This window comes from Jiangella aurantiaca (assembly GCF_004349105.1).
Lineage (GTDB): Bacteria > Actinomycetota > Actinomycetes > Jiangellales > Jiangellaceae > Jiangella > Jiangella aurantiaca.
On sequence record NZ_SMLB01000050.1, the window covers coordinates 1 to 46,658 of the forward strand.

Here is a 46,658-nt window from a genome sequence, read left to right on the forward strand (position 1 = left end):
GGTGGGCGACGCCGGCGACGGCGGTCGAGACCTCGGCGACCCGCTCGCCGACGGCGAAGACCCGGGCGGCCTCGGCGCCGTTGCGGTGCACCCAGCTCCGCAGCAGGTAGAGCGACCACAGCGTGCCGGGCAGGGTGTCGGAGCCGGACCCGCGCCACAGCTCGGCCATCTCGTCGAGGCCGACGCGGTCGGCGAGATCCAGCAGCCGTGGCGCGGTGCCGGGCTCGGACCGGGCCGCCTGCAGAACGGCGGCGGCGGTGGCATGCGCGGCGGCGGTGCGGTCGGCGGGATCGGGGTCGCCGAGCAGATCGGGCATGTCGGGGCGCAGGTGGGGTCGCCGGTGGCGCTCGGATCTGCCTTCGGTCACGTCTCCATTGTCCCTTGTGTGTGCCGATGTCGTCGGATCAGGCCTCGAACGTGCCGCCGGCGGCCACGACGCGCAGCTCCGTCTCCTCGGGCGCGAGCCGCTCGAACAGGCCGAAGAACGGGTCGGGCACGGCCAGCAGCGCCTCGTGAATCGGGATCGCCACGTGCGGCGTGAGCGCCCGCAGGTAGTCGACCGACTCGCCCGCCTTCAACCACGGCGCGGCGGTGGGCAGCCCGAGGATCTCGACGTCGACGTCGGGAATCGTGTACGAGTCACCCGGGTGCAGGAACCGGCCGCCGACCAGGTAGGCGACGTTGGGGATGACCGGCACGTCGGGATGGATCACCGCGTGGTGGCCGCCGAACACGTCGATGGTGGTGCCGACGTTCAGCCGCTCGCCCGGCTGCACGCCCGTCGCGGCGATGCCCGACTCGGCCAGGATCGCCGCGCTGCCGGCGTCGGCGTACAGCTGGGCCTGCGGGTTGGCCTCCAGCAGCGCCGGCAGCCGACCGGCGTCGAGGTGGTCGGCGTGCTGGTGGGTGACCAGCACCGCCGTCAGCCCGGTCAGCGACTCGAAGCCGTGCGAGAAGCCGCCGGGATCGATGAGGACGCGGCCGTCACCGTCCTCGACGAGGACGCAGGAGTGCTCGAACTTCGTCAGCCTCATGATCTCGAGGCTAGCGCCGCCGGGGCGGTTCCGCGCGGCCGCCGCCGGGCTGCCAGAGGACGTCGCCGCCGGCCCGGTTGGCGTACCGCGCCAGGATGAACAGCAGGTCCGAGAGCCGGTTGAGATAGGTGGCGGTGAGCGGGTTGACGCCGCCGTCGTCGCCGGTGCCGTACACCTCGACGGCCCGCCAGGCCGACCGCTCGGCCCGTCGCACGGTGGTGGTGGCGACGTGCAGCTGCGCAGCCGTGACGGTGCCGCCTGGCAGGATGAACGACGTCAGCTTGGGCACCTCGGCGTTGTAGCGATCACAGTCGGCCTCGAGTTCCTCGATCCACGCGGGCTGGACGCGCAGCGGTTCGTGCTCGTACGACGGCTTCAGCGGCAGGCACAGGTCGGCGCCGACGTCGAAGAGGTCGTTCTGGACCCGCTGGAGGACGGCGAGCACGTCCGGGCCGAGACCGCCGCCTCCGGTGCCGGACCGTTCCAGCGCGACGGCGACCCCGATGACGGCGTTGGCCTCGTTGGCGTCGGCGTAGGCGACGAGTCGCGGGTCGGTCTTCCGGGTGCGGCTGAAGTCGCCCAGCCCGGTGGTGCCGTCGTCGCCGGTGCGGGTGTAGATCTTCGTCAGCCTCACCATGTCACCACACTACGGCCGCGGAATGGGATGCTCAGCGGCATGTCGTCGACGCTGCTGCCGGTCGGACCGGCCCTGGGCGTGGCGATGGCGGTCCTCGTCGTGGTCGCCGTCGCCGTCAGCGCCGTGGCGCGGCTCGGGCACGACCGCGGGGTCGTCACGGCGGCGGTGCGCGCGGTGGTCCAGCTCGCCGTCGTCGCGCTGGTGCTCGCCGCCGTCGTCGAGGTCGAGCCGCTGACGGCCGCGTTCCTGCTGGTGATGCTGGTGACGGGGACAGTGACTGCCGGGCGCCGGATGACCCGGGACCGATCGTGGGCGTGGGCCGCGGTGCCGGTTGCGGCCGGCCCGCTGCTGGTCGTGACGGCGTTGCTGGCCACCGGTGTGCTGCCCGCCGACCCGCTGGCCGTCATCGCCGTCGCCGGGATCCTGATCGGCGGGGCGATGACGGCGGCCGCGCTGGCCGGGCGGCGGGCGCTGGACGAGTTGGCGACCCGGCGTGGCGAAGTCGAGGCCGCGCTGTCGGTCGGGCTGCTGCCGCGCGATGCCGCGCTGGAGATCGCCCGGCCGCAGGCGGCGACCGCGCTGATCCCCGCCCTCGACCAGACCCGCACCGTCGGCCTGGTGGTGCTGCCGGGCGCGTTCGTCGGCATGCTCATCGGCGGCGCCGATCCGATCCAGGCCGGCGCGGTTCAGCTGTTCGTGCTGGTGGCACTGCTGGCGGTCGAGACGGCCGCCGTCGCGCTCACGACCGAGCTGGTCGCACGCGGCGTGATCGTGCGGCGCTGAGCCGGACGTTGGCCCGGGTGAGCGCCGGGACGACGAGGTAGACGGCAACGGGGACGACCAGCAGCGTCAGCACCAGTGTGCTCACGGGAATCGGCAGGTCGCCGATGAGCGGGCGGAGCAGCAACTGTCCCAGGGTCACGAGCGGGTAGATGGCCAGCCAGATGATCAGAGCGCGGCGGTGGGCGGACGGCGGACGATTTTCCAACTGCATGGTTGGAGTTTGCGTCTTCTCCTCCGAAAAAGCAACTGAACGGTTGGAGATTGCTACGGTGCTCTCATGCCGTGGGACACCGAGGCGACCCGCCGCCGCCTGCTCGACGCCGCCGTCGAGGAGTTCGCGGAGTACGGCCCGGCCGGTGCGCGCGTCGACCGCGTCGCCCGGTCGGCCGGCGTCAACAAGGAGCGCATCTACCAGTACTTCGGCGACAAGGACGGGCTGTTCCGCGCCGTCCTCGAGCGGGAGCTGCAGCGCCTCGCCGCCGCCGTCCCACTCACGCTGGAGCAGGCCGGCGACCTCGGCGACTACGCGGGCCGGCTGTTCGACCACCACACCGACCACCCGCACTTCCTCCGGCTGCTGCACTGGGAGGGGCTGGCCAGCGGCGGCGAGGCGGTCGCCGAGGCGAAGCGGGCGGCACTGCAGCACGACAAGGTCGCGGCGATCGCCGACGCCCAGCGCAGCGGGCTGGTGACCGGCGCGATCGGCGCCGGGCAGTTGCTCTACGGCGTGATGGCACTGGTCGACTGGTGGTTCGTCGCGCCGCACGTGGTCCGGATGACCGTCGGCGCCGAGGGCATGGACCGCGCGGCGCAGCGGGCCGCCGTCGTCGAGCTCGCCCGCCGGATGACCGCGCCTGACCGGGACGAACCGCCCACCGGCGCGACGTCAAGGTGATCCTTCCCACGCCGTAACGCTGGGAACAACCACGGACATCAGGTAGTTTCAGGTACTGGCGACAGCCCTTCGGGGCTCTCGCTGGGCGGCGGGCCGTGGTAACCCCGGGTCCCACTTATAGCCGCTACGAGCGGCCGTTGCGCCGAGAGGCGTTCCCGGCCCGGCGCCCGAACCATTCTTCCTACGCCAGACTGGCTCCGTGGAGCTGAGGCAGCTGGAGTACTTCGTCGCCGTCGCGCACGAGAAGAGCTTCACGCTGGCCGCGAAACGGCTGCATGTCGTCCAGAGCGCGGTCTCGGCGGCCATCGCGGCGCTGGAGAAGGACCTGAAGGTCACGCTGTTCGAGCGCAGCGCGCAGCGAGTGGTGCTGACGGAGGCCGGCGCGGCGCTGCTGCCCGAGGCGCTCGCGGTGCAGGACGCCGTCCAGGGCGCACGCGACGTCGTCGACGAGCTCGGCAGCGGACTGCGCGGCCGGGTCCGGGTGGCCATGCTCGGCGGGCTGGCGCTGGTCGATCTGCCAGCCGTCGCGGGCGTGTTCCGGACCCGCTACCCGGGCGTCGAGCTGCAGCTGCGGGTCGAGGCCACCGGTTCGTCTGGCAACCTGGCGGCGCTGCTGGCCGGCGACTGCGACGTCGCGTTCCTGGCCCTCGCCGGGCCGGCGCACCGCGACCTCGCCAGCTGGGAGCTGGTCCGCGTGCCGAACGTGCTGGCGGTCCCCGTCGGGCACCGGCTGGCCCGGCGGCGCCGGGTCACCCTGGCCGACCTCGCCGACGAGAGCTTCGTCGACTTCCCACTCGGCTTCACCAACCGGGCGATCGTCGATCAGGTGTTCGAGGCCGCGGGCATCTCCCGCCGCATCGCCGTCGAGGTGGCCGGGGTCGACGACGCGGCGGCGTTCGTCCGCCACGAAGTCGGGGTGGCGGTCCTGCCGGAGTACGCGGCCCGGCTGGCCGCCGACGTGCGCATCCTGCGGGTCGAGGGGCAGACGTTCGAGTGGGCCGTCCACCTGGCCATGCTGCGCAAGCGGCGGCCGTCGGCGGCCGTGCGGGCGCTGCTAGGGCTGGTGATGCAGCACGTCCGGCTGCTCGACGGGACGGTCGCCGGGCGGGACTTGCATCGCCAGAACTGATTCTGGCATCGAAGAGATTCGTTTGTATTGATGCTCGGCCCGGGCCAAGGATCGAGGTGTCAGCACGACAGCTCAGATCCGGAAGGAACCCGGCCATGACCGACCAGAACACTCCCCGCGTTGCGATCGTCAGCGGCGGCTCCCGTGGCATCGGCCGCGAGACCGCCGCCCGTCTGGGCCGCGAGGGCTACGCCGTCGTCGTCACCTACGGCAGCGCCAAGGAGGAGGGCGAGCAGGCCGCGGCCGACGTCGTCGCGGCCGGCGGGCAGGCCATCGCCGTCCAGGTCGACGTCGCCGACGAGCACTCCGTCGCCGCGGTCTTCGACGAGGCCGAGCGGGTGTTCGGCGGCGTGGACGTCGTCGTGAACTCCGCCGGAATCATGCGGCTCGCACCGGTGGCCGACCTCGATCTCGCCGAGCTCGACGCGCACCTGCGCACCAACGTCCGCGGCGCCTTCGCCGTCGACCAGCAGGCCGCCCGGCGGGTGCGCTCCGGCGGCGCGATCATCAACGTGTCCAGCTCGCTCACCCGGTTCTCGCGGCCCGGCTACGCCGCCTACGCGGCCAGCAAGGGCGCCGTCGAGGCGATCACCCTGATCCTGGCCCGCGAGCTGCGCGGCCGCGACATCACCGTCAACGCCGTCGCCCCCGGGCCGACCGCCACCGCGCTGTTCCTCGAGGGCAAGCCGCAGGAGCTGCTCGACCGGATGGCCGCCGAGCCGCCGCTGGAGCGCATCGGCCGGCCGGAGGACATCGCCGAGATCATCGCGTTCCTCGCCGGCCCGGCCCGCTGGATCAACGGCCAGACGCTGTACGCCAACGGCGGCGCGATCTGACTCGGTCCCACCCACCGCAAGGAGACCCACCATGAGCACGATCCTCATCAGCGGCGCGTCCAGCGGGTTCGGCGCCCTCACCGCCCGTGCCCTGGCCGACGCCGGCCACACCGTTTACGCCGGCATGCGCGACCTCGCCGGCCGCAACGCGCCTGCCGCGGCCGAGGCCAAGGCGCACGCCGCCGAGCACGGCGTCGACCTGCGCGCCGTCGAGCTGGACGTCGCCTCGGACGAATCCGCCCGGCAGGCCGTCGCCACCGTCGTCGGCGAGCAGAACCGGCTGGACGTCCTGATCCACAACGCCGGCCACATGGTCACCGGCCCGGCCGAGGCGTTCACGCCCGAGCAGCTCGCCGAGCTCTACGACACCAACGTCGTCGGCACCCAGCGGCTCAACCGCGCGGCCCTGCCGGTGCTTCGCGGGCAGAACGACGGGCTGGTGGTCTGGGTCGGCAGCTCCAGCACCCGGGGCGGCACCCCGCCGTACCTGGCGCCGTACTTCGCGGCGAAGGCCGGCATGGACGCGCTCGCCCAGAGCTACGCGCTGGAGCTGTCGCGGTTCGGCATCGAAACCACCATCGTCGTGCCAGGCGCGTTCACGCACGGCACCAACCACTTCGCGCACAGCGGCTCGCCCGCCGACGCAGCCGTCGTCGCCGAGTACGAGCAGAAGTACCCGCGGCTGATGGAGCAGGTCGCGCAGAGGCTCTCCGAGCTGGAGCCCGGGTGGGCCGACGTGGCGGACGTCGCCAGGGCGATCGTCGACGTCGTCGGCACCGAGAAGGGCCGCCGCCCGTTCCGCGTGCACATCGACCCGTCCGACGACGGCTCGGTCGTGGTCAACGCCGTCGCCGACCGCGTCCGCGCCGAGCTGCTGCGCCGCATCGGCCTCGACGACCTGCTGCACCCGAGCGTCGCATGACGTTGGTCGACGTGCACGCGCACTTCCTCACCGAGGAGTACGTGGCCGCGGCCGTCCGAGCCGGGCACCTCGCACCCGACGGGATGCCCGGCTGGCCGCGGTGGTCCGCCGGTGAGCACCTGGCCCTGATGGATCGGCGCGGGATCGCCCGCGCCGTCCTGTCGGTGTCGTCGCCCGGAGTCCACTTCGGCGACGACGTCCGGGCGCGGGTGCTCGCGCGGCAGGTCAACGAGGCCGCGGCGGCGTTCGTCGCCGGCCGGCCGGACCGGTTCGGTTTCCTCGCCAGCCTGCCGCTGCCCGACCTCGACGGCTCCATCGCCGAGGCCGGGCACACGTTCGACCAGCTCGGCGCGGACGGCATCGTCCTCCTGACGAACGCCGCCGGTCGGTACCCGGGCGATCCGCGGCTGGAACCGCTGTGGCGGTTGCTCGACGAACGGCAGGCGGTGGTGCTGCTCCACCCGACCTCGCCGCCGAACTGGCGCGACGTCGCGCTGGACCGGCCCCGGCCGCTCATGGAGTTCGTGTTCGAGGGCGTGCGCGCGGTCGGCGACCTGGTGCTCTCCGGCGTGCTGGCGCGGTACCCGCGGATCCGGTTCGTGGTCGGGGACGCCGGGTCGGTGCTGCCGCTGCTGGCGTCGCGGCTGGAGCTCCTCGCCGACGACGGGGTGCGGCTCTCGACGCACCTGGAGCGGCTGTGGGTCGACCTCGGCACGTCGGGCGTCTGGCCGTCGGGGTCCGAGCGGGTGGTCTACGGCAGCGGCTTCTGCTTCACCCCGGCCGACGGGGTCGCGCGGCAGCTGCGGCGACTGGACCGGACCAACCCCGGCTGGCGTGCGACGACGACGGCGAACACGGCGAAACTGTTCGGCGGCGTGCCGGCACGGAGCCGAACCGGCTCATGACCAGCCGAGTTGGTGCAGCCGTTCGTCGTCGATGCCGAAGTGGTGTGCCACCTCGTGCACGACGGTGATCAGCACCTCCTCGACGGCGTCGTCGGGCGTGTCGCAGATGCGCAGAATCGGCAGCCGGAACAGCCGGATGGTGTCGGGCAGCACGCCGGTGTACCACTCGCCGCGCTCGGTCAGCGGCGTGCCCTCGTACAGTCCCAGCACGTCGGGAGCGTCCTCTGGGGGCTCGTCCTCGATGAGGATCACCACGTTGTCCATCATCTCGGCCAGCTCCGGCGGGATCTCGTCGATCGCCTCCGACACAAGCCGCTCGAACTCCGCCTCGGTCAGCTCCAGCACGGCACCAGTCTCGCCTGCCGGACCGGCGCCCGACGATTCCGGGGGCGGAATGTGTTACCAACGAACCGTGGACGTGGCGACGGAGACCAGCCCGCCGGGTGACCGGCTGCGGCGGCGGGCGTGGCGTGACTACTCCCGCCCGGCGACCTGGCCGTGGTGGCTACACCGGACGTTCACGCTGCTCAGCCCGGTTGTACTGGCACTGGCCGGCGCCTGGATCGCGCTCGCCGTCGCCGGCACCACACAGGCCTATGTGGGCCCCCTGGCCATCGACGTCGCGTTCCGGCCGACGCTGAGCGGCGAGTCGGTGATCCACCTCGACCCCGTCGGCGCCGTGGTCCTCGACACCCATTCCGGCCCGGTGACACTGGACATCTCGGTGCGCCAGGTCGATCTCGACGGCCTCAGCGGCTACGTCGACAACCCGTACTCGCTGTCCGGATTGGACGACGAGATCACCGCCGGCATCCAAGACGTGCTCGTCGACGCGGCGATCCGGGCCGCCCTGACGGCGGTCATCGGGGGCACGCTGGCGGCGGCGCTGGTGCTGCGGTCGGTCCGGCGGACGGCGCTGGCGGCCGGGGTGGCGACCGCCGCAGTGCTCGGCAGCTACGGGCTGACGGCGCTGACGTTCGACTCCGAGGCCGTCCGCGAGCCCGCCTACACCGGCCCGCTGGCGGCCGCGCCGCAGCTGATCGGCAACGCCGAGGACATCGCGACGAACTTCGACGCCTACGCCGACCAGCTGGCCGGGTTCGTCGCCAACGTCGCCGCCGTCTACGACACCACGCTCAACCTGCAGACGTTCCAGCCGAACGACGACACCATCCGGGTGCTGCACGTGTCGGACCTGCATCTCAACCCGGCCGCGTGGGACATCATCGACGCCGTCGCCGAGCAGTACGCCGTCGACGTCATCGTCGACAGCGGCGACATCGTCGACCAGGGCACGCCGCTCGAGAGCTCCTACGTGCGCCCGATCGCCGACCTCGGGCGGCCCTACGTCTTCGTCAAGGGCAACCACGACTCCGTCGCGACCGCCGCCGCCGTCGCCGCCGCGCCGAACGCCGTCGTGCTCGACGGCGAGCCTGCCGAGGTGGCCGGGCTGAGGTTCCTCGGAGCGCCGGATCCCCGGTTCACGCCGGACAAGTCCGTCCGCGGCGTCCCCGACGAGGTGATACGCGAGGGCACCGAGGAGTTCGCCGACGCCGCCGAGGACCTCGAGCCGCCGCCGGACGTCATCGTCTACCACGACCCCAGTCACGCCGAGCTGTTCGACGGCATCGCCCCGCTGGTGCTCTCCGGGCACGCGCACAAGCGCGACACGTACGTCCTCGACGAGGGCACCCGGGTCATGGTGCAGGGCTCCACCGGCGGTGCCGGGTTGCGCGGACTACGTGACGAAGATCCCACTCCGGTCAATCTGTCGGTGCTCTACTTCGATCCGGAGACGAAAGCGCTGGTGGCCTGGGACGATCTCACGCTCGGCGGCCTCGGCCAGACCAGCGCCGAGATCGACCGCCACCAGGCCGGCGAGGACGACGGCGCCGCTCAGGGGCCAGAAGACCCCTCGCCAGCTCCCGATTTGGAGAACTGAGCGCGTCACCCTATGCTTTCAACGTCCCGAACGGCGACGAGCCATGGGCCATGTCGTCAGATCTGGTCCCCATCGTCTAGCGGCCTAGGACTCCGCCCTTTCAAGGCGGCAACGCGGGTTCGAATCCCGTTGGGGATGCGGTGTTCTGCTCCGGCAGGAACATCGGGCACGGCAGTACAGCAAGGTCCTGTGGAGCAGCTCGGAGTGCTCGCCGCCCTGTCAAGGCGGAGGTCGCGGGTTCAAGTCCCGTCAGGACCGCCAGCAATACCAGCAGCTCAGAGGTCATCCTCTGGGCTGTTTTCATGTCCGGGGCCGGTCTCGTCGGCGGGCCGAGGCAGCGAAAAGGCATCGAACAGTCCCCTCACTCTGGTGCGTGCGCTTCCCGAGTCGTGCGTGTAGAGGTTGAGCGTCGTCGTCGCCTGTTCGTGCCCCATGACGCGCTGCACGTCGTTGACGGGCACGCCGTCGGAGACCAGCCAGGTCGCGTACGAGTGGCGCAGGTCGTGGAACCGCAGCCCGCCGGAGGCCCGGCGAGACACCTCTTTGACGGCGGCGGCCTCGGTCTCGAAGGTCTCCGTCAGCTCTCGCCCGGCGTCGTCCTGCCACGTGCCCCGGTACACCTGCTCGCCCTCCTGGACCACCTTGCCCAGCAGTCCGGCCCGGACGAGCGCAGGACGCCACACACGGACGCGGAACAGCGTGCGTCGCACCGGTCCCCCGGCCTGGTTCGTGAACACCTCCCCCGCGTCGCCCTGGCCGTAGCGGCGACGGTGGTCGCGTAGTGCGGTCACGACGAACGGCGGCAGCGGGACGACGCGGCGGCCGGCGCGCGACTTCGGGAACGGTTTGGTCGTGACGGCCCCGGCAACCTCGACGGCGACTCGCACGACGTGGACCTCCTCGGCGTCCAGGTCGACGGCGTCCCAGCGGAGGCCGGCGCACTCGCCCCACCGCAGCCCGGTTCCGCCCGCCAGCGCCACCAGGGCGCGATGACGCTCGGGAACGGCGGGCAGGAGCTGGCTCACGAACGCCTCACGGCTGATCGTGCGCTCGTCAGTGTCCGAACGACGGATCGCCGGGAGCTGGACGCCCTCGCACGGGTTGAAGGCCAGCAGCCGGTCACGGACGGCGAGCCGCATGATGCCCGCGAGCACGTGGAAGCACTTCCGCACGGTGGCCGGGGAGCGGGTGGCGTTCAGCTCCGAGACCCAGCGCTGGACCGACGAGTGGTCAATCTTGTCCAGCGGCACCGACCCCCAGCGCGGCAGCACGTGCGTCCGGAGGACGGAATCCGTGCGCACGGTGGTCGTCGTGGCGCTCGCCCGCCCAGCGACCCACGTCGCCGCGTAGTCGCTCAGACGGACCCGCCCGGCGCGAGGATCGACGTAGAGCCCGTGGTTCTTGGCCGACTCGACCTCGGCGAGGAAGCGGGATGCCTCACGCTTGGTCGGGAACGACTTGGAGCGCTGGGCCCCGGACGGATCACGCCACGAGGCGCGGAAGGTCCCGGCGGTCGTCTTGCGTACGAAGCCCATCAGAACAGTCCGTCCTGGCCGGGGAGCAGCGGGCCGGGCTCCGGATCGGGCTCGAGGGTGACGTTCTCCAGCCAGTCGTGGAACGCCTGTTTGGGGATGACCCAGCGGCCGCCGAGCTTGCGTGCGGGGATGTCGCCGGAGCGCACGAGGGCGTAGGTGCCGCCGAGGGCGAGGTTCAGCAGCTCGGCGACCTCGGCGACGGAGTAGACGAGGGCGTCGACGCGGGGCTGTTGTCCTGGCGGCCGGTGGGCGTCGAGGCGGATCACGTTGTCGGGCATGGCGGGGTTCCTTCCGGGGAGGACGGGTCGGTTGCCGAAACATCACTGGACGGCGGTCCGGTGGCCTGTTTGGCGGCGTCGTACTGCTCGCGCCAGCGGCGGCGTTGTGCGATCGACTTGGCGACGGCCCACACGTAGGAGGGCGCGTCGGGGTCGCCGGGTCGGACCGGGGTCCAGATGTAGCGGGCCTTGCCGTCGGGTGCGGTGGCGGTTGCCGAGAGCTGGTCGTGGTCGTCCATCTCGATGCCGGCTTCGGCGAGGACGGCCCGGACGACGGCGGCCCGGTCGGCGCGGTGCTCGGTCAGCGTCTTGCCGGTCCACTTGCGCGAGACGAGGACGCGGCGGCCTCCGAGCCCCAGGTGGTCGCGGTCGTGGGCCTTGGATGTGCAGCGGCCGGGTTCCATGCCTGGCTTGGCATTCTTCGGCTGAGTGCCGTAGCGCAGCCAGTTCGCGCATGTCGGCGAGCACGGGAGCCAGCGGACTTCCTCGGCGAGGCGGTCGATGTGGGCGCGGCGAGCGGCCGAGATGCGGTTCGGGTCGTCGATGTCGAGTGGTTCGGCGATGGACTTGGTCAGGTACTTCGTCAGGTAGCCGACGCGGCGGTCAGCGGCCGGTGTCCCGGCGAGGATGCCTTGCAGGTCGACCTGGACACCGAAGCGCAGCACGTGCACCGGCTCTGGTTCTTCGCCGAGGTCGAGGCCGTCGCCGTTGTCGACGTAGTCCATCGCCTCGTCCCAGGTCGGCAGCATCCAGCCGCCGTCATCGACGTAGCCGCCCTGTTCCTCGTCCCACGCCGGCCAGCCGTCGCGGTAGTGGTGGACGTGGTTGATGCCGGGCCACCAGACCTGGTGGTACGTGGCCGCGACGACCTGCTTGATGAGCTTGCGCGGGATCGCTCCACGGATGGCGGCGTGCAGGTGCGGCGCGAGGCGTTGTTGCGGTTCGACGGCGGCGAAGTACTGCACGTTGTAGCCGGTGGCGCGGCGAAGGTTCTGCCAGAACCGGTCGACGAGCTTCGGGAAGTGCATCGCGTCCAGCGCTGCACGCCGGTAGTCGTAGCGGTCCGGGTCGACCGGGACGCCCTCGTCGGTCACGCGCCCGTAGGACGGCATCGTGAGCGTGAGGAACATCGACGGCCGGTAGGTCTTGCCGTCCGGGGCATCGAAGGTCCGCCCGACGGTGTGGCCCGAGACCGGCAGCCGAGGTAGGTCAGGCACGTCCTCACGTCGTCTGGTGGACCGGACGCGCCGTTCTGTCGCGTCGTCCTCGTCGTCGACTGTGGGAGTCTCGTCGTCGCCCTCTGTGGCGTCGGGGCCGGCGAGCTCGGGTTCGGTGTCGAGGTGCCAGCCCTCGCGGCACTGCTGCATCCGCAACCGGCGAGCCCGCTCCGCGCAGGACGGGCAGACCGCCTCACGGGTCGCGCCACACGCGATCGTCACCGTGCGCACGTCGCCGGTTGTCGTGTCGGTCACCCTCGACAGGACCGGACGCACGCAAGCGCCGACGAGCACAGCAGCACCGCGGACCAGCTCGCCGGACAGGGCCGGGCCGAGCACCATCACAGCCTTCCTGCCGGTCGCGGCGTGACCATGAACTCCGGCTCGTCGTCCTCCAGCCGGTACACGGGCAGCGGCCGGCGCAGCTCGGCGGGATCGACGGCCGGTGTGGCTTCCATCAGGCCGTGCACGCAGTGGCAGGCGTCCAGCGGACCGATCACGCCGAAGCCGTCGCAGTCGATGCACACGATCCACACCGACCTCTCGTGCAGACCGATGCAGCGTGGCGACGTGCACCACCGGTATCCGCACCAGATGCACACCTGGGCGAAGTTCAGCCGCAGCGGGCGGAGCGTCGCCGCCGTGGCTGAGGCAAGTGCCTGGGTCGTCATCGTGACCTCCGGGGATAGGAGATGACTCCATTCGACACGCAACACGTTATAACAAGTAGCACGACTGGACAACACGGAATCCGACACGCCAGGCTGACCGCCTCAGTTACGCAAGCGACCGCCCAGGTGGAAGACTTGTTCTGTCGAGTAGAGGGGAGGGCCTGTGGCGGACTTCAGGGGTCGCCCTGCCTACCTGCAGATCGCTGACGACATCCGCAGCCAGATCCTCGACGGCACGTTGCAGGCCGAGGACCGGTTGCCCAGCGAAGCCGACCTCATGGCCGACTACGGCGTCTCGCGCATCGTCGTGCGCAACGCCGTCGAAGTCCTCCGCTCCGAAGGACTCGTGGTCAAGCAGCAGGGGCGCGGCAGCTTCGTCCGCGCACAGCGACCACAACGCACCCGCGTCGTCGGCGACCTCTACAGCGAGCGCCCCGAAGGATCGCCGTTCGCGGCGTCAGCCCGAGCGTCCGGCCAGGTCCCGGAGTGGGAGTACCAGACCCGCCGCACCACCGCATCCAAGACGATCGCCGACCGGCTCGGCATCGCGGCCGGCGACCCGGTGATGCGCACCAGCTATCGGTTCTTCGCCGACGGCGAGCCCGCGATGCTCTCAACCTCGTTCGAACCCCTGGCCATCACCGAAGGCACACCCGTCGAACAACCCGAAGGCGGCCCCGTCACCGGCGTCGTGCCCCGGATGGACGCCATCGGCATCCACATCACCCACGTCGTCGAGGACGTCACCGGGCGGTCAGCGCGACCCTATGAGGCCGAGACACTGAAGGTCCCGGTCGGCGTGCCCATCCTCGCGATCGAACGCACCTACTACGCGAAGAGCCGGCCCGTCGAGACCGCCGACATCGTCGTCTCCTCCGACCGCTACGTCCTCTCCTACCGCCTCCCCGTGCCACCGCGGGCGGACTAGCCGGCACCTGCGTCTGTTGACCCTGCGAGAGGCTACGTCACCTGATGTCTGGCCCCGCCGCCTCGGATACCCGGACTCGCCCGCATGCCGATGATCGAGCGGTCGCAAGAAGCTGGCGGCGGCTTGTGCGATGTAGAACAGCACCTCACAACGTTGCGTTGCGCCGCCCAGCACGTCACGCCTAGTAAGGCTCGTCGATCCGCTCACCTTACGTGTAACCTGGTCCACCTATCTATCAGCCGCCTCACCTAGTGACACTGCTGTCTTGGTCCACTAGAGCACGCACCGAAACTGCGGGCAAGTAGTACCTCAAATGATCCTGTCTCGCTGAGTTCCCTAATGCGTCGATTCCAAACAAGTTACAAGGGGGCGACATGGCCTATCGAAACAAACTGTACATCGCCTTCGACGGCGACAACGACATGCGCTGGTACCGCCTATTGACGGCATGGGAAGCCAATAAGAACATCGATTTCGACTTCCACAATGCTCATGACTTGCATCCGGCCCGAGACACGAGCCTGCCGGATTCCATTAAGGCGCAACTGCGCAAGCGGATGCAAAGCTCGAAGACGTTTCTGCTTTTGGTCGGGGAGCGGACCAAGTACATCCGCGGCTACATTCCATGGGAGATCGAGTACGCGCGCCACCTGGACCTGCCGATCGTCGTCACCAATCTAAACGACAAACGACGGTACGATTCCGATCTGTGTCCCAGTTCGATCCCGAGCGGTAAAGGCGCAGTGCACGTTTCCTATGAGGCACAAATCCTAAAGCACGCACTCGATAATTGGCCGATCTACTACGCCTCGAATCGGCAGAAGGTGCTTGACGGCGTGTGGCATTACGACGATGAGATCTACAAGAGCGTGGGCCTGGGATAAGCAGGCGGCGGCTCAAAGCCCTATTCTCCAGCCGGCTCGGAGCTCATACGATGAGGCTATAGCTTGTGACTCTCACGCGCGACCTTAGGAACAAGCGCTTCTGGCGGGGCCTTACTACGCACGGCCTCGCCGCTCTCGGTGCCCTATCCGCGACACTTGGGCTGTATGACCTCTTCTCGCCCGATTCCCTGGGAAGGCTCGACCTGCCCGAGATCATGCTAGTTCCCGCAGTCGCGCTCGCCTACGCCGCGTGGAAGTCATGGCCCTACCCAGTGGAGCAGCACTACGCGACGCCAGACACCAAGATCCGTTTAGTGACCGGCGATCTGTTCGAACAGGGCACTAACCTCGTCATCGGCATGGCGGATACCTTTGACATCGAAACGCCGCACATCATTGCGACCGGAAGCGTGCAGGGCCAGTTCCTCGACCGTGTCTACCACCACGACGTGGCAGCCTTGCGCTCAGATCTAGAGGCTGCACTCATCGATAAGGTGCCGATTGAGACGGGTGTGGCGAAGCCCGGGAACACGGACCGCTACCCCCTGGGTACCGTCGCTACTATCTGCCACCAGCGCACTCACTATTTCTGTGTTGCCTATACGCGTATGGACGAGAACAACAATGTGTCGTCATCCATCGCAATATTGTGGGAAGCGCTAGAAAGACTTTGGGACGAGGTCCGGGCTCGCTCCAACGGCGAGCCGGTCTCCGCGCCTGTGATCGGACTTGGACAGTCGGGCATGTCGACCGTCCTTCCCATCCAAGACGCCATTCGATTCCTCATCCTCTCATTCATGTTCGCTTCACGCCGCCAAAGAGTATGCGGGGAACTATTCATCGTAATTCGCCCACAGGACGAGAGGCGGATTGACATGCTTGAGATCCAAGAGTTCCTCCGGTCCTTGAGGTTGTCTTCGTGAGCCATCTCGTTGTTCCAGATGTATACCCCTGTCCCTTCTGTGACTACCTTAGCGGTGCTCGACCGTATACGATCCTCCACCGAGAAGCGGACGCAGCAATCCTCGTTACGCGTGAGCAGCGTGGAGCTTCCCACCTTCTGGTCGTTACTGAACGCCACGCCCCAACAATCCTCGAACTTCGCACCGCAGAGTCGCATGCGGTGATTGAACTAGTGCGCATGGCTGCCAGATTGATAGACCAGGCAGAACAGCGGCCGGGGATTAGCGTTTGGCAGAACAATGGCGCGGCCGCTCACCAGACGATACCTCACGTGCACTTTCATATCGCTGGCACACTCCCAGAAGGCGGTACCGATTGGGAGGAGGTTCACGAACTCAGCATCGAAGAGACCGATGCCATGGCCGAGCGCCTGCGTGCGTACTTCTAGGCTGTAGAGGGCTAGGTAACGAGTTGTCCGCTACGCCGTCAAGATCAGTCGAAACGCGACCCGACTCCCGCGCAGCGCCGTACATTGCTGGATTGAGCTATTGAGGATCAAGGCGGCGCGCTCCGCGCGCCGCGTGGCCGCTCGCCCGCTCGCGTCCGGGCATGCGGCCTGGCGGCCGGTCCCTCCCGCTCGGCGGCGGCGGCCACACGCACGGGGACGACCCCTTGGCTAGACAACCGGAACAGTCACCGACAGCCGTCCCCCTCTACGCGGCCAGTCTCCGGCCTCCACTCCGCGCCTCAAGGGCGCTTCTCGTCACTATGTGACCGGCTTTCGCCGACCCTTGACCCGCTCCCAAGCGAACACATCATCGAGATCCAACGACCTGGTGACCCGGCGTATGACGCTCACCCTCACCTGCCGTCGAAGTAGCCGACAATATGACGAGCAGGCAAGGAGGCACGGTCCGCCATACCGCCCGGCCAGAGACGAGGTCGTGCCCCGCATGACCCCAGGCGGTTCGACGACATTATCCCCGGGTTAAGCGTTGGGCGTCCGCTGGTCGAAAATGCCCCGGCCCCCTGCGCCCTGCCTCTCCGAGCGCGTGCCCGCGAGTTCGGTGTCAGGCGCTCCGACTAGGGTCGGCACATGCAAGCCGAGCTCGAAGAGACACTCCTCCTCCAGGAGGAATGGACAGCCGACAACACAGAGGCGATGCAGCGTCGCGGTGTCCTCGTTCGGCAGATGATCCCTCAGTGGCTTCGACAACAGCTCAATGAACCGACCTCCACAGCCGTTATGAGTGACCTCGCCGTGGAGGGACGTGATGGCACCGGCAGAAAGACTGAGATCCCCTGGACTCGTGTCTACTCAGCGCGCCGATCACCCTCCGCAACCCAGGGCTGGTACATCGTCTATCTGTTCAGCGCGTTCGGAGATCGGGTCTACATCTCCTTGAACCAGGGGACGACAAGGTGGGAAGGCGGCGAGTTCCGCCCGCGCGCTGGCGAGGAGCTTGCCGCCCGCGTCTTATGGGCGCGGAATGTCCTCGGCATCACCTGGGCCAATGAACTGGCCTTGGATATTTCACTGGAGGCTCGGCGGTCCAACCTGGGTCATCAGTACGAGCTCGGCAACGTGGTGGCTATTGAGTATCCGCTCAACAGCATCCCGGACGATGCCGCCCTGGCCTCTGACCTGCGGCGCATGATCGACTGGCTCGGGCGGATCTACGAGGCTGAGGAGACCTCACTGACGATTCCGGGTGAACCGGCGGCCGAGATCGCGGACGCCCTCGTCGCGATACGTCAGGCCGCAGGCTCGGCTCGCAAGACCGGGCAGGGTTTCCGCCTGAACACCGCTGAGAAGCTCGCGATTGAGAAGCATGCCGTTCAGGTTGTCACGAAGCACTACGAGGATCTCGGTTACAGCGTCGATGATGTCGGAACCAAGCAGCCGTTCGATCTCGATGTGAAGCGAGGAGACATCCATCTAAGTGTGGAGGTCAAGGGCACCACATCCGTCGGTGCCGAGGTCATCCTGACCAGCGGCGAAGTGAATCACCACCGCGAGCGGTTCCCGAACAACTCCCTGGCCATCGTCCACTCGATCGAGCTCAACAGGTCTGATGAGGCCCCCATGGCCACCGGGGGCGAGCTGCACATCGTCAGCCCGTGGGAGGTCGAGGACTCCGACCTCATCCCACTGGCCTTCAAGTACCAGACAGGGCTGACCTGAGACTGTGCACGAGCGATATGACGACCGCGCTTAGGTTCTTACACAGCGTGAAGACGGATGGGCTTGTTGAGTGCGTCCGCCAGGTGAGAGAGGTCGCCGGGGTCGCTGGTCACGACCAGGTCGCCGCGTGACAGGGCGGAGATGACGACCGTGGCGTCGACAACGTCGCTCGTCCTCGCAGTGGCACACGCAGCGCCGGCTTCGCGGGCGAGTTGTTCGCTCATCGGCTCGATCTTGCAGCCACGCAGCAGGCGTGAGAGCTGGTGTTGAGGGCCGCCGCGCCATGCCTGCGCCAGGACGGCGGCGGGCACGACGGGGCGGATCTCGTGGCGCAGAGCGTCACGGTGCAACGCCCAGATATCGACTCGATTGGCTTCCGCCGCGACCAGCGCGCCGGTGTCGTAAGTGATGCCCATCAGTCGGTGATGACGCCCTCGCGGACCAGCACGTCGTGCGCCTTGCGCGCTTCATCGGCCGGGATCGGTCCGTGCTCGGCCTCGAACTCCTCAACGGCCAGCAGGCCATCGAGGACGGCCGCGCGCTCCGCCGGCATGATTGCAGCCAGGCGGACTCCGTGGTCGGTCAGGTAGATGACCTCCCCGGTGGACGTGGCTCGGCTGATCACCTCGCTGAGGTGATCCTTCGCGTCCTGCACCGGCATCTCGGACATAGTCCCAGCGTACGGCAGAAGCTCAGCAGACACAGCAGTCCTCACTCTCGATCGAGACGACGCAACGCTTGGGAACGATCGCTCGTCGTTGCAGCTTGTTGTACGGAACGGCTGATCCCGTCGCACCATCAGCGGATGCGACGAGACCAGCCGACACATCGTTATAGGTCGTCGCGGCCAGCTCGTCGGTGGATTCGTTCGACGGCCTCGCGGATCGCCTCGTGGAGCAGTTCCGCCTCACGGGTCCCGAGGCGGACCACAGTGCTGCGGCCGTGACGCGGCACGGTCGTCAGCTCGACCCCAGTCGTCGAGCTATGCGGGCGGACGACGTTGACGCCGAGCATCCAGCGTCCGGAGTCGGCCGGGATCGACTCCAGATAGTGCCGGTGGATGGTGTGGGCGCCGGCCTCGTCGCACCACTTCACCGGGCAGTCCACCCGGTCTGCGGCGATCACAGGGCGTCCTCAGTCTCGGCGCGCTGGACCTTGCGCAGATCACGGACAACGGACTCCAGCTCGCCCAGCGTCACCCCCGCTTCCGACAGCACGCCGGCAATGCGGTCGACCACCTGGCGGTGTGCTTGGCGGGTGAGCTCGTAGCCGTCCTGCGGGTAGAGCACCCCCGGCTTCATCAGCTCCAGACCGCCGACACGCTCGACCATGCGATTGAGCTGTTCGACGATCTCGGCATCGGTCGCACCGGGTAGGTACCGCTCCCGGACATTGGCAAGCAGCTTCGGCGTCCACATCGCCTGTTGTGCGATATCGGCGATGCGCACCAGATCGGCGGCGAGCCGTCGCGCCTCCTTCGGCAGCAGGTCGAACTGCGCGTACATCTCCGTCTCGAACGGCTTGATCTCCACATCGATGTGGGCATCGCCGTGCAGGATGTGCGCGACCATCTCGCCGACCCCCTCTTCGACGAAGGGTGCGCGGGCGATGATCTCTCGGGTATCGGGTTCGGGTAGCTTGACCACGGGTCTCTCCCTGGTAGGTCAGGTTGGGATCAAGTCCCCGGTCCGGTGTTAGCGCACCGGCCGGGGGCGACTACTCATGAGGACGCGCAGGCATCAGGTGGGCCGCGTGGCCGTGCAGCGACGAGGCAGCGATGAGGCATCAGAACCCGCACCGCCGACGACCAGCGGCCGATATCAACCGCCATACTGACCTGCGCAGATGCACCACCAACGGCAACGGACGACAGCGGACGGCGAGCCCGATCCGCACTGTCAAGGCGGAGGTCGCGGGTTCAAGTCCCGTCAGGACCGCCAAGAACAGCAGGTCAGGCGATCTCTGCGTGATCTTGTGGGTTGTCGGCGGTGCGGTTGGTCCGCACATAGTCCGCAGCTCGGACTATGTCGTCCAGTCGGTCCGTCACGGCCCCCAAGGCGTTGTCGAACAAGTCGGCATAGGCGTCGAGCGTCATCGATGCTTTGGCGTGGTGAGCATATGCGTTCGACCGCCCTTCACATTTGCCCCAGCCGACACGGCGAGCGACGCAGCGGTGTGGCGCAACTCGTGGCGCGCGGAAGTCCTGCGAACCCGGTCCCAGAACCATCACGCTGTAGGCGAGGAGTCGGCTCTCGCCGGTGACGTGGAGCAGGCTTGCCCATGTCTGTGCGCCTCCTGCCGTCACACCACGGCTGCTCGGTGAGCCAGCGGATCGTGTCCTCGTGCCGGCCGCGGCAGCACGCTAGAAGGCGAGGAAGCGGGCGGGGTTCGAGACGAGGATCGCGTGGACGAGCTCGTCCCCGCCCGCCCGCGCGACCCGGGGAACGAACACGGAGGGGAGATAGGCCATCCCGGGGAGCCCGCCGTAGGCATGGAAGGACGAGCGGCGCGCCACGTCGCCGCCCAGTAACAGGCGTTCCGCTCCGCCTCGCTCGGCGACGGAGACGAGGCAGTCGACGAGCATGCTGTCCGGCCAGTACTTCGTCCGCCCGGCGCCGTCGTAGCCGAGGTATACCCCTGCAGTAGCCAGCTCGGCGTGCAAAACCGGGTCCGGGTTGCGGTCGGCGTGCGCGAGAGCCACGTCGGCCGGGGAGACCCCGGCTCCGGCGAGCAGCTCGACCACGTTCGTGGCCGCCGTGCCGAGCTCGAGGTGACACACGATCGGCGCTCCGGTGGCCCGATTCGCTTCGGCGGCGGCGAGCAACACCCGGCGTTCGAAGCCGCTGATCGACCAGTAGCCGGTCCCGACCTTGATCACACCAGCGCGGACGTCCGTCGGCGGTCCGTGAAGTCCGATGCTGTCGGCGTCCGAGCATCCTTCCACGATGTCGAGGACGAAGCGCTCCGCGAGGTCGTCCGGCTGGACCGTACGTAGCCAGTGGTCCGGCCCATAGTGGGCCTCGCGATGCACGCCCGTCGCCAGCACGATGTGAACGCCGGTCCGCTCGGCGATCGTCGCGATACCGAGCGGGTCCCGGCCACATCCCAGCGGCGTCAGCTCGACAACGGCGTCGATGCCGGCGTCGCGCAGTTCCGCGGTCTCGGCTGCCGACCGGTCGACGTCGTCGAGCTCGTCACCGGCCAGCAGCGGTGAGCGCATGAGCAGGTGCTCGTGGTAGTCGGTACGACCGAGCTCGTCGGGTTGGATGTCGCCCCTCACAGTGCGGATGAGCACGTCACGAGCGCATCGCAGTGGCTACGGCGGAGAGCCGTTCGATCGCCGAGTCATCGAGGTTGAGGTCGAAGGCCTCGTCGATAACGGCGCTCCACCCGTGCACGAAATAGCGCCAGCCGTCCTCGATCGTGAGCTGTCGGACCGTTTCCTGCGCCCGGGCCTGATGCAGGAAGTCGAGCTCGCCCCGATAGTTGAGCTCCCACACGAGGCCGCGCTCGGGAAAGCAGCCCTCGGCGGTGATGGGGGAGCCGGGACGGTCCTTGCCCAAACCCGTCGCGTTGATCACGAGGGACCCGGGCGGGAGCTCGCCCATCAGCGTGTCGTTGACTCGAGGATCGGCGTTGGCGACGTAGACGAACTCGGGACGCGGGACAGGCTGCTCCTGACGCTGGTGGACAGCCCGGCACTCGTGAAGCCGTTCGACCCCACGGTTGACCATTGTGATGCGCCGCGGGCGGTCGGCGGCGTCCGGCCGGGTCGCGAGGTAGAGCGAGATCGCTAGGCCGGACCCTCCCGCGCCGATGCACAGCACCTCCGCCTCGCCGGCGAAGCGGCCGGCCGGGACGAATGCCGCCAAGGACCGGCCCGCCGTGATGGGGTCCTTCGCGTGGCCGCGAAGCAGACCGTTCCGCTTGGAGATACACGACACCTCGCCGGTTAGGTTCGCCAGCGGATCGAGCTCGTCGAACAGATCGGCCGCCGCCTGGAGAAGCCGGACCTTGTGCGTGGTGACCAGCGCGCCGTGATGTCGCGAGTCGCCCGCGATATCGCGCACCACCTCGCGGTACCGCTCGGGTGGAGTATCGAGTTTCAGGTCGACAGGATCGAGGCGGACGTCACCCAGCCCCAGCTCCGCGGCCCAGGCCGGGAACACCTGGTTGATGGACGACTGGGTCGCGGTCACGCCGATGAAGCCGAATCGCGATCCGCGGGCGATCCTCCCCACTCCGACCTCCTCACCGCCGATGGCCGGCACCAGCGCCGCCTTGACGGTAACGAAAGATCACTCGTAATGTCATCCTGTACGGTCAGGATACAAGGCCGAGTCTCATGAGCCATACCAGTAGCACGGCAGTTCGAGTCGGAGCGCGCGTGTCATGAAGACGGCAGTCGTCACGGGCGCGACGAAGGGGATCGGCCGGGCGGCGGCGATTGCCCTCGCGGACGACGGCTGGTGGGTCATGGCCACCGGACGGGACCCGGAGGCTGGCGCCGCGGTGCAGAAGGAGCTCGAGGATCGGTCGGGCGGCCTGTTCTATCCGGCGGACTTGACCGACCCGGCCACCCCGGAAGATCTTGTCGCGCGGACGCTCGCCGAAACGGCGTCCCTCGACCTGCTGGTCAACAACGCCGGCATCCACCACGAGGCCTCCGTGGAGAACACGACAGCCGAGATCTACGACCGGGTCATGGCCCTCAACCTGCGAGCAGCGGTGCTGCTGACGGCACTGGCCATCCCGGCCATGCGCCGAGGTGGGGGAGGCACGATCGTCAATGTATCCAGCGAAGCCGGCGTGATCGGTTTCCCGAACCAGCTGGCCTACAACCTGTCAAAGGCCGGTCTGGTGATGCTTACCCGCTCGATCGTCGCGGACCACACCGGCGACAGTATTCGAGCGGTGACGGTATGCCCAGGTACGACCCGGACACCGCTCGTGCAGCAGATCATCGACGAGGCAGACGACCCCGCCGCGATGGAGCAACGGATGGCGTCGTTGCGGCCGGCCGGCCGGCTCGGTCGTCCGGAGGAGATCGCGGCCGTCATCGCGTTCGCCGCATCGGACCGTGCGCCGTACATGACCGGGACGGAGATCGTCGTCGACGGTGGCAACGTCGCTGTGACATAGAAGAGCGCCGGAGCCCGACCAGACAATGACGGGCGGAGGAGTGGAAGCCATGGGTGGAGACATCCGGGTCATCCTCGTCGGTGCGGGCCGCGCGGGTCTCGTACACGGGCGCAACCTCGCCTCCGGTGTCCGCGGAGCGCGGCTTGTCGGCGTGTGCGAACCAGACGACGCGACGCGCGAGTCGGCGCTGGCCGAGCTCGGTTGCGAACACGGTTTCGCCGACCCGATGGATGCGGTCGCGCACGACGCAGCCGACGCCTTGGTAGTGGCGTCACCGACCTTCACCCATGCAGAAGTGGCCATCGCGGCGCTGAAGGCGGGCAGGCACGTCCTGTGTGAGAAGCCGTTGGCCTCGAGCCTTGACGAGGCGTACGCCATTCGTGAGACGGCCCGCAGCTCGGATGCCGTGTTCCTGATGGGCTTCATGCGCCGCTTCGACACGGGGTTCGCCCGCGCGGCCGAGCGACTGGAGGCTGGTGACATCGGCGAGCCGCTGCTGGTCCGGTCGACCGGTCGCGGCCCCGGCCTCCCACCGCAATGGGCGTGGAACGTCGATCTTTCCGGCGGGCTGATCGCGGAGGTCAACGCACATGACCTCGACACCGTCCGGTGGCTGACCGGCCAGGAGTACCGCCGGGTCTACGCCGTCGGCCGCGCAAGGAAGCGGCGGGATCTCTCTGAGAGACACCCCGGGTTCGTGGATCTGGTGACCGCGACCTTCGAGATGTCCGGTGATGCGATCGGCCTGGTCGATGGGGCGTGTCCAGCCGGATACGGGTACGACGCCCGGGTCGAGATCTACGGGTCCGAGGGCATGCTGCTCGTCGGCGACATCCGCGCCAACCACACGTTGCTGGTCCGGCGTGACGGTGTGGTGGCAGACCCGGTGGCCAGCTGGCGCACCCTGTTCGCGGAGGCCTATCGCGCCGAGGATCAGCACCTCGCCGCGGTCGTCCACGGCATCGAGGAGCCGAGGACGACCGTGGACGACGGCGTGGCGGCACTGGAGGCTGCCGTCGCTACGAACCGGTCCATGGCCGCCGGCGAGCCGATCGAGTTCGACACGGTGCGCGGCTGATCATGCGCGCCGTCAGGGTGGCCGGACCGGGAGACGTCTCGGTGCTCGACATCCCTTCGCCGGAGCCCGCGCACGGCGAGGTCCTCCTCGAGGTCGCCGCCACCGCCGTCTGCTCGACTGACCGCAAGTTCGCCGCACGCGGGCATGACAGCCCTCGGACGCCCGGGCATGAGGTCACCGGCCGGCTCCTGGATGGCACGGTGGTCGGCGTGCACCCGGAGATCGCCTGCCGGCGGTGCCAGGCGTGCCTGGCCGGCTGGCACAACCGGTGTCCATACCGGGAGGCGTTGGGCCTGGACCGGGACGGTGGGTTTGCCGAGTTGGTGGCCGTGCCCTCCAGCCAGGTGGTGCCGCTAGGTGACCTCGATCCCGTGATCGCCACCATGCTCGAGCCCTTGGCGTGCGCAGTGCACGCAGTCGAAGTGGCCGGGATCGATACGGCCCGGCCGGCCGTGGTCGTCGGCGCAGGCGCGATGGGCATCCTGTGCGCGTGGGTGCTGCAGGCCGCAGGCTCCCGGGTGGTCGTGTGTCAACGCTCACCGCAGCGCCGGCGCCTCGCCCGTGACCTGGGGGTCAACGCAGCGATCGGCCCGGACGAAGATCCCGCGGATCATCTGGGTGAGCCGCCCGCAGCCATAGTCGTGACGGCACCGGGTGCGGAGCCGCTGGCGTGGGGCCTCGAGCGGGTGGCGGTGGGAGGTGTCGTGCACGCTTTCGCGAGCCTGCCCGGCGTGGTGCCGGTCGACGTGAACGTCGTCCACTACCGGCACCTCACGCTGGTCGGCAGCACCGGATCGCGCCTTCAGGACTACGAGCGGGCCTGCGACCTGGCCGCGAGCGGCGCGATCAAACTCGAGCGGCTGCCGCACCGGGTGGTCGGCCTGGACGGCGCGCCGGCCGCAGTACTTGACCGACCGCCGAGCGGTGTCCTCAAGACGATCGTGGCGGTGAGCTGAGGTGACCGTCTTTGTCGGCTGTGACCTCGGGACGATGGGCACGAAGGCCGCCGTCGTCGACTTGTCCGGACGCATCCTCGGCAAGGCGTTCGAGGAGGTGCCGCTCCGGCACCCGAAGCCACGCTGGGCCGAGCAGGACCTGGCCGAGATCGAGGCCTCGGCCCACCGGACGATCGGGCGAGCCCTCGCCGCCTCGGGCCGTGCGAAGGACGTGGCGGGGGTGGCGTTCTCCGGTCAGATGTCTGGCATCGGCACGATCGACGCCGAGTTCCGCCCCGCGACGTACTTCGACTCGTGGCTCGACTCCCGGTGCACGCCCTACATCGAGGAGATGGCCGAGCATGCTCAGCGGGTCGTCGAGTTGTCCGGCTGCCCCCCCACCTACTCGCACGGTCCGAAGATCGTCTGGTGGCAGCGGGAGCGACCCGGCGACTTCGCGCGAATCGAACGGTTCGTGGTGCCGGGTGCCTTTGTCGCTGGCCGTTTGTGCGGGCTGGCCCCGAAGGAGGCCTTCATCGACCGGACGTACCTGCATTTCTCCAACCTGTCAGAGACGGCGGCGGCTCGTTGGTCGGACGAGCTCCTCGACGAGTTCGGCGTTGACAAGCGGGTGCTGCCGCGCATTGTCGACCCGCTGGACATCGTCGGGCAGGTGACGCGCGAGGCAGCCGAGTCGACCGGCCTGCCGCCCGGAACGCCGGTCGCCGCAGGGGCTGGCGACCAGAGCGCGGCGTCCCTCGGCGCCGGTGTCGTGTCCGGCGGCCAGGTGTTCGACTCGGCGGGCACCGCAAGCGTATTCGCGGTCTGCACCGACGGGTTTCGACCTGACACCGCCCACTTGACGCTCACCTCCGGGCATTCGGTGATCCCCGGCAGGTTCATCACCCTGGCCTTCATCAACGGCGGCGGGCTCGCGCTTCGCTGGTTCCGCGACGAGGTAGCCGCGGGAAGGTTGGCGGGTTCACCGACGGCCTATGCCGTGCTCGATGAGCTGGCGGCTGCGGTCGAGCCGGGCTCCGATGGGCTGCTATGGTTCCCGCACTTCCAGGGCGGCGTCTTGCCTCCGCAGCCGCGAGCGCGCGGCGCCTGGGTGGGTCTCACCGCTGGGCACGGACGTGGCCACATGTTCCGGTCGTTGTTGGAGGGCATCGCCTACGAGTACGCGGTGTGGGCCGACCTGGTCCGCCGGAGCGGTCAGAATCTACACGAGGCCCGCGCCCTAGGCGGCGGTGCCGCCTCGTCATTGTGGAACGGCATCAAAGCCGATGTCCTCGGCATCGACTGGGTGCCGACCGTGCGCCAGGAGTGTGGAGTGCTGGCCGACGCGCTGATCGCGGCGGCGGCCACCGGGCATGTCGATGACGTCGCCGCCACCGCCCAGGCGTGGCAGGATACCGCCCCGCCGATTCGCTCCGACCCGGACCGGCACGCGACCTACCGCGAGCTGCGGGTTGCGTTCGAGGTGCTGCGACGCCAGCTCGGGCCGGTGTACGACCGGCTGGGCGCCCTCTCGGGGCGATGAGCGCGCTGGAAGGAGAGTGGCCGTGAAGACCACCGTGTTCGAGCTCGACGGCGATGCCGTCAGCGCCCGGGTGACGCCCGAGCCGTCGTGGCAGCCATTCGACGAGTGGGACGGGCAGCCGCTGACGAATGTGCAGATGGCCGAGCTGCTCGAGGTTCCGCGGGCCGAGCTGCAGCTGGTTCAGCTACGTGCCGGCGGCCACTTCGTCATGCACTCCAGCCCGGACCTGGCGTTCTGCCAGGTTGTGCGAGGGCGTGGCGTGTTGCGGCTGCCGGGCGGGGAACGGCTGCCCTTCGAGGGACCTGAGCTCTACGTGTTCCAGCCTGGCACTCGCCACGAGTGGACGGACATCGAGTTGGACACGCTGCTCAGTGTCTGCCTGGTCCGCCGGCCGTCGGACGGTTGATCAAGGCAGGGTGACCGGCACGTGAACGCGGCCGTCCTTCAGATGCCGCCACGCCCGATCCTCGGCTCCCAGTGGCCGACCGTTGACCAACACCCGCGTCACCTCGCGTCGTTCGCTCGCGAGCTCTACGACCAAGTCGATGGCTGTCCTGGCTCCCGATGCCTCGATCTGCAGTGCCGACCCGTCCAGGCGGGCGTCGACCATGGTGTCGCCGTCCACATCCCTCAATCGGAAGCCGGCGCGCTCCCTCAGGAACGCCCGGAACGTCAGCTCGCGGAACGGTTCCTCGCTGATGTGCGCTGCCGGCTCGATGGTCGGGAGCAGTGAGTCGAGCCGGACGTAGAGCGGCAGCCGCTCCAGCGGCGCCTCCACGGTGCGGTAGCCCGGACCCTCCAGGACCTCACGTGTCCAGTAGTCGACCCAGCCGCCCGCGGGAAAGTACACATCGCGAACACCCTCGGGATTGAACACCGGGGCGACCATCAGCTCCCTGCCCAGAAGGTACTGCAGGTCGATGGCGTGGGTGGCTGGATCGTCCGGGAACTCGAGAACCAGTGGGCGCATGATCGGCAGGCCGGACTCAGCGGAGATCACACCGTACGTGTAGAGGTAGGGCAGCAGGTGGTAGCGGAGCCGGACGTAGGTTCGGAAGATCTCGAGAGCCTCCTCACCGAAGTCCCACGGGAGCCGGCTGGTCATGCCGTGCGCCCGGGAGAGCGGCGAGAGCAACCCGAACTGGGCCCACCGGACGTAGAGGTCAGGCGCCGGTGTGCGGTGGAACCCCCCGATGTCGTGCGACCAGAAGGCGTGCCCGCACATCGCCAGGCTCAGCCCGCCGCGGAGGGTCGAGGCCATGGCGGGGTAGCTGCAGTTCGGGTCGCCACCCCATTGCGCCGCATGCCGCTGGCCACCCGCGTAGGTGGACCGCCCCCACACCAGACCGCTCCCGCCGGTCTCCGCCGTCGTGACGGTGGCGACCAGGTCGTTGTACAGCAGCGGGTACAGGTTGTGCAGCTCCTCACCGCTCATCCCGTTGTGCGCGACCGCGTCGCGGGGGACGCCCTCGCCGAAGTCGGTCTTGAAGACGTCCACCCCCATGCGCAGGTGCGGCCGGAGGAGCTCCTGGTACCACGCCGCCGCCCGCGGGTTGGTGACATCGACGATCGCCACCGGCGGGTGGAACGTGCCCCACAGCGGCAGCACATAGGTCGTCCCGTCCGGGCGCTTGAGGAAGAAGCCGTTCTCGTCCGCCTCCCGGTAGCGCTCGGTGCCCGGGCTCAGGTAGGGGTTGATCCACAGGCAGACCCGGAAGCCCAGTCGCCGCAGTTCAGTGACGAGCCGCTCCGGCTCGGGGAACAGCTTCCCATTCCACTCCATGTTTGACCACGTCCCGTGCTCCTGCCAGTAGCAGTCGAGGTGCAGGACGTCGGACGGAATCGCCCGCTGGCGCAGTTCCTTCGCCCGCCGCAGGGTCTCCGCAGCGCTGTCGTCGGTGAACCCTGACGACACCCACAGCCCATACGCCCACTTCGGCGGCCGGGCGGGCCCTCCGACGAGGTCGGTGTAGAGCTCGATGACGCGGGCGAGCCCGGGACCAGCTATGACGTAGTAATCGAGCACCTCGCCGGGACAGACGATCGACCAGGCGGAGTGGTTGGAGGCGGCCATGTCGAACTGGACATGGCGGTGGCTGTCGACGAACACGCCGTAGCCGCGGGTGCTCACGACGAACGGCACGTTCTTGTACGCCTGCTCGTGGTGCACGCCGTGAGCGTCATAGTTCCACATCTGGACGATCTGGCCGCGCTTGTCAAAGTCGGTGAACTTCTCGCCGAACCCGTAGAAGTGCTCGTCCGGCTCGCACAAGAACGAGTCGTGGAGGAACACCTGGCTGTCGCGCTCGGTGAATCCGCAGGGCAGCGTGGTGAGGTACTCGCCGACGTCGCGCTCGGCGCCGCTGTGGGCCAGCAGCCGGCGGCCCCCTGGGGTGGAGAACACGATCCCGAACGGCTGACGCGTCACCCGCGTGACGATCTCGTCGGCTTCCAGCAGGATGTGATCGTCCTGCTCGCGGACGGTCGCGCGTGGCGGTAGACCAGAGTCGCGGGCGAGCCGCGTCCGCTTGCTGAGGTCGGCGTCCGGCCGGCGGAACTGGACGCGGACGACACCCGCGGAGACGGCCTCGACCCGGACGCGCAACTCCTGACCGCCTGGGGTGAAGCCGCGCAACGCGATGCCGGACGGCGTCGTCATGTCCACCTGGACCCGATCCACGTACTCGGGATCGGCCCAGTCGGCGAACTCGCGTACCGGCAGCGGCGGTGCGATGGCCGGCCACGGGCGGTTCGGCAGCAGGGACGCCCGCCACACCATGTCGCGTTCCCTTCGGCGGAATGAAGGCTACGCACCGCGTCGAGCAGCGCAAAAGCAACCTGTCCGTACAGGCGGTTATACGGCTGACAGTACTACGATGAGAGAACTTCGCCGGGGCCTCTGGGGCGGAGGCGACCGGCGGAACGCTCCTACGAAAGGGGTGTAGGCATGCATCGCCGTATTTCTCGCCGGAGTTTCCTGAAGCAACAGGGCCTTACTCTGGTCGGCCTCTCGGTCCTGGGCTCCGCCGCATGCGCAGAAGACACCGACGACACGGAGAAGGAGGCCACGCTCACCCTTGACTGGTGGGACTACCACGCCGTGGGTCCCTTCGATCAAGTCATGTCCGACATGGTGTCGGTCTACACGGACGAGAATCCGAACGTCACGATCAACCGGCGCAGCATCCCCTTCGCCGACTTCAAGCGCACCCTGCTGTCGGCCGGAGCGGCCGGCGAGCTGCCCGACATCATTCTCATCGACAATCCCGACCACCAGGCCTTCGCCGCGCTCGGATTCCTCGCAGACATCGGCGATCTGGTCGACGCGTGGGGCGAGGGCAACCAGTATTACGACGGCCCATGGGCATCGACCGAGTACCAGGGCCGCCGGTTCGGTGTGCCCCACGGCAGCAACTGCCTCGCGCTGTTCTACAACCAGGACGCCCTGACCGAGGCCGGCGTGGAACCGCCGACCAGCTGGGACGACCTCCGGAGCGTGGCGGCGGCGACCGCCGGCAATGGCCGACATGGGTTGGCCGTCAGCGGTGTGCGCAGCGAAGAGGGCACCTTCCAGTTCCTGCCGTTCCTCTGGCAAGCCGGCGCCGACCTCGACACTCTCGACACCCCGCAGGGGCGGGAGGCATTGAGCCTCTGGGTCGAGTTGGTCCAGGGCGGCCACATGTCGGAGGGAATCCTCGGGTGGATCCAGGAGGACGTGAAGGAGCAGTTCATCGCCGAGCGGGCGGCCATGATGGTGAACGGCTCGTGGCAGGTTGGGCGGCTCCGCGAGGAGGCAGCGGATATGAACTGGAACGTGGTCACGCTGCCCGAAGGACCAGCCGGCGAAGCGTCCATCCTCGGCGGTGAGAACTACGCCGTCACGGCCGATGCCGAGGATCCTGCGGCTGCGTGGACCGTGGTCCAGCGGCTGGTCGAGGAGGACGTCTTCATGGAGTACATGAAGGAGGAGCGCCTCCCCAGCAGGGCGGACCATGCGGAGGACCCGTACTTCAAGGACGATCCTGTCCTTGCGGTGTTCACCGAGCAGCTACAGGTCGCGCGGCCACGAGCGTACGGCCCTCACTACCCGGAGATCTCGAACCAGATCCAGGAGATGTTCCACGCCGCGATCAGCGGGCAACGTGACGTGGACACGGCCGTGTCCCTCGCGGCGGAGCGGATCTCTGAGCTGCTGGAGGCCGAGCCGCCGGAGGTCGAGGAGCTTCTCGAGGAGGACGACGAAGGCTAGCTGACCTCCGTCACTGCTCACTGCGGACTGTCCATGGAGCGCAAAGCCGGGACGGCCACCGGGCACCGGGGCGGCCCGCGGCATGCTGGATCCGCTCCAGTATCCGCTCGCCTTGACCGCGTTCGACTCTTCGGAGCGAAGCGGTGGGTGCGCGTCCAGGCCTACCTTCTCACCGCACCGGCTGCTCTCTTCCTCGTCTTGTTCCTCTTCTATCCCCTGCTCAACAACTTTTACCTCAGCCTGCAGGACGTGGGAATCGCGAACTTCCGCGTCGGCGAGCGGCCATTCGTGGGCTTAGCCAACTACGCCCGCCTCGTCGGCGACCCGGTCTTCCACTCCTCCGTCGGCCTCACCCTGCTGTTCGTGTCGGTGTCGCTGCTCGGCCAGTTCACGATCGGGTTCGCCCTGGCCATGTTCTTCAACCGCGCGTTTCCCGGCTTCCGAGTGCTGCGCGCGCTGATGCTGCTGGGATGGCTGCTGCCGTTGGTCGTCACGGCCAGCATCTTCCGGTGGATGCTCGAGGGCGACCTCGGGGTGGTCAATCACGGACTCCGGGCGATCGGCCTGACCGAGCTGGCCAAGCACTGGCTGACCGACCCGACAACGGCCATCTGGGGGGTGATCCTCGCCAACATCTGGATCGGCATCCCGTTCAACATGCTGCTCCTGCTCGCCGGCCTCCAGGGCATTCCAAGGTCGCTCCTCGAAGCCAGCATCGTGGATGGCGCGAACGGCTGGCAGCGGTTCTGGCACGTCATCTGGCCGCTGATGAAGCCGGTCTCGTTGACCGTCCTCATCCTTGGTGTCGTTTACACGTTCAAGGTGTTCGACCTGATCCTGATCATGACAGGAGGCGGGCCCGTCAACGCGACCACGATCCTGACCATGTTCGTTTACCGGACCACTTTCGAGTTCTTCCGCTTCGGCGAGGGTGCCGCCGCTGCTGTCCTGGTCATGCTGATCCCCTTGCTGTTCACCATCGGGTACGTCCGGGCGACGCGCCACGAGGAGGCGCTGTGAGTGTCCTGGCGTGGATCAAGCGCCGGCGCCTGCACCTGACGGTAACCGGGCTGGTGATCGTCGGTGTCTATCTGTTCCCGGCCTACTGGATGGTGGCGACGTCGCTGAAGCCGCGCGCGGAGGTCTTCGCGTCGCCGCCTGCCATCGTGCCGTACCCGCCCGACTTCGGGTCCTACCAGGACGAGGTCATCGGCAACCCGATCCTCCTGCGGGCCTTCCTGAACAGCGCGATCATCGCTTCCGGCGCGACTCTGGTCACGCTGGTGATTGCGGTCCCGGCGACCTATGCCCTGGCTCGGCTGCGGCTCCGGTTCGCCGGATCGGCCCGTTTCGTCACGATCCTTGCTCAGATGCTGCCGGCGATCGTGGTGGCCACCCCACTGTTCGTGCTGTTCAGCCGGGTCGGCCTCGTCAACTCGTACCTGGGGATCATCCTCGCGGTCGCCACGATCACCATTCCCTTCGCCCTGGTGATCCTGCGGCCGTTCTTTCTCGCCATACCGACTGAACTCGACGACGCCGCGAGCGTCGACGGGTGCAACGTGTTCCAGACGTTCCTACACGTGGGGCTGCCGCTGGTCCGGCCGGGCCTGGCCACTGTGGCCGCGTTCACGTTCCTGCTGGCCTGGGGCGAGTTCGTGTTCGCACTGGTCCTGCTGCAGCAGCAGTCGCTGCAGCCACTCACCGTGCTGCTCAACACGCTCATCGGGCAGTACGGAACCCGGTGGGATCATCTCATGGCCGTCGCCACGGTGATCGGGCTCCCCATTGTGATCGTTTTCATCGCGTTGCAACGGCTCATCGTGGGAGGCCTGACGGCCGGCGCGATGAAGGACTGAGATCACAGCTCAGCATCAGCCGGCGACGTTCGTTGACTGCCACTTGTACGTACAGGATGATGAAATTCTAGGCACAGCGAGTGCGGAGCTACACGGCGCCGCTGCGCGCCGGAGAGGTTGCGTTCCGATGCGCAGGCTGCACAAGCGTGGGGTAATGCTTTGCGTTGCGATGGCGGCCGCCATGGCGATGGCCGCCTGTGGTGAAGATGTGGAAATCGATGATCCCGAGACACCTGCCCAGGAGGACGATGCCGAGGACGTTGACCCCGCGGCGATCACCATCGGCTGGACGCCGCCTGACATCACGGGCGTGTTCCAGACCGCGACCGACTTCTTTGAGCAGGCCGCCGCGGAAGCCGGCGAGCAGGGTATAGACGTCGACGTGATCAGCCGGTCGCCGGCTACGCACGTGGACTTCGCCGACCAGGTAGCGATCATCGAGGACTACGTCACCTCGGGCGTGGACGTCATTGCCATCTCGCCCGCGGATACCGAAGCCATCAAGCCCGCTGTCCAGCGGGCCAATGAGGCCGGCATTCCAGTGATCATGGTCAACCTGCTCGAGGAGCAGGCCGATGTGGAGATCGCCTCCTACATCGGCTTCGACAACGGCGATGCGGCGAGGGTGTCGGCGTACGCCGTGCTCGACTACTTCGGCGGTCCGGGTGTGCTGGGCGCCGGCGAGAAGGTCGACGTGCCCGACGACCAGTTCCTCGACCTGGAGTTCTGGGAGGAGCTCTACACCGACGTGGACCGGTCGGACATTCAGGCCCGTGGTGTGATCATCGAGGGCATCGCGGGCACGTTCTTCTCCGAGGCCCGGCTCGCGGGCTTCCGTGAGGTCATCGAGCAGGCGGACGGCATCGAGATCATCGCCGAGCCAATCGCCGCGGACTGGAACCGCGAGAAGGGTGTCCAAGCTGCCGAAACCTTCCTCTCCCGGTTCGGTCCCGGAGAGCTCGACTTCATCTGGGCCGCGTCCAACGAGATGGGCCTGGGTGCAATGCTCACGGCCGACCGCGAGGCGCGGCTGGACGACACCGGCGGCGACACGCCACCCGCGGAGGACCTGGTCGCCATCTTCACCAACGACGTGACCCCCGAGTCGACCGACGCGATCCGTGAGGGTGGAATCGTTGCTGAGACGCATCACGGCTTCCCTGAGTGGGGCTGGTTCGGTACCGAGTTCGCGGTACGCCTGGCTTGCGGGCTCGAGGTGCCTCAGCTCCAGGACATCCGGCCGCGGACAGTCTGGCAAGGCAACGCCGACCTGTTCTACCCCGACCCGGATCTTCCAGAGATCGACTGGGACGGCATCGAAGCCGAATGCACCAGGTGATCGGCGGGCGTCTTCTGCAGCTTCACGGCGTGTCGAAGGCCTACCCGGGTGTCCAGGCCCTCGCCGGCGTCGACTTCGATGCCGGCGCCGGTGAAGTACACGCTTTGCTCGGTGAGAACGGCGCCGGCAAGTCCACGCTGATGAAGATCGTCGCGGGGTCGGTGATTCCCGACGAGGGCGAGCTGGTCCTCGGCGGCGAGCCGCTGCCCACCGGATCGCCGGCCGCTTGCCGGCAGCGCGGCATCGGCGCGGTCTACCAGGACCTCAGCCTGGTGCCATCCATGTCGGTCGGGGAGAACGTCCTGGTCGGTCGATGGCAGCGCAACCGCGGGCTGATCAATGTACGGCGAACTGAGCGGGACGCCCAGCCCTTCCTCGAGCGGATCGGTCTGAAGGTCTCACCCGCGACGCTGGTCCGCGAGTTGGGCGTCGCCGAGCGCCAGCTCGTAGAGATCGCCAAGGCGCTGTCGGCCAGGGTCCGCGTCCTGCTGCTGGACGAGCCTACGTCGGCGCTCTCTGACCCGGAGTCTCGCCGCCTGTTCAGCGTGATCCGGGACCTCGTCGCCGACGGCGTCGCCGTGATCTACGTGTCGCACCGCCTGCCCGAGATTCTCGAGATCGCCGACCGCATCACGGTACTGCGCGACGGCATGCGGGTGGGCGAGATCCCGGCGGCTACGGCGACGGAGCAACAGCTGGCCCACATGATGGTCGGGCACGAGATCGGCGAAGCGATGGCCGTGGGGCAGTCCAGCGCTGAGGCTGTCACCAACGGTCACGCACTCGTGGCGCGTGGCCTCGGCCGACCGCCGCGGCTGAAGCCCGTCGACCTCACGATCCGCGCGGGTGAGATCGTCACCGTCTTCGGGCTGGTCGGCGCCGGGCGGACGCGGCTGGCCCGGACACTGTTCGGCATCGAGCCGCCCACCACCGGTGAGCTGGAGCTGTTCGGGCAGCGGATACACATCCGCGGCCCGGCCGATGCCATCAGGGCCGGCGTCGGCTACGTCGGAGAGGACCGGTCCGTCGGCCTGGTCCCGACCATGACGGTGAGCGAGAACATCACGCTCGCGAGCATGAACCGCACCAGCCATGGGCCGCTGCTCGGCATCGAGGCGGAACGAGCGCTCGCCGAGCGCTACGTCAAGGAGCTGAACATCCGCACGCCGTCGGTGCACCGCCGGGTCGTCACCCTCTCCGGCGGCAACCAGCAGAAGGTGCTGCTGGCCCGGTGGCTCTGCGCTGGCGCCCGGCTGCTCATCCTCGACGACCCGGTGCGGGGCGTCGACGTCGGCGCAAAGGAGGAGGTCTTCCGGCTGGTCCGAGACCTGGCGGCGGAGGGCGTCGCCATTCTCTACCTCACGTCGGAGATCCGCGAAGCTCGCATGCTGGGGCACCGCGTCGTCGTCATGGCCGGTGGCAGCATCGTCGACGATCTCCTCCCGCCCGCGTCCGAGGACCGCATCATGACTGCTGCCGGAGGCGCCCATGTCTGACCTCCGAACCCGGCCACGCGAACTCAAGGCTGGCGTTCGCCGGCGGGCGGCCCGTGCCGGCATCCGCGTGCTGGACAGCGCTGGCGGCCTGGGCGGCGCGATCGTCATCCTCGCCCTGCTGATGCTGGTGTTCGCGGTCCTCGCCCCGGCCTTCCTGAGCTTCGACAACCTGGTGAACGTCCTGCGCCAGCACGCCGTGTTGCTGATCCTGGCGGTCGGCCAGACCCTGGTCATCATCTCGCGGGGGATCGACCTGTCGGTGGCTGCCACTGCGGCCCTCGCCGGGTCGGTCATGGGTGTGGCGTATGCGCACTACGGCCTGCCGCAGGGGGTGGCCATCCTGCTGGGACTGATGTCCGGCTTCGCGGTGGGCGCGCTCAACGGCTTGGTCATCACCCGCTGGCGGGTTCCCGACATCATCGCGACGCTGGGCACATTGACTGCCGTGCGCGGCGTCGCCCTGCTGGTCACGGGTGGGCAGCCGGTCCCGGACTTCACCCAGGTGGTCGAGGGTCGCCGGATGCCTCCGGTCATCACCGTGCTAGGAGCGGGTAGCTACTACGGCATTCCGTTGATCATCGTCGTGGCCGTTGTCTGCTGCGCTGTCGGCGCGTTCATCCTGAGCCGCACCAAGCTCGGTCGCTCGATCGTCGCCGTCGGCGGCAACCAGGAGGCCGCCCACGTGTCCGGGATCAGCGTCAACCGGACGAAGTTTCTCGTCTACCTCATCTCAGGTGGGCTCGCCGCCGTCGGCGGGATGATGCTGAGCGGTCGGCTGGCCAGCGCGAACGCGCACATGGCCAACCTGATGGAGCTGAGCACGATCGCCGCCGTCGTCATCGGCGGCACCGCCCTGTTCGGCGGTGAGGGAAGGGTCAGCGGCACCATCATCGGCGTCTTCATCATCGGCCTCCTCGCTAACGGCCTGAACATCCTCGGGCTCGCCGACTTCTGGCAGCGGGTCGCCACGGGTCTGATCATCATCCTGGTCGTCGCACTGGACCAGTGGCGGCGGCGGGTCACCATCAGGGACACGTCGTGAGTCGCGGGGCCGCCGTTGCAGCCGCCTGTCATGACATGATGATGTGCGATCCGTGAGTTCTCTGACCGAGCGTTCAGGGGGTGGCGTGGTCACTGACGCCGAAGTGCGTGGCTTGATCGAATCTGGCCAGATCGACCGGTCGTCGCCGATCCCGCTCTACCACCAGTTGGAGTACCTGCTCCGGGGGGAGATCGAGAGCGGCCGGTACCGGCCGGGCGACACGCTGCCCTCCGAAGGCGACATCTGCGCCCGCTACGAGGTCTCGCGCAGCGTGGTCCGGCAGACCCTGACCAACCTCACCCACGCCGGGCTGATCCGTACCGAGCGGGGGCGGGGCAGCTTCGTCGCGGAGAAGAAGCTGCAGGAGCGGTTCGTCCAGCGGACCACGGGCCTGTACGACGACCTGCGCCAGATGGGCTACGAGATCCGGACGCACGTCGTGCGGCAGAGCGTCGGTGAGCTGCCGCTACCGGTCCAGGACTTCCTGCAGGCCAAGCGCGGCGTGCAGATCGACCGGGTCCGCTCCGTCGACGGGCGGGTGCTGACGTTCATCCGGTCATTGATCCCGGAGTCCAGGTGCCCGGGGCTGGAGACGGCGGATCTCGAGGATCGGTCGCTGTACCAGGTGCTGGCGGACGAGTACGGGTTGCGGGTCGCCAGCGGGCGGCGCACCGTCGAGGCGGTCGCCGCCGAGGGCGAGATCGCGAAGCACCTCGGTGTCGACGTGGGCGAGCCGCTGCTGCTGCTGCGCAGTTCGAGCCGCGATGAGCGCGGCGAGCCGCTTGAGTGGTTCGAGGCGTGGCATCGCGGTGACCGGACGATGTTCGAGATCGAGATCACTCCCGGCGAGGCCGACCAGCCGTTCAGCAGCGTGGTCCGGCTAGGCTACGGAGCGGGCGAAGGACCAGCCGGATCGGCGACCGCCGGCGCCGATTCCGCTCCCGCTCCGCCGGCCGAGGGCATCGACACCCTGGTCGAAGCGATGCGCCGCAGCCGCGTCGTGGCGGTGTGGCGGGCGTCGCGGTACCGGGAGCCGGCGGTGGTGGCCCGGCTGCTCGCCGAGGCAGGCGTGACGGTCGTCGAGGTCACCCTCACCGGCGAGAACGCGCTCGCCGCACTTGCGGAGGCTCGCACCGTCGACGGTGTCGTCGTCGGTGCCGGCACTGTCATGACCGCCGCCGACGCACGGGACGCGATAGCTGCCGGCGCCCAGTTCCTTGTCGCGCCGGTCGGGGCCGAGGAGGTCGTGGCGGCCGCACGGCCGAGCTCCACGCCGGTCATCCTCGCCGGGTTCACGCCCACCGAGGTGTGGGCGGCTTGGCAGGCCACGGGCGCGCCGGTCAAGGTGTTCCCGGCCTCGGTCGGCGGTCCGGAGTACCTGCCGATCCTGCACGGCCCGATGCCGGATGTCCCGCTGCTGCCCGCCGGGGGCGTGGACATCGACACGGCGGTGGAGTACCTGCGGGCGGGGGCGGTAGCGGTCAACGTCGGCGGGCCGCTGTGCCCGCCCGACGCGCTGGTGGACGGCGAGATCGACGTGATCGGCGAGCGGGTGAAGCAGCTGCGCCGCGCCCTCGCCGACCTGTAGCCGCTCAGCCCCTCACCGGGTGGCGTGGCGCCTCCCCGTCCACGATGACCCGGACGACCTCGGCGGCCGCGGCCATCCCCATCCGGTCCACTGCCTGCACCGTGTGCCCGGCCGTGTGCGGGGTGAGGATGGTCCGCGGTGCCCCCAGCAGCGGGCTGCCGGCGCTGCTCAGCACGTCCAGGGCCGCGGCTCCGATCCTGCCGGCATGCAGCAGCTCGGCCAGGGCGAACTCGTCCACGACGTCCGGCCGGGCGGTGTTGACGACGATTGCGCCGGGACGCATCCGGGTCAGGAGATCGCGTCCGAGCACTGGCGAACCGCCTCCGGGGCAATGCAGCGAGACCACATCGCAGGTCGCCACCAGCTCGTCGAGCGAACGCCACTGCAGGCCGATCTCACGGAGCTCGTCCGGGCCCACGGCCGGGTCCGAGCCGGCGACGGTGGCGCCGAGGGCGAGCAGCCGCCGCGCGACGGCACGGCCGACGTGCCCCACCCCGACCAGCCCGACGGTCAACGCGCCGAGCTCCCGGCCCACCATGCGGGGTGACCTTCCGGCCCGGATGGTCCGGTCACCCTCCACCACGTGCCGGACGCTGGCGAGGAGCAGCGCCAGCGTGTGCTCGGCCACGGCGTCGGCATTGGCGCCCGGGGTGTTCGTCACGACGATGCCCCGGGCCCGGGCGGCATCGAGGTCGACCATGTCCACGCCGGTGCCATAGCGGGCGACGATGAGCAGCTTCGGGGCGAGGTCGAAATGCTCGGCTCGAATTGGCGCTGCGCCGGCGATCCAGGCGGCCGCCGCGGCCAGGTACGGGGAGAGCGCAGCGGTGTCGTGCGCCGGGTCCCCGTGGACGACTCGCAGGCCGGCGCCGGTCAAAATGCCCTCCGGATCGGCCTGGCCGGCTCCGAACGACCGGCTCGTGACCAGGACCAGTGGCGTCGGCTTGTCGTTGGTGGTCACGTGGGTCGGCCGCTAAGGGCGGTAGTGAGGGTTGTCTGTCACGACCGGGCCGTCGTCGCCGCGGCAGACCAGCACGGGGAAGCCATCGCGCTCGATGGTCGCGTAGTCGTGCCCCGCGTCGCCGACGTACGCGGCGAAGAACACCAGCGGCTCGTCCCCCACGTTGACGCTGCGGTGGGCCCAGCCGCCGGGCACGTAGTTGACCATGCCCTCCCTGATCGGCTCGACCCGGTGACGGCCATCCTCGGTGGCTAGTACCAGGCAGCCCTCTCCGGCCAGCCCGATGTAGATCTCGGAGCGGTCGCGGACCGCGTGGAAGTGGCCCTTGGTCATGTAGTACTCGTCACCGACTGTGCCCGGCTCGAGAACCGTCGTCGAGCACTGGATCTCGGAGTTCTCAGTCGGCACCGGCACGGGCATGACCCGGTAGACCAGCTCGTCCGGTCGCGGCGGGTCGGCTTGGAAGAACCCCCGGAGATCCTCCTGCGTCCGCACTTGCACGGGGCCTCGCTCGGGGTCGAACGTGCCGAGCTTCAGGTCGAGCAACGTCGTGAACGGATCCAGCTTCGGGTCCATGGCGCGACTCCTACGTGTACGGACAACATCCTCTCATGCTAGGCACCTCCAAGGCCGCCGATAACCCCTGAGCCGCACTGATCGAGTTCGCGATCGTGAGCATCATCGGTAACGGCCTGCACGCCGCCCGCCACGCCGACAACGACGTCATCAGCGTTCCCGTCGCCGCCGTGGTGAGCGCGATCCCAGCCATCGCCCTGTTGATCAGCAGCCACCTCATCGTCGTCATGCTCACCGCGCGACAGCACGCCACCAACACAGCGAACGGAGCAGGCCAGCCAAACGTGCTGGTGGAGGAGCTGCCTGGAATCGAACCCGGGTCATTCGCCCGTCCCAGGCAGTGTTGCCGGCCACAACAGCCGGGTGCCCGCTGGACCTCGCAAGATCGACTAGCCGTCCGTCAGTTGCACGAGGAAACTGGGCGCACGGTTTGCCCCCAGCACGTCCACACTGTGCCCACAACGTCACCTGCCTCGTCGGCGACGTCGACGAGGGCAACCCGCACGTGCGCAACGGCACGCTGGTCGGCGCGCACCGGAACCCGGTGAACCTCATCGACCCGGCAGCCGCCCTGGCGCACAGCCTCGCCCGAGGAGCGGCCGCCACCTGACTGGAGCGGCGATCTCAGGCCGGCTGTTCCGCGGGCGACGCCGTGAGCTGACGCATCAGGCCGGCGTCGTCGCGCACCGCCCAGTGCTCGACGCCCTTGCCGCCGGCGAATCGGATCAGGTGCATCTGCCGATAGCTGAACGATCGGCCGGTGGGTGCGATGCCGAAGTAGTCGCCCACGTGCCGCCCGCTGTGCGTGCAGTGGATCGCGACGGAGTCGCCTTCGGCGAGCGCCTGGTGCACGGTCCACTTCTGGTCAGCGAAGGCGTTCGCGAGCAGGTGCATATAGAACGCGACGCTGCCCAGCCCCGGCGGCGTGCCGGGCGGCGCCTCGTGGTTGACGAACTCGTCACTGATGAGTTCGGCCAGTGCTGCCTCGTCGTTCGCCGGGAAGATCTCCTCCAGCACGCGGCGGGCGATCTCCTTGATGTCCGCGGTCATGACGTACCCCCCCCGTTCCCTTCGCCGGCGTGTCGGCCGGTTCGGATTAATTCATGACAGTATCATTCTCCTCAATGTCGGAGATCGCAAGAGCCAAGCGGCGGTACGACTCGACGAACCGCCGGGTCCGCGCCGCGGAGACCCGGACCCGGATCGTCGAGGCGGCCCGCCGCGTCTTCGTCGAGCTGGGGTACGCGCGTGCGACGATCCCGCGCATCGCGGCCGAGGCGGGCGTCGCCGTGGAGACGGTGTACCGCTCGGCCGCGGGCAAGGCCGGCCTGCTCGAGGCCGCCGTTCTCGCCGCGGTGGCCGGCGGCGTCGAGCGCTCCGACGTCCCGGTGGAGCGGCGCCCGGCGATCCGGCAGATCATCGAGGAACCCGACCCACGCCGGCAACTGCGCCTCTACGCCGCGACGCAGCCCGGCATCTGGAGCCGGGTGGGCCCGCTGCTGCGCGTGCTGGATGCGGCTGCCGCCACCGACGACGCACTGCAGGCGTTGCGGACCCGGCAGGCCGAGTTCCGGCACGCCGGGCTGCGGCGGTTCGCCGGTCTGCTGGCGTCGCGCGACGTGCTGCGGCCGGACATCTCGGCGGACCGGGCCGCCGACATCATCTGGACAGTCTGCGCCCAGGCGAACTACGACGCCCTGGTGCTGGCCCGCGGCTGGTCGCGCGACGAGTACGAGCGGTGGATCGGCGACACGCTGATCCACGCCCTTCTGCCACCGCGCGAGACCGATGAATGAGGGATCCGGGCTGCTCCAGCTACCCGACCCCTCACCTATCCATCGGAGGCTCAGGGGGGTGGCCGCGTCAGGCCGGGTCGGGGACGGGCTCGATACGCTCCAGCTCCGGGCCGACCGCGCCCGGAGGGGTCCCGCCGTCACCGTCACCGGCCTCGGGCTCGTCGCGCAGGGGGTGGGCGATCTCGTCGGCGGGCAGCTTGGCCCAGACGACGGCCACGATGGCGACCAGGGCCGGGACCACGCCGGCGATGACGAACGTCGGCCGCAATCCGATGAGCTGCGAGACCGGGCCGGCCAGCGCCATGGACACCGGCATCAGCGAGATCGACACGAAGAAGTCGAGGCTGGCGACCCGGCCCAGCAGCGCCGGCGGCACCCGCCGTTGCAGCAACGTGCCCCAGATGACCATCGGCGCGGAGAACATCGCCCCGAGCACGAACGCCGACCCGATGACCACCCAGACCGAACCGGCGAAGCCGATGACCACCATGGGCAGGCAACCGAGACCCCAGAGGAGGTTCATCCAGGTGAGGTAGCGGCGCGGCATGCGCATGGACGCCATGACCAGCGAGCCGGTCGCGCCGCCGATGCCGAACGCGCCGAGCACCCACGCGTGGTCGTCGGGGCCGCCGCCGAGGCGGTCTTTGATGATGAACGGCGTCAGGACCTCGAGCGGACCCATGAGCACCAGGATCATCAGACTGGCGAACAGCAGCGTGGCCAGCAGCCACGGCGTGCGCCACATGTAGGCGAACCCTTCGCGCATGTCGCTCAGCGCGGTGCGGACGGGGTGCGCGACGGCCTCCGCGGGCAGCTCGCGGCGGACCGGCGTCTTCGGGACCGTGGTCAGCGCCAGCAGCCCGAGCGCCGCCGCGCCCGCCGCCACCAGCACGGCGGAGCCGGGGTTGGCCATGCCGACGACCGCGCCGGCCACAGCCGGGCCGAGCGCCTGGCCGATGGTGGGCCGGACCATGCCCTCGAAGCCGTTGACCGCCATGAGGTCGGACTCGGGCACCAGCGCCGGCAGCCAGGCGGAGTACGCCGGGTAGTAGAACGCCATGCCGACGCCGGTCAGGAACGCGACCACGGCCAGGTGCCACAGTCGTGTGACGTCGGTCAGCGAGAGCGTGGCCACCAGCGCCATGCCGCCCAGCTCGACCGCGGCGACGCACAGCAGGATGGTCTTCTGCGGGACGCGGTCGGCCACCACGCCGGCGAGCAGCGCCGGCAGCAGCACGCCGAGGGCCGACGCCGTGGAGACGACCGAGAGCTGGGCCGGGCCACCGCCGAGGCGGATGACCTCCCACACCTGCGCGACGATCCAGACGCCGCTGGCGAACGTGGACAACACCAGCGCCACCGCCAGGCGGCGGTAGGCCGGGGTACGGAAAGGCGTGAGCGCACGCGGCACCGGACGACCGGTGGCTGCGGCCTGCGTGTCAGTCATCGTGATCCTCCGCGATCGATTGTGCCGATACCGACCGACAAAGTCGCTCGAATTCATCGCTCCCTGGCGAGCAGGGAATGGCGCCGGTTCAGGACGCCTCGGGGTTCATCCAGACCAGCTCCCAGTGGTGACCGTTGGGGTCGAGGAAGCTGCGGCCGTACATGAACCCCTCGTCGAAGGGGTCCTTGGCCTTCTGGCCGCCGGCGGCCAGCGCCTTGTCGGCGAGCTCGTCGACCTCCTCGCGGCTGTCCACCTGGACCGCGAGGATCGTCTGGGTCCCGGCAGTCGAGACGCCGTTGGAGACCGACTCGGCGAAGAAGCCCTCGGTCAGAGCCATGACGTAGATCGAGTCGGTGACGGCGACGCAGGCGGCCTGCTCATTGGAGAAGTCTTCCTGGAGCGTGAAGCCCAGCGCGGTGTAGAAGCCGATCGCTCGGGGGAGATCCGTCGTGCGGACGTTGACGAAGAGCTTGCGGGCCATGGGGTCACTCGCCTTCCTGATCTGTGTCCGCCGGTCAACTGTTTCCGGCTGAGGACAACTGTGTCCTACGGATACTGTTTCCGCAAGACTCAATTTTGATAGAGTTCTCGCCAAGCGAAGGTGAGGGCACAGTGGTGACGGACTCGGATACGACGGCGGACGGCACGATCCAGCTGCTCTGGGGGCTGCGCGAGGGGCCGACGCGCGGCCCGAAGCCGGTGCTCAGCCTGGAGCGGATCGCGCAGGCCGCGGTCGACCTCGCCGACGCCGAGGGGCTCGCGGCGGTCTCGATGCAGCGGGTCGCCGCCGACCTCGACTTCACCAAGATGTCGCTCTACCGCTACGTCACCGGCAAGGACGAGCTGGTCGCGGCGATGATCGACCTCGCCGTCGGTGAGCCTCCGACGCTCGACGAGCTCCCCGGCACCACCTGGCGGCCGCGCATCGAGGCCTGGGTGCGGCTGCTCGCGCAGACCTGGGAGGCGCACCCCTGGCTGCCCTGGGTCACCATGGGCGACCGCGTCATGGGCCCCAAGGAGACCGGCTGGACGGAGCTCTCCGCGGCCATCCTCGCCGAGACGGGGCTGACCGTCCCGGAGCGGATGAGCCTGGCCCGGATGCTCGGCGGCCACGTCCGCGCCACGATGTCGGTGTCCACCGCGGGCACCCAGCCGTGGGTCAACCGCCATCAGGCGGCGCTGCTGCGCGAGCACGCCGACCGGTTCCCGACGCTGCGGTCCATGCTGGACGGCGACGCCGCGCCGCCGCCGGACTACGGCCGCGACTTCGGCCTGCGGGTCATCCTCGACGGCGTCGAGCTGTTGATCGCGGAGCGGTCCGGCCGACATCGCGCCTGACACCCCGGCGGGGAGTGGCGATTCCCGTTCTCAGCCGTGACACTAGAGGGGTGAATGTCGATGTCAGCGCGCGCCACGGCCATTCGCACGACGACGACGTCGCCGCCGTCGAGCGTGCGCTGGACCGCCTGCGCGCCCGCGGGCACCGCATCACCGGCGCCCGGCACGCGGTGATCGAGGCACTCGCGACCGTCGACGGTCACCCCAGCGCCGAGCAGCTCTCCGAGCAGGTCCGCGAGCTGCACCCGACGGTGCACCGCGCCACCGTCTACCGCACGCTCGAGACGCTGGCCACGCTCGGCGTCGTCACCCAGGTGCACGTCGGCGGCAGTGCCACCACGTACCACCTGGCCGCCGAGGCCACCGGTCACGACGACCACCTGCACGCCAGCTGCCGGGTCTGCGGCCGCATCATCGACCTCCCCAGCGACCTGCTCGACCCGATCAAGCGGCGGCTCGCCCACGAGAGCGACTTCCAGCTCGATCCGCCGCACATCGCACTGTCCGGCACCTGCCGCAGCTGCCAGTAGGACTCAGAGCCGCAGCGTCGCCCGGACCGGCCAGTGGTCCGACGGCAGCCGCCCGCCCGGGCGCTCCCGCACGACCTCCGCTTCCTCGATCGTCCACTGCGCACTGGCCAGGACGTGGTCGATGCGCCGCCCGTCCGCCGCGCCGGTGAAGCGGTGCACCGTCCCGCCGGTCAGCGGTGCGAGCCGGAACCCGAGCTCCAGCAGCGGCCCGAGGACGGCCCGGTCATCGGGGCCGGCGTTGAAGTCGCCCAGGACGACGGCGGGGACGGATGGGTCCAGCCAGGCAGCCAGCTGCCGCACGGCGGTCGCGCGGTTGGCCGCATGCCGCTCGTCCAGATGCGTGTTGACGACGGTGAACTCCCGCGCCGTGCGCTGGTCGCGGCAGCGGACGATGGTCGCGACGCGCGGGAACGACGCGTCCGGCAGCCGGGTGCCCGGGACGTCCGGCGTGTCGCCGTACCAACGCGTGCGGTGCTCCAGGACTCTGACGAGCCCGCCGGAGACGGCGACCGGACACTGCTCGCCGGACCGGCCGCCGTCGCGGCCTTGCGTGTACCACTGCAGTCCGGGGAAGCGGCGGGCCAGATACCGGCGCTGGAAGTCGTACACCTCCTGCAGTCCGAGCACGTCCGCGGCGAGCGCGCCGATGGCCGCCGCCGTCGCACCGCGCCGGAACCACCACGAGTTCAGCCAGTCGAAGGCCCGCCCGTTGCGGATGTTGAAGGTCGCCACGCGCAGCACCAGAGCCGGCTCCACGGCGGCAGCCTATCCATGGCCGACCGCGAGGTCACAGGAGGCGCCGAGTTCCGCAAGGGAGAGGAAACCAGCGGTCACGAGAGGACGGTGTCCGCCAACGACGGAGTGTGAGTGACGGACCGGCCAGCGCGGCGGATCACCCCGGCGAACCGGACGGCGTCGCGCACCGCGGCGCCGTCGGGGTCGTTGTTGAAGTAGACGAACACATCCTGGTCGTCGGCCCACGTCTCGGCCAGCCGGTCCGCCCATGTGCGCAGCGCCTGGCCGCCGTACTTGGGCCACGGGTGCGCCGCGCCCTCGTGCAGCCGCAGATAGCCCCAGCCGGCCGTGCGCCACAGCGGCGCGACCGGCCGGCCCTGGCGATCGGCCCAGCACAGCGCCGCCCCGCGCTTCTCCAGCAGCGAGCGGACGTCGTCGGTCCACCACGACTCGTGCCGCGGCTCGACGGCCACCCGCACGTCGCGCGGGAACAGCGACAGGCAGCGGTCCAGCCGGTCCGGCTCCGCGCGCAGGTTCGGCGGCAGCTGGATCAGCACCGGCCCGAGCCGGTCGCCCAGCCCGGCGGTGACGTCCAGGAATCGGCGCACCGGTTCCTCCGGCTCGCGCAGCCGCTTGATGTGCGTCAGGAACCGGCTCGCCTTCACCGCCATGACGAAGTCCGCGGGCAGCCGCGCGCGCCACGACTCGAACGTCTCGCGCCGCGGCAACCGGTAGAACGCGCTGTTGTTCTCGACCGTCGCGAACACCTCGACATACCGTTCCAGCCAGCGCCGTTGCGCCAGCTTCCGCGGATAGAGGACGCCGCGCCAGGAGTCGTACTGCCAGCCCGACGTCCCCACGTGCACCACCATGGTCGGATCAGTGCCCATTCGCGCGCGGTTCGAACGGGACGTCGGCATCTGCCCCTGTTGATCTTGGAGTTCTTCGCCTATTGCGGAGCGATATGTCCGATAGATGGCCGAACAACTCCAAGATCAACGACAGGGGGCGACGGATGGACCTATCCTGCTCGGGTCCGCATCGGACCATGGTCCGGAGTGAACATGGAAACGGTCCCACACGAGCCGAAGCTCGAACGACGGGTCACTCTCCCGCCGGCGACGCCTTGATGTGCCGCAGTTGATGTCATGTGAGCGACCGATCACGGGAGGGCGGCAGGGATGAGCGGCGATTTCGACGCGATGTGGGCGGACCTGGAGCCGGTCGGGCGCGATCCACGTGGCGGCTACCGGCGGTTCGCGTGGACCGACACCGACGAGCAGCTGCGGGAGTGGTTCGCCGCCGAGGCGGCCCGCCGCG

At 69.1% G+C, this 46,658-nt stretch carries 51 protein-coding genes, 2 tRNA genes and 2 pseudogenes; 30 read left to right on the forward strand and 25 right to left on the reverse strand.

The features are described 5' to 3' along the window. The 3 genes and pseudogenes from E1262_RS24765 to E1262_RS24775 all read right to left on the reverse strand — a co-directional run. Window positions 1-367 (reverse strand): annotated as a pseudogene (locus E1262_RS24765) (hypothetical protein); the annotation flags it as partial. Window positions 368-404: 37 nt separating this feature from the next. Beyond that, entirely contained in the window at window positions 405-1,034 is a 630-nt protein-coding gene (locus E1262_RS24770) for an MBL fold metallo-hydrolase (RefSeq protein WP_132106673.1), read from the reverse strand. 10 nt (window positions 1,035-1,044) lie between these two features. Next, window positions 1,045-1,671, reverse strand: coding sequence for a cob(I)yrinic acid a,c-diamide adenosyltransferase (locus E1262_RS24775; RefSeq protein ID WP_132106675.1), 627 nt, complete (start codon window positions 1,669-1,671; stop codon window positions 1,045-1,047). 39 nt (window positions 1,672-1,710) lie between these two features. On the opposite strand from E1262_RS24775, the gene E1262_RS24780 reads away from it, so the two are divergent. After that, entirely contained in the window at window positions 1,711-2,454 is a 744-nt protein-coding gene (locus E1262_RS24780) for an ABC transporter permease (protein WP_132106677.1), read from the forward strand. Here E1262_RS24780 and E1262_RS24785 read toward each other — a convergent pair. Then, on the reverse strand, window positions 2,411-2,665 hold the full coding sequence (locus tag E1262_RS24785) for a putative antibiotic biosynthesis monooxygenase (RefSeq protein WP_132106679.1): 255 nt from the start codon (window positions 2,663-2,665) through the stop codon (window positions 2,411-2,413). The two genes, E1262_RS24780 and E1262_RS24785, sit on opposite strands and share 44 nt — an antisense overlap. 66 nt (window positions 2,666-2,731) lie before the next feature. On the opposite strand from E1262_RS24785, the gene E1262_RS24790 reads away from it, so the two are divergent. The 5 genes from E1262_RS24790 to E1262_RS24810 all read left to right on the forward strand — a co-directional run bounded on the left by E1262_RS24790 (window position 2,732) and on the right by E1262_RS24810 (window position 7,141). Continuing rightward, window positions 2,732-3,349, forward strand: coding sequence for a TetR/AcrR family transcriptional regulator (locus E1262_RS24790; RefSeq protein WP_132106681.1), 618 nt, complete (start codon window positions 2,732-2,734; stop codon window positions 3,347-3,349). Between the two features lie 199 nt (window positions 3,350-3,548). Further along, window positions 3,549-4,478, forward strand: a complete 930-nt coding sequence (locus tag E1262_RS24795; RefSeq protein WP_132106683.1) for a LysR family transcriptional regulator — start codon at window positions 3,549-3,551, stop codon at window positions 4,476-4,478. 95 nt (window positions 4,479-4,573) lie between these two features. Further along, the gene (locus E1262_RS24800; protein WP_132106685.1) at window positions 4,574-5,314 is read left to right on the forward strand and encodes an SDR family oxidoreductase; all 741 of its coding nucleotides are present in this window, start codon (window positions 4,574-4,576) and stop codon (window positions 5,312-5,314) included. 31 nt (window positions 5,315-5,345) lie between these two features. Continuing rightward, window positions 5,346-6,236, forward strand: coding sequence for an SDR family oxidoreductase (locus E1262_RS24805; RefSeq protein ID WP_132106687.1), 891 nt, complete (start codon window positions 5,346-5,348; stop codon window positions 6,234-6,236). Continuing rightward, the gene (locus E1262_RS24810) at window positions 6,233-7,141 is read left to right on the forward strand and encodes an amidohydrolase family protein (RefSeq protein ID WP_132106689.1); all 909 of its coding nucleotides are present in this window, start codon (window positions 6,233-6,235) and stop codon (window positions 7,139-7,141) included. Before E1262_RS24805 ends, E1262_RS24810 begins: the two co-directional genes overlap by 4 nt. Here E1262_RS24810 and E1262_RS24815 read toward each other — a convergent pair. After that, window positions 7,136-7,486 (reverse strand): metallopeptidase family protein, encoded by a 351-nt coding sequence (locus E1262_RS24815; RefSeq protein ID WP_132106691.1) that lies wholly within the window; start codon window positions 7,484-7,486, stop codon window positions 7,136-7,138. The two genes, E1262_RS24810 and E1262_RS24815, sit on opposite strands and share 6 nt — an antisense overlap. 67 nt (window positions 7,487-7,553) lie before the next feature. Between E1262_RS24815 and E1262_RS24820 the strand changes: the two genes are divergently transcribed. The 3 genes from E1262_RS24820 to E1262_RS24830 all read left to right on the forward strand — a co-directional run bounded on the left by E1262_RS24820 (window position 7,554) and on the right by E1262_RS24830 (window position 9,344). Further along, window positions 7,554-9,083 (forward strand): metallophosphoesterase family protein, encoded by a 1,530-nt coding sequence (locus tag E1262_RS24820; protein WP_132106693.1) that lies wholly within the window; start codon window positions 7,554-7,556, stop codon window positions 9,081-9,083. Window positions 9,084-9,148: 65 nt separating this feature from the next. Then, window positions 9,149-9,221: transfer RNA gene (locus tag E1262_RS24825), tRNA-Glu, on the forward strand. Between the two features lie 45 nt (window positions 9,222-9,266). Beyond that, a tRNA-Asp gene (locus E1262_RS24830) sits at window positions 9,267-9,344 on the forward strand. 14 nt (window positions 9,345-9,358) lie between these two features. Here E1262_RS24830 and E1262_RS24835 read toward each other — a convergent pair. The 4 genes from E1262_RS24835 to E1262_RS24850 are packed head-to-tail and all read right to left on the reverse strand — an operon-like array spanning window position 9,359 to window position 12,784. Then, entirely contained in the window at window positions 9,359-10,618 is a 1,260-nt protein-coding gene (locus E1262_RS24835) for a tyrosine-type recombinase/integrase (protein ID WP_132106695.1), read from the reverse strand. Next, window positions 10,618-10,896, reverse strand: a complete 279-nt coding sequence (locus E1262_RS24840) for a helix-turn-helix domain-containing protein (protein WP_132106697.1) — start codon at window positions 10,894-10,896, stop codon at window positions 10,618-10,620. The genes E1262_RS24835 and E1262_RS24840 overlap by 1 nt, the downstream gene beginning before the upstream one ends. Further along, on the reverse strand, window positions 10,881-12,455 hold the full coding sequence (locus E1262_RS24845; RefSeq protein ID WP_132106699.1) for a replication initiator: 1,575 nt from the start codon (window positions 12,453-12,455) through the stop codon (window positions 10,881-10,883). The genes E1262_RS24840 and E1262_RS24845 overlap by 16 nt, the downstream gene beginning before the upstream one ends. After that, window positions 12,455-12,784, reverse strand: a complete 330-nt coding sequence (locus E1262_RS24850; RefSeq protein ID WP_132106701.1) for a hypothetical protein — start codon at window positions 12,782-12,784, stop codon at window positions 12,455-12,457. Before E1262_RS24850 ends, E1262_RS24845 begins: the two co-directional genes overlap by 1 nt. 163 nt (window positions 12,785-12,947) lie before the next feature. Between E1262_RS24850 and E1262_RS24855 the strand changes: the two genes are divergently transcribed. The 5 genes from E1262_RS24855 to E1262_RS24875 all read left to right on the forward strand — a co-directional run bounded on the left by E1262_RS24855 (window position 12,948) and on the right by E1262_RS24875 (window position 17,684). Beyond that, window positions 12,948-13,712 (forward strand): GntR family transcriptional regulator, encoded by a 765-nt coding sequence (locus tag E1262_RS24855; protein ID WP_132106703.1) that lies wholly within the window; start codon window positions 12,948-12,950, stop codon window positions 13,710-13,712. A 374-nt stretch (window positions 13,713-14,086) separates the two neighbouring features. Beyond that, window positions 14,087-14,596, forward strand: coding sequence for a TIR domain-containing protein (locus tag E1262_RS24860; protein ID WP_132106705.1), 510 nt, complete (start codon window positions 14,087-14,089; stop codon window positions 14,594-14,596). Between the two features lie 65 nt (window positions 14,597-14,661). Then, window positions 14,662-15,519 (forward strand): macro domain-containing protein, encoded by an 858-nt coding sequence (locus E1262_RS24865; protein ID WP_132106707.1) that lies wholly within the window; start codon window positions 14,662-14,664, stop codon window positions 15,517-15,519. Next, the gene (locus tag E1262_RS32210; protein ID WP_132106709.1) at window positions 15,516-15,947 is read left to right on the forward strand and encodes an HIT family protein; all 432 of its coding nucleotides are present in this window, start codon (window positions 15,516-15,518) and stop codon (window positions 15,945-15,947) included. Before E1262_RS24865 ends, E1262_RS32210 begins: the two co-directional genes overlap by 4 nt. A 648-nt stretch (window positions 15,948-16,595) precedes the next feature. Next, window positions 16,596-17,684: an MrcB family domain-containing protein gene (locus E1262_RS24875; protein WP_132106711.1), complete on the forward strand. Its 1,089-nt coding sequence runs from the start codon at window positions 16,596-16,598 to the stop codon at window positions 17,682-17,684. A 38-nt stretch (window positions 17,685-17,722) separates the two neighbouring features. Here the strand turns inward: E1262_RS24875 and E1262_RS24880 are convergent, their stop codons facing one another. The 7 genes and pseudogenes from E1262_RS24880 to E1262_RS24905 form a co-directional block, all read right to left on the reverse strand. Next, window positions 17,723-18,100 carry a PIN domain-containing protein gene (locus E1262_RS24880; RefSeq protein ID WP_203454390.1) on the reverse strand — a complete coding sequence of 126 codons (378 nt, stop codon included), beginning with the start codon at window positions 18,098-18,100 and terminating at the stop codon, window positions 17,723-17,725. Continuing rightward, the gene (locus tag E1262_RS30535) at window positions 18,100-18,354 is read right to left on the reverse strand and encodes a type II toxin-antitoxin system Phd/YefM family antitoxin (RefSeq protein ID WP_162606064.1); all 255 of its coding nucleotides are present in this window, start codon (window positions 18,352-18,354) and stop codon (window positions 18,100-18,102) included. Before E1262_RS30535 ends, E1262_RS24880 begins: the two co-directional genes overlap by 1 nt. 161 nt (window positions 18,355-18,515) lie before the next feature. Next, window positions 18,516-18,809, reverse strand: a complete 294-nt coding sequence (locus E1262_RS24890) for a hypothetical protein (RefSeq protein ID WP_132106717.1) — start codon at window positions 18,807-18,809, stop codon at window positions 18,516-18,518. Further along, on the reverse strand, window positions 18,806-19,330 hold the full coding sequence (locus E1262_RS24895) for a hypothetical protein (protein WP_132106718.1): 525 nt from the start codon (window positions 19,328-19,330) through the stop codon (window positions 18,806-18,808). The genes E1262_RS24890 and E1262_RS24895 overlap by 4 nt, the downstream gene beginning before the upstream one ends. A 305-nt stretch (window positions 19,331-19,635) precedes the next feature. Continuing rightward, window positions 19,636-19,874, reverse strand: a pseudogene (locus E1262_RS32285) (hypothetical protein); the annotation flags it as partial. Between the two features lie 172 nt (window positions 19,875-20,046). Then, a complete protein-coding gene (locus E1262_RS24900) occupies window positions 20,047-20,979 on the reverse strand; it encodes a phosphotriesterase family protein (protein ID WP_132106720.1) in 933 nt (310 codons plus the stop codon). 1 nt (window position 20,980) lies between these two features. Beyond that, on the reverse strand, window positions 20,981-21,955 hold the full coding sequence (locus E1262_RS24905) for a shikimate dehydrogenase family protein (protein WP_203454394.1): 975 nt from the start codon (window positions 21,953-21,955) through the stop codon (window positions 20,981-20,983). Window positions 21,956-22,076: 121 nt separating this feature from the next. Between E1262_RS24905 and E1262_RS24910 the strand changes: the two genes are divergently transcribed. From E1262_RS24910 to E1262_RS24930, 5 genes are read left to right on the forward strand one after another with little or no spacing between them, the layout of a single operon-like run. After that, on the forward strand, window positions 22,077-22,826 hold the full coding sequence (locus E1262_RS24910; protein WP_132106722.1) for an SDR family NAD(P)-dependent oxidoreductase: 750 nt from the start codon (window positions 22,077-22,079) through the stop codon (window positions 22,824-22,826). A 49-nt stretch (window positions 22,827-22,875) separates the two neighbouring features. Then, window positions 22,876-23,904, forward strand: coding sequence for a Gfo/Idh/MocA family oxidoreductase (locus E1262_RS24915; protein WP_162606065.1), 1,029 nt, complete (start codon window positions 22,876-22,878; stop codon window positions 23,902-23,904). Window positions 23,905-23,906: 2 nt separating this feature from the next. Continuing rightward, entirely contained in the window at window positions 23,907-24,860 is a 954-nt protein-coding gene (locus E1262_RS24920; protein WP_132106726.1) for a zinc-dependent alcohol dehydrogenase, read from the forward strand. A gap of 1 nt (window position 24,861) precedes the next feature. After that, the gene (locus tag E1262_RS24925; protein WP_275261813.1) at window positions 24,862-26,382 is read left to right on the forward strand and encodes an FGGY-family carbohydrate kinase; all 1,521 of its coding nucleotides are present in this window, start codon (window positions 24,862-24,864) and stop codon (window positions 26,380-26,382) included. Between the two features lie 22 nt (window positions 26,383-26,404). Then, window positions 26,405-26,788 (forward strand): hypothetical protein, encoded by a 384-nt coding sequence (locus E1262_RS24930; RefSeq protein ID WP_132106730.1) that lies wholly within the window; start codon window positions 26,405-26,407, stop codon window positions 26,786-26,788. On the opposite strand, the gene yicI is transcribed toward E1262_RS24930, so the two are convergent. Beyond that, the gene (gene yicI / locus E1262_RS24935) at window positions 26,789-29,161 is read right to left on the reverse strand and encodes an alpha-xylosidase (RefSeq protein WP_132106732.1); all 2,373 of its coding nucleotides are present in this window, start codon (window positions 29,159-29,161) and stop codon (window positions 26,789-26,791) included. Between the two features lie 168 nt (window positions 29,162-29,329). Here yicI and E1262_RS24940 point away from each other — a divergent pair, with 168 nt between their 5' ends. The 7 genes from E1262_RS24940 to E1262_RS24970 all read left to right on the forward strand — a co-directional run bounded on the left by E1262_RS24940 (window position 29,330) and on the right by E1262_RS24970 (window position 37,955). After that, window positions 29,330-30,631, forward strand: a complete 1,302-nt coding sequence (locus E1262_RS24940; protein ID WP_132106734.1) for an ABC transporter substrate-binding protein — start codon at window positions 29,330-29,332, stop codon at window positions 30,629-30,631. A 147-nt stretch (window positions 30,632-30,778) separates the two neighbouring features. Further along, complete coding sequence (locus tag E1262_RS24945; protein WP_162606066.1) at window positions 30,779-31,651, forward strand: carbohydrate ABC transporter permease; 873 nt, start codon at window positions 30,779-30,781, stop codon at window positions 31,649-31,651. After that, window positions 31,648-32,490, forward strand: coding sequence for a carbohydrate ABC transporter permease (locus E1262_RS24950; protein ID WP_203454396.1), 843 nt, complete (start codon window positions 31,648-31,650; stop codon window positions 32,488-32,490). The genes E1262_RS24945 and E1262_RS24950 overlap by 4 nt, the downstream gene beginning before the upstream one ends. Window positions 32,491-32,617: 127 nt before the next feature. Next, entirely contained in the window at window positions 32,618-33,829 is a 1,212-nt protein-coding gene (locus E1262_RS24955) for a sugar ABC transporter substrate-binding protein (protein WP_203454398.1), read from the forward strand. Window positions 33,830-33,858: 29 nt separating this feature from the next. Continuing rightward, complete coding sequence (locus tag E1262_RS24960; protein WP_162606067.1) at window positions 33,859-35,325, forward strand: sugar ABC transporter ATP-binding protein; 1,467 nt, start codon at window positions 33,859-33,861, stop codon at window positions 35,323-35,325. Next, entirely contained in the window at window positions 35,318-36,367 is a 1,050-nt protein-coding gene (locus E1262_RS24965) for an ABC transporter permease (protein WP_132106740.1), read from the forward strand. The genes E1262_RS24960 and E1262_RS24965 overlap by 8 nt, the downstream gene beginning before the upstream one ends. A gap of 112 nt (window positions 36,368-36,479) precedes the next feature. Then, window positions 36,480-37,955, forward strand: a complete 1,476-nt coding sequence (locus E1262_RS24970) for a UTRA domain-containing protein (protein ID WP_162606068.1) — start codon at window positions 36,480-36,482, stop codon at window positions 37,953-37,955. A gap of 4 nt (window positions 37,956-37,959) precedes the next feature. Here E1262_RS24970 and E1262_RS24975 read toward each other — a convergent pair whose 3' ends face one another. Genes E1262_RS24975 through E1262_RS24985 form a run of 3 tightly spaced genes read right to left on the reverse strand, consistent with a single transcriptional unit; the run spans window position 37,960 to window position 39,740 of the window. Continuing rightward, complete coding sequence (locus tag E1262_RS24975; RefSeq protein ID WP_132106743.1) at window positions 37,960-38,916, reverse strand: NAD(P)-dependent oxidoreductase; 957 nt, start codon at window positions 38,914-38,916, stop codon at window positions 37,960-37,962. A 12-nt stretch (window positions 38,917-38,928) separates the two neighbouring features. Beyond that, a complete protein-coding gene (locus tag E1262_RS24980; protein WP_132106745.1) occupies window positions 38,929-39,492 on the reverse strand; it encodes a glucose-6-phosphate isomerase family protein in 564 nt (187 codons plus the stop codon). A 38-nt stretch (window positions 39,493-39,530) separates the two neighbouring features. Continuing rightward, window positions 39,531-39,740 carry a hypothetical protein gene (locus E1262_RS24985; protein ID WP_132106747.1) on the reverse strand — a complete coding sequence of 70 codons (210 nt, stop codon included), beginning with the start codon at window positions 39,738-39,740 and terminating at the stop codon, window positions 39,531-39,533. 182 nt (window positions 39,741-39,922) lie between these two features. On the opposite strand from E1262_RS24985, the gene E1262_RS24990 reads away from it, so the two are divergent. Continuing rightward, entirely contained in the window at window positions 39,923-40,102 is a 180-nt protein-coding gene (locus tag E1262_RS24990; RefSeq protein WP_132106749.1) for a hypothetical protein, read from the forward strand. Window positions 40,103-40,116: 14 nt separating this feature from the next. Here E1262_RS24990 and E1262_RS24995 read toward each other — a convergent pair whose 3' ends face one another. Beyond that, a complete protein-coding gene (locus tag E1262_RS24995; protein ID WP_132106751.1) occupies window positions 40,117-40,542 on the reverse strand; it encodes an ester cyclase in 426 nt (141 codons plus the stop codon). 74 nt (window positions 40,543-40,616) lie between these two features. Between E1262_RS24995 and E1262_RS25000 the strand changes: the two genes are divergently transcribed. Next, complete coding sequence (locus tag E1262_RS25000) at window positions 40,617-41,288, forward strand: TetR/AcrR family transcriptional regulator (protein WP_162606069.1); 672 nt, start codon at window positions 40,617-40,619, stop codon at window positions 41,286-41,288. Window positions 41,289-41,355: 67 nt separating this feature from the next. Here the strand turns inward: E1262_RS25000 and E1262_RS25005 are convergent, their stop codons facing one another. Together E1262_RS25005 and E1262_RS25010 are read right to left on the reverse strand one after the other, a co-directional pair. After that, window positions 41,356-42,735, reverse strand: a complete 1,380-nt coding sequence (locus E1262_RS25005) for an MFS transporter (RefSeq protein WP_132106755.1) — start codon at window positions 42,733-42,735, stop codon at window positions 41,356-41,358. Window positions 42,736-42,823: 88 nt separating this feature from the next. Beyond that, window positions 42,824-43,216, reverse strand: a complete 393-nt coding sequence (locus E1262_RS25010) for a VOC family protein (protein ID WP_132106757.1) — start codon at window positions 43,214-43,216, stop codon at window positions 42,824-42,826. 134 nt (window positions 43,217-43,350) lie between these two features. On the opposite strand from E1262_RS25010, the gene E1262_RS25015 reads away from it, so the two are divergent. Together E1262_RS25015 and E1262_RS25020 are read left to right on the forward strand one after the other, a co-directional pair. Then, on the forward strand, window positions 43,351-44,073 hold the full coding sequence (locus tag E1262_RS25015) for a TetR/AcrR family transcriptional regulator (protein WP_238993051.1): 723 nt from the start codon (window positions 43,351-43,353) through the stop codon (window positions 44,071-44,073). A gap of 50 nt (window positions 44,074-44,123) precedes the next feature. Continuing rightward, window positions 44,124-44,603: a Fur family transcriptional regulator gene (locus E1262_RS25020; RefSeq protein WP_132106760.1), complete on the forward strand. Its 480-nt coding sequence runs from the start codon at window positions 44,124-44,126 to the stop codon at window positions 44,601-44,603. A 3-nt stretch (window positions 44,604-44,606) separates the two neighbouring features. Here E1262_RS25020 and E1262_RS25025 read toward each other — a convergent pair whose 3' ends face one another. After that, window positions 44,607-45,359 (reverse strand): endonuclease/exonuclease/phosphatase family protein, encoded by a 753-nt coding sequence (locus E1262_RS25025; RefSeq protein WP_132106762.1) that lies wholly within the window; start codon window positions 45,357-45,359, stop codon window positions 44,607-44,609. A 74-nt stretch (window positions 45,360-45,433) separates the two neighbouring features. Further along, window positions 45,434-46,210: a DUF72 domain-containing protein gene (locus E1262_RS25030; protein WP_132106764.1), complete on the reverse strand. Its 777-nt coding sequence runs from the start codon at window positions 46,208-46,210 to the stop codon at window positions 45,434-45,436. Window positions 46,211-46,658 lie beyond the last annotated feature (448 nt).

Excerpts from the sequence above, each read along its gene's own strand:
- E1262_RS24850 (WP_132106701.1), bottom strand. The coding sequence starts at position 12,784 with ATGACGACCCAGGCACTTGCCTCAGCCACGGCGGCGACGCTCCGCCCG.
- E1262_RS24880 (WP_203454390.1), bottom strand. The coding sequence starts at position 18,100 with ATGGGCATCACTTACGACACCGGCGCGCTGGTCGCGGCGGAAGCCAAT.
- E1262_RS24785 (WP_132106679.1), bottom strand. The coding sequence starts at position 2,665 with ATGCAGTTGGAAAATCGTCCGCCGTCCGCCCACCGCCGCGCTCTGATC.
- E1262_RS25010 (WP_132106757.1), bottom strand. The coding sequence starts at position 43,216 with ATGGCCCGCAAGCTCTTCGTCAACGTCCGCACGACGGATCTCCCCCGA.
- E1262_RS24775 (WP_132106675.1), bottom strand. The coding sequence starts at position 1,671 with ATGGTGAGGCTGACGAAGATCTACACCCGCACCGGCGACGACGGCACC.
- E1262_RS25005 (WP_132106755.1), bottom strand. The coding sequence starts at position 42,735 with ATGACTGACACGCAGGCCGCAGCCACCGGTCGTCCGGTGCCGCGTGCG.
- E1262_RS24790 (WP_132106681.1), top strand. The coding sequence starts at position 2,732 with ATGCCGTGGGACACCGAGGCGACCCGCCGCCGCCTGCTCGACGCCGCC.
- E1262_RS24845 (WP_132106699.1), bottom strand. The coding sequence starts at position 12,455 with ATGGTGCTCGGCCCGGCCCTGTCCGGCGAGCTGGTCCGCGGTGCTGCT.
- E1262_RS24770 (WP_132106673.1), bottom strand. The coding sequence starts at position 1,034 with ATGAGGCTGACGAAGTTCGAGCACTCCTGCGTCCTCGTCGAGGACGGT.
- E1262_RS24910 (WP_132106722.1), top strand. The coding sequence starts at position 22,077 with ATGAAGACGGCAGTCGTCACGGGCGCGACGAAGGGGATCGGCCGGGCG.
- E1262_RS24965 (WP_132106740.1), top strand. The coding sequence starts at position 35,318 with ATGTCTGACCTCCGAACCCGGCCACGCGAACTCAAGGCTGGCGTTCGC.
- E1262_RS24920 (WP_132106726.1), top strand. The coding sequence starts at position 23,907 with ATGCGCGCCGTCAGGGTGGCCGGACCGGGAGACGTCTCGGTGCTCGAC.
- E1262_RS24955 (WP_203454398.1), top strand. The coding sequence starts at position 32,618 with ATGCGCAGGCTGCACAAGCGTGGGGTAATGCTTTGCGTTGCGATGGCG.
- E1262_RS25030 (WP_132106764.1), bottom strand. The coding sequence starts at position 46,210 with ATGGTGGTGCACGTGGGGACGTCGGGCTGGCAGTACGACTCCTGGCGC.
- E1262_RS24875 (WP_132106711.1), top strand. The coding sequence starts at position 16,596 with ATGCAAGCCGAGCTCGAAGAGACACTCCTCCTCCAGGAGGAATGGACA.
- E1262_RS24800 (WP_132106685.1), top strand. The coding sequence starts at position 4,574 with ATGACCGACCAGAACACTCCCCGCGTTGCGATCGTCAGCGGCGGCTCC.
- E1262_RS24805 (WP_132106687.1), top strand. The coding sequence starts at position 5,346 with ATGAGCACGATCCTCATCAGCGGCGCGTCCAGCGGGTTCGGCGCCCTC.
- E1262_RS24780 (WP_132106677.1), top strand. The coding sequence starts at position 1,711 with ATGTCGTCGACGCTGCTGCCGGTCGGACCGGCCCTGGGCGTGGCGATG.
- E1262_RS24995 (WP_132106751.1), bottom strand. The coding sequence starts at position 40,542 with ATGACCGCGGACATCAAGGAGATCGCCCGCCGCGTGCTGGAGGAGATC.
- E1262_RS24840 (WP_132106697.1), bottom strand. The coding sequence starts at position 10,896 with ATGCCCGACAACGTGATCCGCCTCGACGCCCACCGGCCGCCAGGACAA.
- E1262_RS24940 (WP_132106734.1), top strand. The coding sequence starts at position 29,330 with ATGCATCGCCGTATTTCTCGCCGGAGTTTCCTGAAGCAACAGGGCCTT.
- E1262_RS24835 (WP_132106695.1), bottom strand. The coding sequence starts at position 10,618 with ATGGGCTTCGTACGCAAGACGACCGCCGGGACCTTCCGCGCCTCGTGG.
- E1262_RS25000 (WP_162606069.1), top strand. The coding sequence starts at position 40,617 with ATGTCGGAGATCGCAAGAGCCAAGCGGCGGTACGACTCGACGAACCGC.
- E1262_RS24915 (WP_162606065.1), top strand. The coding sequence starts at position 22,876 with ATGGGTGGAGACATCCGGGTCATCCTCGTCGGTGCGGGCCGCGCGGGT.
- E1262_RS30535 (WP_162606064.1), bottom strand. The coding sequence starts at position 18,354 with ATGTCCGAGATGCCGGTGCAGGACGCGAAGGATCACCTCAGCGAGGTG.
- yicI (WP_132106732.1), bottom strand. The coding sequence starts at position 29,161 with ATGGTGTGGCGGGCGTCCCTGCTGCCGAACCGCCCGTGGCCGGCCATC.
- E1262_RS24980 (WP_132106745.1), bottom strand. The coding sequence starts at position 39,492 with ATGGACCCGAAGCTGGATCCGTTCACGACGTTGCTCGACCTGAAGCTC.
- E1262_RS24810 (WP_132106689.1), top strand. The coding sequence starts at position 6,233 with ATGACGTTGGTCGACGTGCACGCGCACTTCCTCACCGAGGAGTACGTG.
- E1262_RS24860 (WP_132106705.1), top strand. The coding sequence starts at position 14,087 with ATGGCCTATCGAAACAAACTGTACATCGCCTTCGACGGCGACAACGAC.